Origin of the sequence: Psychrobacter sp. TB20-MNA-CIBAN-0197 (genome assembly GCF_040309765.1) — a bacterium.
Lineage (GTDB): Bacteria > Pseudomonadota > Gammaproteobacteria > Pseudomonadales > Moraxellaceae > Psychrobacter > Psychrobacter submarinus.
The window spans coordinates 1-57,671 of record NZ_JBEOPC010000010.1 but is presented as its reverse complement, the minus strand read 5'-3'; the positions used below and the strand labels follow the sequence as shown (position 1 = coordinate 57,671).

40 protein-coding genes (1 of these 40 running past the window's edge) are annotated in these 57,671 nt (G+C 45.0%); 29 read left to right on the top strand and 11 right to left on the bottom strand.

Translation table 11 applies throughout. The annotated features are described in order from the left end of the window. Positions 1 to 1,377 carry the 5' portion of a peptidylprolyl isomerase gene (locus AAEY83_RS04720; protein WP_025647072.1) on the bottom strand. Its footprint begins 21 nt before the window's first position, so 1,377 of the gene's 1,398 nt are visible here — the first part of the coding sequence; it begins with the start codon at positions 1,375 to 1,377; its stop codon lies beyond the left edge, outside the window. A 101-nt stretch (positions 1,378 to 1,478) separates the two neighbouring features. Continuing rightward, positions 1,479 to 4,436, bottom strand: coding sequence for an LPS-assembly protein LptD (locus AAEY83_RS04715; protein ID WP_025647071.1), 2,958 nt, complete (start codon positions 4,434 to 4,436; stop codon positions 1,479 to 1,481). A gap of 380 nt (positions 4,437 to 4,816) precedes the next feature. On the opposite strand from AAEY83_RS04715, the gene AAEY83_RS04710 reads away from it, so the two are divergent. From AAEY83_RS04710 to AAEY83_RS04700, 3 genes are all read left to right on the top strand, one after another. Beyond that, positions 4,817 to 5,983, top strand: a complete 1,167-nt coding sequence (locus AAEY83_RS04710; protein WP_227501949.1) for an aminoglycoside phosphotransferase family protein — start codon at positions 4,817 to 4,819, stop codon at positions 5,981 to 5,983. A gap of 36 nt (positions 5,984 to 6,019) precedes the next feature. After that, complete coding sequence (murU, locus tag AAEY83_RS04705; protein ID WP_025647069.1) at positions 6,020 to 6,748, top strand: N-acetylmuramate alpha-1-phosphate uridylyltransferase MurU; 729 nt, start codon at positions 6,020 to 6,022, stop codon at positions 6,746 to 6,748. Between the two features lie 299 nt (positions 6,749 to 7,047). Further along, positions 7,048 to 7,797 carry an MBL fold metallo-hydrolase gene (locus AAEY83_RS04700; protein ID WP_025647068.1) on the top strand — a complete coding sequence of 250 codons (750 nt, stop codon included), beginning with the start codon at positions 7,048 to 7,050 and terminating at the stop codon, positions 7,795 to 7,797. Positions 7,798 to 7,906: 109 nt separating this feature from the next. On the opposite strand, the gene AAEY83_RS04695 is transcribed toward AAEY83_RS04700, so the two are convergent. From AAEY83_RS04695 to AAEY83_RS04665, 7 genes are all read right to left on the bottom strand, one after another. Further along, positions 7,907 to 8,023: a DUF2474 domain-containing protein gene (locus tag AAEY83_RS04695; protein ID WP_156923998.1), complete on the bottom strand. Its 117-nt coding sequence runs from the start codon at positions 8,021 to 8,023 to the stop codon at positions 7,907 to 7,909. A 45-nt stretch (positions 8,024 to 8,068) separates the two neighbouring features. Continuing rightward, positions 8,069 to 9,085 (bottom strand): cytochrome d ubiquinol oxidase subunit II, encoded by a 1,017-nt coding sequence (gene cydB, locus AAEY83_RS04690; protein WP_025647067.1) that lies wholly within the window; start codon positions 9,083 to 9,085, stop codon positions 8,069 to 8,071. Continuing rightward, the gene (locus AAEY83_RS04685) at positions 9,085 to 10,593 is read right to left on the bottom strand and encodes a cytochrome ubiquinol oxidase subunit I (RefSeq protein WP_037059821.1); all 1,509 of its coding nucleotides are present in this window, start codon (positions 10,591 to 10,593) and stop codon (positions 9,085 to 9,087) included. The genes cydB and AAEY83_RS04685 overlap by 1 nt, the downstream gene beginning before the upstream one ends. Positions 10,594 to 10,953: 360 nt before the next feature. Continuing rightward, positions 10,954 to 13,416 (bottom strand): esterase/lipase family protein, encoded by a 2,463-nt coding sequence (locus AAEY83_RS04680; protein ID WP_025647065.1) that lies wholly within the window; start codon positions 13,414 to 13,416, stop codon positions 10,954 to 10,956. Between the two features lie 255 nt (positions 13,417 to 13,671). Continuing rightward, on the bottom strand, positions 13,672 to 14,685 hold the full coding sequence (locus tag AAEY83_RS04675; protein WP_025647064.1) for a tetratricopeptide repeat protein: 1,014 nt from the start codon (positions 14,683 to 14,685) through the stop codon (positions 13,672 to 13,674). Between the two features lie 250 nt (positions 14,686 to 14,935). Beyond that, the gene (gene coq7, locus AAEY83_RS04670; protein ID WP_025647063.1) at positions 14,936 to 15,580 is read right to left on the bottom strand and encodes a 2-polyprenyl-3-methyl-6-methoxy-1,4-benzoquinone monooxygenase; all 645 of its coding nucleotides are present in this window, start codon (positions 15,578 to 15,580) and stop codon (positions 14,936 to 14,938) included. Between the two features lie 211 nt (positions 15,581 to 15,791). Then, positions 15,792 to 17,117, bottom strand: coding sequence for an MFS transporter (locus AAEY83_RS04665; RefSeq protein WP_025647062.1), 1,326 nt, complete (start codon positions 17,115 to 17,117; stop codon positions 15,792 to 15,794). A gap of 463 nt (positions 17,118 to 17,580) precedes the next feature. On the opposite strand from AAEY83_RS04665, the gene AAEY83_RS04660 reads away from it, so the two are divergent. Next, entirely contained in the window at positions 17,581 to 21,276 is a 3,696-nt protein-coding gene (locus tag AAEY83_RS04660) for an autotransporter assembly complex protein TamA (protein WP_227501950.1), read from the top strand. Between the two features lie 109 nt (positions 21,277 to 21,385). After that, positions 21,386 to 26,371 (top strand): translocation/assembly module TamB domain-containing protein, encoded by a 4,986-nt coding sequence (locus tag AAEY83_RS04655; protein ID WP_025647060.1) that lies wholly within the window; start codon positions 21,386 to 21,388, stop codon positions 26,369 to 26,371. A 347-nt stretch (positions 26,372 to 26,718) separates the two neighbouring features. On the opposite strand, the gene hemP is transcribed toward AAEY83_RS04655, so the two are convergent. Continuing rightward, on the bottom strand, positions 26,719 to 26,883 hold the full coding sequence (gene hemP, locus AAEY83_RS04650; protein WP_084212668.1) for a hemin uptake protein HemP: 165 nt from the start codon (positions 26,881 to 26,883) through the stop codon (positions 26,719 to 26,721). A 231-nt stretch (positions 26,884 to 27,114) separates the two neighbouring features. On the opposite strand from hemP, the gene AAEY83_RS04645 reads away from it, so the two are divergent. The 19 genes from AAEY83_RS04645 to AAEY83_RS04555 all read left to right on the top strand — a co-directional run bounded on the left by AAEY83_RS04645 (position 27,115) and on the right by AAEY83_RS04555 (position 50,178). Continuing rightward, complete coding sequence (locus AAEY83_RS04645; protein WP_025647059.1) at positions 27,115 to 28,410, top strand: NUDIX domain-containing protein; 1,296 nt, start codon at positions 27,115 to 27,117, stop codon at positions 28,408 to 28,410. 197 nt (positions 28,411 to 28,607) lie between these two features. Beyond that, the gene (locus tag AAEY83_RS04640; protein WP_025647058.1) at positions 28,608 to 29,903 is read left to right on the top strand and encodes a lipocalin family protein; all 1,296 of its coding nucleotides are present in this window, start codon (positions 28,608 to 28,610) and stop codon (positions 29,901 to 29,903) included. 196 nt (positions 29,904 to 30,099) lie between these two features. Next, positions 30,100 to 31,539, top strand: coding sequence for a glyceraldehyde-3-phosphate dehydrogenase (locus AAEY83_RS04635; protein ID WP_037059819.1), 1,440 nt, complete (start codon positions 30,100 to 30,102; stop codon positions 31,537 to 31,539). A gap of 247 nt (positions 31,540 to 31,786) precedes the next feature. Further along, the gene (cgtA, locus tag AAEY83_RS04630; protein WP_025647056.1) at positions 31,787 to 33,010 is read left to right on the top strand and encodes an Obg family GTPase CgtA; all 1,224 of its coding nucleotides are present in this window, start codon (positions 31,787 to 31,789) and stop codon (positions 33,008 to 33,010) included. A gap of 267 nt (positions 33,011 to 33,277) precedes the next feature. Further along, positions 33,278 to 34,450 (top strand): glutamate 5-kinase, encoded by a 1,173-nt coding sequence (gene proB, locus AAEY83_RS04625; RefSeq protein ID WP_025647055.1) that lies wholly within the window; start codon positions 33,278 to 33,280, stop codon positions 34,448 to 34,450. A 163-nt stretch (positions 34,451 to 34,613) separates the two neighbouring features. Beyond that, positions 34,614 to 35,750, top strand: a complete 1,137-nt coding sequence (gene hemE / locus AAEY83_RS04620; RefSeq protein WP_025647054.1) for a uroporphyrinogen decarboxylase — start codon at positions 34,614 to 34,616, stop codon at positions 35,748 to 35,750. Between the two features lie 66 nt (positions 35,751 to 35,816). Then, the gene (argC, locus tag AAEY83_RS04615) at positions 35,817 to 36,884 is read left to right on the top strand and encodes an N-acetyl-gamma-glutamyl-phosphate reductase (protein ID WP_025647053.1); all 1,068 of its coding nucleotides are present in this window, start codon (positions 35,817 to 35,819) and stop codon (positions 36,882 to 36,884) included. Between the two features lie 196 nt (positions 36,885 to 37,080). After that, positions 37,081 to 38,127, top strand: coding sequence for a hypothetical protein (locus AAEY83_RS04610; RefSeq protein WP_298978154.1), 1,047 nt, complete (start codon positions 37,081 to 37,083; stop codon positions 38,125 to 38,127). Positions 38,128 to 38,238: 111 nt separating this feature from the next. After that, positions 38,239 to 38,658 (top strand): ATP-dependent Clp protease adaptor ClpS, encoded by a 420-nt coding sequence (locus tag AAEY83_RS04605; protein WP_413771581.1) that lies wholly within the window; start codon positions 38,239 to 38,241, stop codon positions 38,656 to 38,658. Positions 38,659 to 39,198: 540 nt separating this feature from the next. Next, positions 39,199 to 41,769 (top strand): ATP-dependent Clp protease ATP-binding subunit ClpA, encoded by a 2,571-nt coding sequence (gene clpA / locus AAEY83_RS04600; RefSeq protein WP_025647051.1) that lies wholly within the window; start codon positions 39,199 to 39,201, stop codon positions 41,767 to 41,769. Between the two features lie 183 nt (positions 41,770 to 41,952). Continuing rightward, on the top strand, positions 41,953 to 42,705 hold the full coding sequence (locus tag AAEY83_RS04595; protein WP_025647050.1) for a uracil-DNA glycosylase: 753 nt from the start codon (positions 41,953 to 41,955) through the stop codon (positions 42,703 to 42,705). Positions 42,706 to 42,711: 6 nt separating this feature from the next. Continuing rightward, the gene (gene tadA, locus AAEY83_RS04590; protein ID WP_025647049.1) at positions 42,712 to 43,347 is read left to right on the top strand and encodes a tRNA adenosine(34) deaminase TadA; all 636 of its coding nucleotides are present in this window, start codon (positions 42,712 to 42,714) and stop codon (positions 43,345 to 43,347) included. A gap of 246 nt (positions 43,348 to 43,593) precedes the next feature. Then, positions 43,594 to 44,367, top strand: a complete 774-nt coding sequence (gene cmk, locus AAEY83_RS04585; RefSeq protein ID WP_025647048.1) for a (d)CMP kinase — start codon at positions 43,594 to 43,596, stop codon at positions 44,365 to 44,367. Positions 44,368 to 44,670: 303 nt separating this feature from the next. Then, a complete protein-coding gene (gene rpsA, locus AAEY83_RS04580; RefSeq protein WP_025647047.1) occupies positions 44,671 to 46,359 on the top strand; it encodes a 30S ribosomal protein S1 in 1,689 nt (562 codons plus the stop codon). Positions 46,360 to 46,652: 293 nt separating this feature from the next. Then, the gene (locus AAEY83_RS04575; RefSeq protein ID WP_025647046.1) at positions 46,653 to 46,955 is read left to right on the top strand and encodes an HU family DNA-binding protein; all 303 of its coding nucleotides are present in this window, start codon (positions 46,653 to 46,655) and stop codon (positions 46,953 to 46,955) included. An 86-nt stretch (positions 46,956 to 47,041) separates the two neighbouring features. Next, positions 47,042 to 47,458, top strand: a complete 417-nt coding sequence (locus AAEY83_RS04570; RefSeq protein WP_025647045.1) for a LapA family protein — start codon at positions 47,042 to 47,044, stop codon at positions 47,456 to 47,458. Positions 47,459 to 47,520: 62 nt separating this feature from the next. Beyond that, positions 47,521 to 48,255 (top strand): orotidine-5'-phosphate decarboxylase, encoded by a 735-nt coding sequence (gene pyrF / locus AAEY83_RS04565; protein ID WP_051397488.1) that lies wholly within the window; start codon positions 47,521 to 47,523, stop codon positions 48,253 to 48,255. A 201-nt stretch (positions 48,256 to 48,456) separates the two neighbouring features. Next, complete coding sequence (locus tag AAEY83_RS04560) at positions 48,457 to 49,251, top strand: metallophosphoesterase (RefSeq protein WP_025647043.1); 795 nt, start codon at positions 48,457 to 48,459, stop codon at positions 49,249 to 49,251. A gap of 87 nt (positions 49,252 to 49,338) precedes the next feature. Next, entirely contained in the window at positions 49,339 to 50,178 is an 840-nt protein-coding gene (locus AAEY83_RS04555; protein WP_025647042.1) for a histidine phosphatase family protein, read from the top strand. A gap of 238 nt (positions 50,179 to 50,416) precedes the next feature. Here AAEY83_RS04555 and rpsT read toward each other — a convergent pair whose 3' ends face one another. After that, positions 50,417 to 50,683 (bottom strand): 30S ribosomal protein S20, encoded by a 267-nt coding sequence (rpsT, locus tag AAEY83_RS04550; RefSeq protein ID WP_025647041.1) that lies wholly within the window; start codon positions 50,681 to 50,683, stop codon positions 50,417 to 50,419. Between the two features lie 495 nt (positions 50,684 to 51,178). Here rpsT and AAEY83_RS04545 point away from each other — a divergent pair, with 495 nt between their 5' ends. From AAEY83_RS04545 to AAEY83_RS04525, 5 genes are all read left to right on the top strand, one after another. Then, a complete protein-coding gene (locus AAEY83_RS04545; RefSeq protein WP_025647039.1) occupies positions 51,179 to 51,880 on the top strand; it encodes an NAD-dependent epimerase/dehydratase family protein in 702 nt (233 codons plus the stop codon). A 106-nt stretch (positions 51,881 to 51,986) separates the two neighbouring features. Further along, the gene (gene rraA, locus AAEY83_RS04540; protein ID WP_025647038.1) at positions 51,987 to 52,502 is read left to right on the top strand and encodes a ribonuclease E activity regulator RraA; all 516 of its coding nucleotides are present in this window, start codon (positions 51,987 to 51,989) and stop codon (positions 52,500 to 52,502) included. Positions 52,503 to 52,773: 271 nt separating this feature from the next. Continuing rightward, positions 52,774 to 56,478 (top strand): transcription-repair coupling factor, encoded by a 3,705-nt coding sequence (gene mfd / locus AAEY83_RS04535; protein ID WP_025647037.1) that lies wholly within the window; start codon positions 52,774 to 52,776, stop codon positions 56,476 to 56,478. A gap of 93 nt (positions 56,479 to 56,571) precedes the next feature. After that, positions 56,572 to 57,003 (top strand): HIT domain-containing protein, encoded by a 432-nt coding sequence (locus AAEY83_RS04530; RefSeq protein ID WP_025647036.1) that lies wholly within the window; start codon positions 56,572 to 56,574, stop codon positions 57,001 to 57,003. Between the two features lie 316 nt (positions 57,004 to 57,319). Then, on the top strand, positions 57,320 to 57,607 hold the full coding sequence (locus tag AAEY83_RS04525) for a neutral/alkaline non-lysosomal ceramidase C-terminal domain-containing protein (RefSeq protein WP_025647035.1): 288 nt from the start codon (positions 57,320 to 57,322) through the stop codon (positions 57,605 to 57,607). The last annotated feature ends 64 nt before the right edge of the window (positions 57,608 to 57,671 follow it).

The window sequence follows — 57,671 nt, the reverse complement described above, 5'->3', positions numbered from 1 at the left end:
GGCGCCTGCTCGTAGCTCTTGTAACCAGTCTTCTGTGGCTTGTGGTGCTAAGCGTTGATACAGGGCTTGGCGAGCTAGGTCACGACGATACTCGTTACTGATATCTTGTTGGCGCTTATCATCGACTTTTAGTATGTGCCAGCCAAACTGGCTTCTAAAGGGTGCAGAATAGTCGCCGACGGTAGTGTTCTTCATTACCGCTTCGAATTCTCCAACCATCTCACCTTCGCCAACCCAGTTCAAATCGCCGCCGCGTCCAGCAGAGCCGGGATCATCAGAATAAGTCGAGGCTAAACTGGCAAAATCCGCACCTTGACGCAGCTGCTCATACAGATCGTTGATTTTTTGCTGGGCTAGGCTATCAGTCTGTAACTCATCGATTTTGACCAAGATATGTCGAACATCCCATTGGGGCACAATCATTTTGCTATTGACGGTTTTATCGGCTAGCTTGACGATATCGATTCCTTCTGGAGTGACCAAAGGCGCGCTCACTTCACCAACGTCGAGCTTAGTAATCTGGCTTGATAGCTCAGTTGGCAGCGCAGCAGCGCTATGGAAGCCCATATCGCCACCTTGTAGTGGAATAGGGTAGCTACCTTGCGCGGCGCTCATGGCTGCCTCTACATCGACATTAGACTCTAATAACCGAGTGCGCAGAGTATTTGCTACGGCAAGCGCCTGCTCGCGCTGAGCGGCTGACAGCCGGCTGTAGTCGTCAATATAAGGCACACGTACGTGAATGGTCTGATATTCATTTTGGTTAAGACGTTTGGCTTCAGGGGAAGCTAAAAAAGCATCGACATCCTGCTCGCTGATACGGACTCGGCTACTGACTTGGCGCTGCTGCAAGGCTTGGATAGCGGCATCTTCAAATAACTTCGCTCGTAGGGCAGCATAACGACCTGGCTGGTTGGCATCTAGTTTTTGTTGTAGACCGGCGAGGCTATTAACGCCTTCTGCTTGAGCAATCTGCGCCAAACGCTGATTGATAGCTGCATCGTCAGGCTGTAAGCCAAGTCTATTGGCAAGGGAGAGCTGTAACTCGCGCTGAATCAAGCCGTTAAGAACTTCAGATTGTAGCTGCGGTGAGTTGGCAATAGGCTGGCCTGCCGCTTGCGCTCTTGCTCGGGTTTGCATAATAGCATTGATCAAATCGCTTTTTAAAATAGCGTTATCATTGACTAGCGCGATAATGCCATCGGTACTGGTAGCAGAGGTTAGACGGTTGGTATTCTGGCTTTGAGCACTAGCATTTTGAGTATTAGTCGGTTCAACAGTAGCCGCTTGAGCATTAAACGCGAGTACAAGACCCAGACTGGCGCTCATACTCATGAGTATGGCTCGGTTCGTCTGGCGTAAAGAAAAAAGTCTCATGATAATCCTTATTGATGTCGTCATGTCGGTTATGGGTTGATCAGCGGCATGCACTGGTAGGCAAAAAGCCAACTTTAAATAGCGATAGGGTAGATCGTTTGCTAGTCTTTCCAAGCCGTTTGTGTCGGCTCAAACCCTAATACTTTATCTGCTAATAGGCGAGTTAAGCGGCCACTGTCACTGCCTAAACCATTGAGCCTAATTTCAGCCATGATAGCTTGATTGGGTTTATCGTTGATATTTAGATCATTATAATAACGACGACCATAAACGGCAAAGCCAATGCAGCAATCTTCGTAATCTATGCCAACTAACGCATCGAGGGTTTGGTTGCGCCGATAGTCATACTGCCCTTGTGCTAGTACTCGCCAGTTGTTGTTTATTGGAAAGATAGCTGACGCCGTTAGCGCTGAAATAGGAAGCTGGTTGGTGTTTTCATCTTCTTGACGCTTGACGAAGCCGACGTTGAATAAGCTATTGCTTGAAGGCTGGTACCGTAGCTCAGTAGTGATGTAATTTAGATCATAGCTACTGTTTAGCGCGCCGCTGACATCGACCCAAACGTTATTATAAGGCTGAGTGCTAGTATTCCAAACCATTCCTGACGAGTCAGTGTCGAATACTGGCGTCTGATCTTCTAAAGTTACTCGGCCATCATCATAATAAAACTGCTCTGCAATGCTACCATCAAAACGTGTCACACCCGTTGCATCGATGTAACGATAATTGATACCAGGGGTAATGGCGTGCAAATCTTGCAGACGATCATACCCCAAAAACCAGCTGTCCGAGAAGAGCTGCTGATAGTTAATAGAAGCGATACGCGTGTTGAAGTTAGGAATATCGTTCTGATCTTCAAAAGGAGAGTAGGTATATTTCAGCCGCGGGCTCAGTAGCTGATAACCGCCCATGGTGTCATCAAAAGCGCCAAAAGGTGAGCCTGACTGATAAAAGTTCAGACCAGCATCGATGCTTGCTTGCGGGACAAATACGGACTGGCTACCATCGTCTTCATCGAGATTATTAGCGTCTAAGCTGTCTTGATCATAGGAAGTATATAGGTGCTGTAAGCTCAGCTTAGGGTTGATATACCCCCACGCAGCCTCGATAGGATAAGCGGCGCTTAGCTTATTATAAACTCTAACGCCGCTTTTTTCGGCCTCAGAGCCATCGTCAATCGACTTTTTAAAGTAGGCTGAGTCATGAACCCCTGTGAAGTTTATATTATCAGACCAAGGCAGGCGATAGTTGAGCGATAGCTGTGGTAAGCGCGAGTAAGGTTTATCTTTATCTTCTAAGCGCTCGCCAGTATTGGTAAAAGCGTCGAGAGTCTGATAGGTTTCAACTTTGAGCTCACCATTGATATAGTCGTTATAATAATTGAGCCGAGCCCGGCGCGGCAGGTTGAGCGTATTGTCAGATAACCCTAAAGTATCAAAATCATTAAGATAGTCCGCGTCAGAGACATAGCTGTATTTGGCATCACCGCTCAAGCGCGGAATGCTATTAGAGGACCAATAGTGATCATAAAACAGACTGCTACGATCCTCACCATCATACTCTTTATCATTAGGCAAATAGGAGCCGTTGAGTATACCTTCACCATAATTTTCGGTTAGATAACGAAACTCTCCTGAGAGCATGGGGTTACGGTTGGTATAAACGCGAGTATTAAGGGTGGCATCGTAGTTCGGCGCTAAATTAAAATAATAAGGTACGTCAACTTCAAGGCCGCTTTTACTACCGACACTCGCGCTCGGTAATAAGAAGCCGCTGCTGCGTCTATTGTCTATAGGGAAATTAAAATAGGGTAAATAAAATACCGGTACATCAGCAATTTTAAACGTTGTGTTGTAAGCTTCGCCGCGGCCTGTTTCGGTATCTAAATCGATGCTTTTGGCATCAAACTGCCATTTGCGGTTGGTCGGCGGGCAAGTACTAAACATCACTTCATCAAGCTCATACTGCGTCTCGTTAGGGCGGTTTAAGCGCTTGGCATAGCCGTGCGCTTGCAGCTCTACGCTAGCAAAAGCCACGTCCTTAGCTGTTGATTGTCCGGTTTCGGTATTATAATTTAAGCTGTCCGCGACGCCAATCAAACCACCTTGTGAGACTTTATCATTAACAGTGGCCGCCGGGCGCTCGGTTGCCGTACCGCGGTTTGGCGCATTGCCAATCGCTTGGTCAGTGAACATCACTTGCCCTTGTGCTGCTGCCACGCCACTGCTGAGATCCAAAACTACTTTTTGGGCCTCGATATGCTGCTCACCTTGATCGATAATCACGTTGCCAGACAACTCAGCATAATCAACATTATCATAATAACCATAATCAGACTCAGCATATATAGAGTCTTGATCGTTTAGAGGCGCATTGGCGTCGCGATTGGCCTCATTTATTGCCCGCTGGTAATTTGGATTGCGATCAGGGTAGACCCATTGACCTTCACAGCGCGGCGCAGTATCGACAGTAATGGGAACAACATTTAAATCACTCCCTAGCTTGGGCAAGGTTTGCTTTGTCTCTAAGGTGTTATCTAGCTCCGCGATAGGTACGTCATTATCGACTAGGCTTGCGGCAGTATTGGTGGCCGCCTGGTTAACATTAGTCACATCGCTATCGGGTTTTAATTCATAAAATTCTGCCAAGCGCATCAAGCTATCTTGAATAGTGTCGTCGTCGAAATTTAACTTTTCAACATTAGTAGCAGTAATGTCAGTATCAGTATCAGTGTTAGCCTCGATAGTGGCGTCAACAACCGCAATCTGCTCTGTATCCATGTTAGCCGCTATTTGTGCATCATCGTTTACTAGCGTAGTGTTGTTCTCTACAGCAGTTACTGAGCCTATAGCGGTACTCTTCTCTAGGGACGTCACAGCCATATCATTAGCGCTAGCTGTATCGAGATCCGCCACTGCGCGTTCAGCTCCTTCAGTCGCCAAAGGCTCGCGCATCTGTTGGTCATCATCGGTGATAGCAGCACTAACGGTTAAGCTAGATAGGCTTAACGCACCGAATAAAATCATGCGAATGCTTTGGTAGAGCGGAGAATATAACAAGGGCACACCTATGATTGTAGAACCTATTAGCCGACTGGATGACGATAGAGACAGATAGTCAATGAATCTTAAAAGTAAGTATCAAACCAAAAGTTAGCTACTCAACTTTATAACGCGAAAAACTAGTTTAATCTTTGTTCAATGAGTGGGTAATGAGCAAAGCGACAATTATTTTGACTTATGATAGTCAAAAAAAACCAAATCAGCTACACTATTGCTGCAAATTTTGTAATGCAGCAAGGTATTTGCTTATTGATAAGCGGGCTAATCGTGAGTAGCGAGTCAATAAGACGGATAAAAATACTAAGCACTCTCAGATGGTTCGTTATTTTAGCAAGTATTTGCCTGACTTATCACTCTATTTAACCGGCGATTTTTTTATGACTACTAGCGCGATGACAGATAAAATGCTTAAGAATACTGATTCTACAATCAGCATCCAAACCCCAACGCAAATAGGGAGCGATACCGAGGCCGCTGATGAGCGTCAGCAGCAGCTACTGCATTGGTTGCAGCAAGTATTTGCCGGTCAAGACTTTAAGCTCGACAGTTTGCCAGGGGATGCCAGCAGTCGTCAGTACCATCGTCTACAATGGTTAAACCAATCAGATAGTGATGAAGCTGAGCATTATATAGTGATGGACTCTGCTGATGAGCAGCAAGCGATGCAGCAGTTTATCAACGTCACCGCTTTAATGGCACCAGCGATTAATGTACCAACCCTTATCGCGCAAGATATGGAGCAAGGGTTTTTGGTGCTGCAAGATTTTGGTACGGTGGAGTTTGCGCACTTACTGGTTGGGGCAACTCCGGCGCAAGTCGATGCGTATTATCAAGCGGCTATGCAGACTTTGATTGCACTGCAGCAAGTGCCGGTAGAGACTGCCAAAGATAAGCACCAGCTTCCTGATTATAATGAAGAGCTGCTCAATCGCGAGATGGACTTATTTAGTGACTGGTTTATACCGCACATTGAGGTCAGTTTAGACGCTAGTCTTTGGCAGACTGTCAAAACAACATTAATTAATGAGATTTTGCGGCAGCCACAAGTCGTCGTTCACCGCGATTATCACAGTCGTAATCTGATGCAAGACCAAGCTGATCATTCGCGCTTAGGCGTCATCGATTTTCAAGACGCAGTTATCGGCGCTTATAGTTATGATTTGGTCTCCTTAGTCCGTGATGCTTATGTCGACTGGCCTGAAGTACAAATCTCTAGCTGGATTAAGGACTTTTGGCAGAGGCAGAAAAACGCTGAGCTGACCACTACTGATAGTGCTGAGCAGCTTGAAAACGATGTCAATGTGATGGGCGTTCAGCGTCATCTAAAGGTGCTCGGTATCTTTATTCGTTTGTTTGAGCGTGATGGTAAGAGTCGTTATCTGGCCGATATTCCAAAGGTCATGAGCGATTTACTCTTCGAGCTTGACTGGCTGAGTAAGCAGGGTAGTGAGGAGGTAAAGCAGGCACTTATTCCCTTTAAGCAGTGGATGGAAGAGACCGTATTACCCGCTTATCAGGCTAAGTTTGTGCAGCAGTATATTTAAACCTATTACACTAATTTATAACATCAGGGAGCAGATATGTCTGCAATAACGCAAGCGATGATATTAGCAGCAGGCAAAGGTACACGCCTGCGTCCGTTGACCCTTGAGACACCAAAACCACTCGTTGAAGTCGGTGGACAGCCTTTGATTGTCTGGCATATCAAAGCACTACAAGCATCTGGTATCACTGATATCACTATTAATGCCTCATGGCTGGCTGATAAGCTGATGGCAGCGCTAGGTGATGGCTCACAATATGGCGTAAATTTGCATTGGTCAAAAGAAGGCGATGAGCCATTAGAGACAGCAGGCGGTATCTTTCAAGCGCTGCAAACGGGTAAGCTACGAGATGAGCCGTTTATTTTAGTCAATTCTGATGTGTGGACGAGCTATGATTTTGCGCAATTACAAAGCTATGAGCTTAGTGCCGATCAACGCGCGCACCTATTATTGATTGATAATCCTGAGCATAATAACGGTGGTGATTTCGCTATCAATAATGGCTTGGCAAGCGAGCAGCCGATTGCTGATGCGGATAAGTATACTTTTGCTGGTATTAGTGTGATGTCACCAAGACTACTAGATGGTCTAGTTAGTGGTCAGCCTGCTGCTCTTGCGCCACTACTTAAGCAAGCGATGCTTAAGTTTCAGATCACCGCAGAAGTCATTACCGATAACTGGATAGATGTCGGTACGCCTGAGCGCTTAGAGCAAGTCAATGCGTTTGTTAAACATCATTCTACAAATGATAAATCTGATTCTTAAAAGTCATTTATTAAACAGTTAAACAGTGATAATCATTAGAAAGGCTGCGCTATTACAATAGTGCAGCCTTTTTAATACAGGTACTGTTTCAGATTACAGCATATTAATCTCTGTTAATGGAACGTAATACTAGTAATCGCTTGTACGTTACCAAATCTAGCACAGCACCCAGATATTTATTATTATATATACTATAATGTAATATATAATGATTAAATATAGAAAATATTAACTTTACTGAAATGATAAACTACAAAATATCAGTATCGATAAACCATGCACATCAAAAAGGAATGATTATGATTTTTAAGCAATTATATGAACCGCTCTCTAGTACTTATACCTATTTGATAGGGGACACGAGTACTGGACAAGCCGTCTTGATTGATCCTGTCATTGCGACGATGGATCGCGACCTCGCTGAGCTACATAAGCTTGGCTTGACTCTAGCTTATACCATTGATACGCATATTCATGCTGATCATATTACCGCAGCGTTGGAGATGAAGCGTGAAGTGGGCAGTAAGATTGCAGCACCTGCCTATGATCGCTTGGAGTGCGCAGATATTGGCTTAGAGGACGGCGTGCCCTTTGAGCTTGATGGTATTACTTTGCATCCTTTGCATACACCAGGGCATACTGATGGGCATTTTGCCTATATCTTTGATGGGCGGGTGTTTACAGGAGACGCTTTACTGATTGAAGGCTGCGGTCGCACGGACTTTCAAAATGGTGACGCAGACGCCCTGTATCATTCTGTAAGAGACAAACTGTTTTCTTTACCAGATGAGACCTTGGTGTATCCTGCACATGACTATAAAGAGAGGTTTGTGTCTTCAATTGCGCAAGAAAAAAAGCGCAACCCAAGACTTGGCGGTGATACGACGATAGAGGAGTTTAGGGTCATTATGAATAATCTAAACCTACCGTATCCAAAATTTATCAATTATGCGGTACCGGGTAATAAGCAGTGCGGCGTTTGTCCAGAGGATTTACCTGAGAACTTGGCAGGATACTGTCGCCAAATGACACAAAGTCCGCAAGGCTAGCCTGTTCTAGGACTAACAATTTCTAGGACTGACAATTGACACGCAGCTTATAAGCGTAATAAAAAACGCAGCCTTGATAATCAAGACTGCGTTTTTTTACTGATGGAGTTTATAGTCCCATCGCAAGCCTGATTAATTGTGCAAAGGTAAAAACGACTAAAAACCCTGCCAAATATAAACCCACGAACCATGCCCATTGACTTTGTTTTTTACTTAGCTTTTTCATAATCTTATCCTTTTATTGTCTATGACATCTGTTATTGATTAGATATCAGTACATCGGATTGTGATCAGATTTGCCCTTGAACGTATAATAGGCAAACGCAGTGTAGCTTAAGATAATCGGTAACATGATAACCGCGCCTATCAGCATAAACGACAATGAGGTATCGGCGGCTGCCGCTTCATAAATGGTCATCTGATAAGGCACTATATATGGGAATATAGCAAAACAGACGCCAATATAACCCATCAAAAACAGCGCTACGGCTAACAAAAACGGACGATATTCACGTTCTGTTTTAAGGTCTTTACGCATCAAAAAGAACAGAGCCAATACGACAATCGGCATAGGGGCAAGATATAGCAGACCTGGGAAGCTAAACCAACCCTCGAGCGCCTCAATATCAGAGAAGAACATAAAGGCGGTAACTACAATCATAGAGGCTATAAGCGCTGAGAGCATCCAACCTGAGACTTTGCGCGCCCATACTTGTAGCGTGTGTTCTGTCTTAATAATCAGCCAAGTGGAACCCAGTAGCGCATAGCCGATAATCATGGCAAAACCACAAACGATAGAGAAGGGCGTGAGCCAGTCAAACGGACCGCCAGTATATAAGCGGTTGCTGGCCTCGAGTCCTTGTACCAAAGCGCCAAGCATAATGCCTTGTGAGAAGGTAGCGATCACTGAGCCTACAAAGAAAAACGTGTCCCAAACATGACGACGGGTATTGGCTTTAAAGCGAAACTCAAAGGCCACCCCGCGCATAATGAGTCCAAAGAGCATAAAGGTCACAGGTAGATACAAGCCGCTCATGATAATGCCATAAGCGACAGGAAAAGCGGCAAACAAGCCGCCGCCGCCAAGCACTAGCCAGGTCTCGTTACCATCCCAAAATGGGGCGATAGAGTTCATTATCCGGCTTCGGTTCTTATCTGAGCCTGCAAAGGGAAACAAAATACCGCAGCCCAAATCAAAGCCATCGAGTAGCACATAGATAAAGACCGATAGCGCGATAAGTCCGCCCCAGATAAGGGGTAAGTCTAATACATCACCAAAGTTAAACATTAGCGCAACCCTCCATCATCAACATCATCAGCAGGACTGTCTAGATGCTCATCACTCTTATCCTTTGTTTTTTCTTGCGGCGCATTATCACCACTCAAAGCACGGCCCTGAGCTTCGGTCACAGAATGATCATAGTAAGTATCCTCTGAAGGATCCTCGTACGGTTTAGGCCCTTGAGTAATCAGGCGGATAATGTAAAAGCTACCTGCGCCAAAGACAAAGATATACAGTACGATAAAGCCAATCAAAGTCGTCGCCACCTGCTGTGCTGCAATGGGCGACATACTCTCGCTAGTACGAATGACTTCATAGACGGTCCAGGGCTGACGTCCTGTTTCGGTGACGAACCAGCCAGCTAGTATCGCAATAAAGCCCATCGGCGTCATAAACATCCAAGCCCTATGGAACCATTTACTCTCAGGATTAAATTGTTGTTTTTTAAAGTACTTGTAAACACTAAATAAGCCAACAAGTACCATGAGCATACCAATACCCACCATAATCCTAAATGCCCAAAAGACAATAGCAACAGGCGGTTGGTCCTCGACAGCCCAATTTTTGAGTCCTTTGACCTCTCCATCTAATGAATGGGTCAAAATTAAACCCGAGACATAAGGAATACTCACTTCATACTTATTGGTTTGGTTATCTTGATCAGGTATCGCGAATAAACGTAGTGCCGCGCCGCGCTCGTCTTCCCAAATACCTTCCATCGCCGCCACTTTTGCAGGCTGATGTTCAAGGGTGTTCAAGCCATGCTCATCACCGATGAGCACTTGTAGCGGCGCTACAAAGATGGCCATAATCATCGCCATACCTAGCATCACGCGGCCATGCTTGCGATGATCTTGATGCTTTTTGGACTGCAGGTAATAGGCACCAATACCGCCGATGACAAAAGCAGTAGTCAAAAATGCTGCCGTCACCATATGTGCAAGACGGTAAGGGAAGGAGGGGTTAAAGATAATCTCAAGCCAATTGGTTGGATACAGAAGGCCATCAGCGCCTATCATAAAGCCTTGCGGCGTCTGCATAAAGCTATTAGCTGATAAAATCCAAGTGGCTGATATCAGCGTACCGACAGCGACAATTGCCGTCGAGGCAAAGTGCATGCGCTTGCTGACGCGCCCCCACCCAAAGAGCATAATACCTAAGAATGATGCTTCTAAGAAAAACGCAGTTAACACCTCATAAGCAAGCAAAGGCCCTAAGACGTTACCGGCTTTGTCTGAGAACACCGCCCAGTTGGTGCCGAACTGGTAGGACATCACCACGCCTGACACCACGCCAAGACCGAACACCACGGCGAATATCTTCACCCAGTGTTTATAAACTTCAGCGTAAATGGGATCACCCGTTTTGAGCCAGCGAAATTCTAATACGGTCAGCCAGCTGGCAAGACCGATAGAGAACGCAGGAAAGACAATATGAAAAGAGATGACAAAAGCGAACTGAATACGCGCGAGCATCAGCGCGTCCATTTGATCTATCATAAAAGAGGCAAACATAAGGGTTACCTATATTGGTTAACTGATTGGCGTAACTATCCATAATACGCGCAAGTAACTGTCCGCAATATATAAACCTTTATCACGGGCAATAGCCAAAAATAATTTGGCTGGTGTGGAATCTATGTCCTTATAAACTATATTTTTACTATCTAGACAATCGATCTAAGCAATTGAGTAGTCTTACTAGATACGACTGAAGATGATATTGAAGTCATTATGCGCTCGCTGTACAGCGGGTGCAAGTTGTGCCATGTTACCAAAGCATACCTAACAGTCATGACGAGGCTATTGAAAACCAAAACTGTGAAAATCAACAGCACGTTGCCAGTTTTTGTAAGTTAGCTATAAAAGATAGGCTTACTCTTGAAGTTGTTTGTACAAAATACGGCGCAAAGTCAAAATCGTTTGCGGGTTTTGTTGAATACTGTGGCCGCCGTTGATAATGGTCTCAGAAGCCGCACCTTCAAGGTGAGCGCTAGTATAAGGCACAATACCGTCAGACAACCGCTCAGTGATGGCTTGACTGATATCGCCATCAACTGTAACAGCGGCGACTAAAGGCTCGCGGCGTACATTTCTATCTGTGTTATCGACAGTATTGGAGTCGCTATCTTCTGCTTGCGCTTGTGATAAGTCTATCTTAGCCCCGCCTGGCTGCATTTTTGCCAAACCTTGAGTGATATCGGCATCGTTATTAGCGATAATGGAGTGATAGGTAATACGATCGTTAATAGAGATATCTTTGGTTAATTGGATAAAAGAGGACTTATTACTCAGCTGGCTTGCTCCATTTTGCAAGTATAAAGCGCCTAGAGGATTATTGGCTAAGTCGCCTTGGGTGGCAATGGTCGCCAGATTGTCTGTGACCGTCTTGACCAGCCCAACGGGCAGATACACAATGCGGCGCAGCGCACGGGTGAACCAGCGATCAGCGTAGTCGGTACCGCGAAAAGGCGTTGATAAAAATACGGCAGTATCTACCTGCGGCAAAGCCTGCAATCTAAAGCGTTTTTCTAATTGCTCTTCACCAAAAGACTGCTTAAGCGCGTCGCGTATTTTTCGTTTTTCACTAGCAGAGAGCGTCCCTTGTTCATCAAGTCTGTCCAAATCATCTATCAGGTTTTCATCAGATAACATCATGCGCGCTATGATACCGCCCATACTATGACTGATAATGACGCTGTTTTGGCTGGCAATATTTTGACCATCAGGATCTGTTTGCTGATAAGTTGCTTCAATGAGTTGCTGAATTTGATAACGGTTTTCTAATATAGGCAAGTTAGTGGGATAAAATATCTGCCAAACCTGATAATTCTCACGTAATTTATCATCATTCAAAATATCGTTAGTCAAATTGACCCAAGTGGCAGGACTCGAGGCTAACCCGTGCAGCATAATCAATACCCGCTTGTTAGGGTCATAAGGCTCAAGCATAAACAATTTGGGCAGATTGGTTTTTTGTTGACGAGTGATTAGGTTTAAGTAGCCGACGCCGTCTAGTTGATTCTCTGCAAGCCACATACCATAACCTGCCGAAAAATTCGCTGCCAGCGGATAGTCTTCGCCTAAGATAGTAGTGCTCTCACTGCGGTAAGGGTTATATAGATGAATATCGAGTTGCTCGCTACTGAGTACATCTAATACGCTATCTCCTACAGGTTTAATCAAACCGGTCATCAGCAAATGACCGCTAGGGTAGATTCGACTACTCGGGTCCTCATTGCTTATGCTTTCGTCGTTATCGGTGCTATTGTCTTGAGCCAATCTACCTGACAAAGAGGAGACGAGCAGCTGGCGAATAGTGGTCGTGTAACGGTCATTGAGAGACGCCACGAAGCTAATACCTAAACCTGGCCGCTTACTTATCGAGTTTAGTCCCGTAAGACGCAGCTCATAAGTAGAGGTCAGATCTGTCAAAGCAGAAGTTTGCTCACGAGCGTTTTGTAGATACTGGTCTTCATTGGGTAGATGGACATTGAGACCATAGTCCCCAACTTGCACCGTCATGACCTTGACTTGGTCTGTGGCACGCCCGCCCATCGCAACTTTATTAGAAATAGCGGTTTGGGCTGAATCGTCGGTAGCTGTTGTTGGTAAGTACTCAATGTGAGTGTTGCCAAACATCTTCTTAGTGCGGGCTTTAGATTGATACAGCTTGGTTATGATGTCATTGCTCGCGGCATTGTAGATATCTTGAGTTTGAATATCGACATCGTTTGGAATGCGGTTTTGTAAAGGTGCGCTTTTTTGTTTTTGAGTAGCGTTCTCAAAGTCGTGTTCTAATCTGTCATAAAATAGATACGCGTAGCTTGATTTGACGGCATCAAACAGCCGCTGTTGATAATTCATAAGACAAGCGGATGTTCTTTGTTCTTTACTTTTTGCTTGCTCCTCATCGAGTGGGGCGTTGGCAAAGTAGGGGTCAATCGGTGGCCGAGATAGCGCAGCGAGGCAGTCTGAAGATTCGGCTAATTGCCTTGCTTTGGCATAATGCAGCTCAGCGAAGATAGCAAGCGGCGAACGATAATTATCATCGAGGAGACTATCAGAGAGCTGCCCTAAACACAGATCAAAGTGCTGCAAACAGGCCGTTTCATTGAGACCAGCCGAGAGCAAGGTTGACGCGGTATTACTACTGAGTTTATTGTCTGAGACGATATTACCGCGTTGGCTACTAATGACTTTGGACTTGCTTTGCTGGCTTACAGATACCGTACTACAAGCGCTGACAAGTAGTGTAGAGGTAATAATAGTGATAGCCAAAAGCGCTTGTTTGTGAGCAGATGTTATAGCGTTTACAGCGTTACTTGCAACAGTCATAGCGAGTCTCAGTAGATAATCTCAATATAGAATAAAGACAGATTCGATAAGATAAAACCTCAAACAGTATAGCGCTAAAACAAAAAAAGCGCGCCTGCTTTATAGATAATAGTGAGTCACTACTCAATCACTATAAAGCAGGCGCGCTGTTAAAGCGGCGCTATAATCGACTGGCTTGATAACTAAAGTCAGCCTCAGCGACTAATATTATTTTAAACGACCGCTGTTTTAGATAATGCTATCTTTAACTGCCGATTAACTGGTCTGGTTGATACTATTCGGGCTGACATTGATATCAGGAGCGGGTAGATCCCAGATATAGTATTTCCCGTCTTCAATGAGTTTGATTTGTTGACGTATTACTTTATTATCTGGTACTTTTTGCTCGAGACGACGCAGGCGCGAGAGTGCTTCACTGCGGCGATCGCTTAACAGATCAGATTGAGCCAAGCTTTGTTCTGCTTCGGTATAGCCTAGGCCAACCGCTCGGTCAAGATACTTTTGACCTTCCTTAAAACCGCCGCCTTCTGAGAGCATCATGCCATATAAAAAGTTGGCCTCAGCGCTGTCAGGCTGAGCTTTGATTGCGCGATCTATATATTGACCACCGCGTACGGCATAATCTGAGCCCAAATCTAAGTTGCGGCCCATACCATTGAGCTTAGCGGCGCGAATTAAGACCTCATAAGAAGCGTCTGGCGCACTGGCAAAAGGCTCAATCCAATCTGCTAATACTTTAATCTTCTCGCGCGTGTAGTAGCGCTGTGAGCGGTTGGGGAAGTTTGGTGGATAGTGGCGCGCATTGGGCGAGACGTCTTCGATAAAATGATCAAGTAAGCTAACGTCGAGCCTATCTGCGCCTACACCGCGCTTGGTAGGGATAAGTACGGTTGAGATAAAGCTGATATCAGAGATAGTCGCTTGCGGCGCTGGGATATTGCGAAGCTGACCTTGGCTAATATCGATGCCCGTACTAGTGATAGGGCCACGCTGATACACGCGAGTAGCACGCTCCGACTCATTTGCTACGCTATTAGTAGCCGCGGCTGCTGGAGTCGCTACATTTGACTGCACCGGAATAGGCTGCGCGCCAGATTGAGTGTTGGCTGGCTGGGCACGGCGAATGATACGCTGACTTGAGTCCTTAGCGCTAGGCACGCTTGCGGTGACGCTATCAGGTGCTGCAAGGGCTGGGGTGGTCAACAGCATAGTACAAGCCGCTGCTAGAGCAGTCAGAGTTGCAAATTTGTGAGTTATATTGTGTTTCATAAAAACGGTTGCCTTTTAGTAGTCTCAAGGGAAAAGTGAGGTTTTCACTGATCTTAGTTTTGCTTATATGAATAAGTGTTTAGGTCAATGCAGTCAAAGCTATCAAAGCAGTTTATTTTTTCATACCCTAGCAATTAGTATCAGCGCTCGCAACGGTAGGATTGTTAATAATAATACTAAACATTATCTGGCAGACGTTATCCGTAAATCCTCTGCCATCGTTTGCAGCGCCAAGCTATGACTGCTTTACTTATATATGATAAGCAGCACTTTTCATACAATTCGCCATAAAACGCATACTGCGGCGTATCGGTGGTGCTAGCGCCGCACCGCCATTATCAAGGGCAAGCTGACGATGATGCAGCTCTTCGATGTCCATTTGCGCTAGTATCTCACGAGTACGCTGATCTTGCGCAGGCAGTTGGGCGATATGATCTTGTAGATGCTCACTGACTTGCGCTTCTGTCTCAGCGACAAACCCTAGACTGAACTCGTTAGAGATAGCTCCGGCCACCGCGCCCAAACCAAAGGACATGCCGTACCATAGCGGCGTAAAGACACTTGGGTGGCTACCAAGCTCATCAAGGCGAGTCTCGCACCAAACGAGATGATCGACCTCTTCAGTAGCAGATTGGTGCATGGCTTGCTTGACGGTCTCGTCTTTTGCGGTAAAGGCTTGACCATGATAGAGGCCTTGCGCGCAGACCTCACCGGTATGGTTGATACGCATAAGGCCTGCGACATGGCGAGATTCGGTGATGCTCAGCTCAGGAATCTCATCGCTACTCACAGGTAGGGGCCGAGAGCTTGGGTTTGAGTGCGGCACTACCGCTCGTAGCGCTTTATCAACGCTCAATAATAAATGGTCAATCTTTGAAAGAGGACGCGCTGTCATAAACAACTCCTAATAAAGTACGGTTTTCTACATTCATCTTACTGATTATCGACTGATACTATTAATATAGTCGATACACTCTAAAAATGTCATAGCGCTACTGGGATGAATTTTGCGCAGCCTCTGGGAACGCAGCACGCAAGTAAAATTTATACCAGTAGCGCGTTTAAATCCGTAAAAGTTTTACATTCAGCTAACTATACTAAAGCATTTAACCTTCATCATGGTTTTGTATGACAGCTTGCTGTTGATGCTTTTTGAGCTTTAAGTACAAAAAGGTGCCATAGCCAATATTTAATATGCCGGTGACCAAAAATAACTGCGGTAGTGTCAGCTGCAAGCTATTCAATACTACAATAGCAAAAATAGCAGAACCGACCATAAATATGGCATTAAAAATGTTATTAGCGCCGACTATACGCGCGCGATGACTCTTTGGCGCATAAGCTTGCATTGAGGCGTAAAGCGGCACAATATACAGACCGCCGCTAAACCCTAAGAAGAATAAGTCTACAAAAACACGCCAAGTTCCCGGTACTCCAAATAAGTCGCCAATTGTTAATAGAGTATCCCCAGCAGGCTGTATGTTCAGCCCTGATAAAGAAAAATAAAGATCAATTGCAAAAATACTTAAACCGGCAATGCCAAAGGGCAGTAGACGCAAACTAACCTCGTTTTTGGTCAGTCTCTTGCACAGCAGTGAGCCGATAGAGACCCCTACAGAAAACAAAGTCAGTAAAAATATCACGACTGACTCATCACCTTGTAAGATAACTTTGCTAAATTCTGGCGTCTGTGTCAAAAAAGTCGCGCCATAAAACCAAAACCAGCTATTGCCTAAAATAATAAAAAATAAAAAGGGCAGCGAATACAAGTAGCGAACCGTTGATAGGCTAGTGGTAAAAATATTCCAGTTGATATTTAGCTTCGGCTGCATGGCTGGCATGTGCGGAATACCGCGCGCAGCTAGATAACCTAGAGATGAGACCAAAAGCACAGTCGCGCTGATCCAGTATAGCGACTGCGGTAGCTGCGTTAATACTCCTGCGATAATCATCCCTAGCAAAATTGCCAAAGACGTACCCATCTGAAATAAGCCATTAGCGCCAACCAGCTCATCTTCTCGCATTGCTTGGGGTAGATAAGCATATTTAATAGGACCAAAAAAGGTAGAATGGGTACCCATCAAAAATAACGCCACAAACAGTAGCACATACCACTCAAACATAAAGCCAATAGCGGCCACTGTCATAATGACGATCTCAAGTATTTTTACCAAACGCGTGAGTTTGGATTTTTCAAACTTATCGGCGATTTGTCCGGCGAGCGCTGAGAATAAAAAGTATGGCAAAATAAAGAGCATCGCGGCTAAGTTGTTAAGAATGCTAACCTCAGCACCGAGCTGGCTTGCGGCCGTATAAGTCAGCACTAATATCAGTGCCTGCTTAAAAATATTGTCATTGAAAGCGCCCAAAAACTGGGTAAAAAACATGGCACTAAAACGCCGCCGCTTGAATAACTGAAACTGATTTGCCATGAGGCTTCCTATGAGCGAGTACTTTTAATCGTTTAAATAACCACAGATCAAGATAAAAACGGGTAGTCGGATAATGACGCTATCAGACGTGACCAGAGGCTACCATACGAGGGATAGCGGTTATGCTGTTGCTAATATGGTAATTATAAATAGTATCAATAACTTATTAAAATATATGATAGGTTTTATGATTTTAACCTCGTATAATAGCAAGGCTTTGGGGCAAATACATGTGTTAAATGCTATGATATGTTCGTGAGCTCAGTTATGATTTGTAAATTTTATAAGCCCTGATGCAGCAGTGATATTTTGATAATTATCAGCCTCTACATCGTTAAGTGTGCATCGTTTTCGCTATATCAATAGGTTCGCTTTACAAGGCTATAAACAGGCTTTTTAGAGCGTTTGTTGACCGTTACGCTAGGCTTAAGTGGCCATATTAGATGATAGGATAGTATTAGTCATGAGAAGTAACCCCTCATTGCATCACGCTTCAATGACCGCTTCGATACTCGTGTCGGAACCTTGTGTATCCAGCACGGCCCTGTCATCTACCTCTAATCGGTTAGCGCTAATCGGCGCGCATGCTCAGCACACAAGCATTGGCGTACGTCACCATTTTGCCCGAACCGCTTTATTTAGCGCTGTCGCTAGTGTTTTGGTTGGTGTTGGGATGGCCTCTGCCAGTGCCGCTGAGACCGACCCTCGCGCAGAGGCGGCACAAAGCCCTACAGCGTCTAACCCGCAAGTAGAAGTCCAAAACAACTCTCAGAGCACTTCACAAACCAATGTAGCGCAGGATGGTTCAGACGATAGCCTTATTGATTTTGACTCAGAAGCGGAGCTTGATGCGGCTTTAGAGGCTTTGCGCCTAAGAAGAGATTTTGAGCAGGGAGAAGTCGATAAATCCGTACTCGATGAGTTCAGTGAAGAAGTCAGCCAAGATGGCGATATTAATACTAGTGAGATAAATACTGGCACGGACGCTGAAAACAATAATAGTAATGAAGCGGATGTATCGCCAGTCAGTAACAATGATTTTGATAGCGATGCCGAGCTGCAACGACAGGCAACGGCGATACAGCAGCAAGGGTATCAGATGATGACTCCCGAACAGATTGATCGGGAACTTGCGGCTTTGGACGCTGAGAATGACTCTTTTATGGAGAGTACGAGTAATGGCAACACCGACGGTTTAGATGATGTTTTTGATGCAGGGTTTAGTAGCGACCCAAACAGCTTTGATAGTAATAAGGTAGACAGTCAATTCGATAGTTTTAATGACCGTACTGTTTTAAATGACGAAGGCTTTAATGCGCCTATTGCCCGACTTGATAGTCAGCAATTACCTTTAGGATTAGATCCAAAAATCGACTCTGCGACTTTGCCTACGCCCAACAATCTTGAGACTTTAAACCGCGCACAAACTCCAGAAGAGCAGGCACAAACAGCAGAGATAATGGCGCGTCCTATTGAGGTGAGCGACTCTGTTAGTAGTGGCCGAGTCGATGACGGTGCTGACATCACTGAGAAAAACAATCCTGAGCAGATATTAGCGCAGCAAGACAATCGTTCAGTGACAGGTGCTGATGATACTATCGCTGAAGCACAAATCGAGGCCAGCGATGGCGAGGTGGCTGATGATCAAAATAGTGATCAAAGCGGCGATCTTAATCCTGATGACTATCTGCCAGATTATCAAGCACAGGACAATGCTGACGCCGTCGCAGAAGGCGTGACTCAAGCGAATAATTCTAAACCATTAGCTCGCAATGAAGGCGGTATTGTCAAACGTTTGTATAATCGCCTATTTAACGGCGGCGTAGCAGCGTTGCCGCGTGTTGAGACCACGGTTTATCTGCAGCAAGACGCAGATAGAAGCCCTAACAATGCTACCAATGATGCGGCTCAGGGTACGCCAAGACTGATCAAGGCTGATGAAGATATTCAGCCGATTAATAATATCAAAGCTGCTATCGATGATACTACCGTTCAGTCGGTCACTGACTTCACCGCAGCCCTGCCACGCCTGCGAGAGACCGCTCTGAATGCGGCAAAAGCTGTAGGCTATTATGATATTTCTCTCAAACTACGTCAGCCGGATGCCAACAGTATCGATGTGATCATCGAAAAGCTGGGTGAACCGGTAATTGTCGATAGCCGTATCGTCGATGTCCGTGGTGAGGGCGCCGAGCAAGCCGAGTTTAAAACGCTAGAAGAGACAGCGCTGCCAGCAGAGGGCGATGTCTTTAACCATAGAGTTTATAAAAATAGTAAGGCTGCTCTTGAGGCTCTAAGCCGCACTTATGGCTATTTTGATGAGAATTGGCTGAATAAATCGGTCGACATCATCTTGCCAGATAATAAAGCCGATATATCACTCGTTTATGATACTGGGGTTCGTTATGACTTCGATGACGTGGTGTTTTTTACGTACGATGAGGCGACAGGCACCCTCACGCGCGACCCTGATAAGCTACCCGTAGAGCTGCCTTTACTGCGTCAGTTGCTACACTTTGAAGCTGGTGATCCTTTTTATCGTCCCGATGTGACCAAGTTAAGTAATGATCTAGCGGCAACGCGCTACTTCAATACGGTCAACGTTGAGAGCTTATTGCCACCCGATGAGCTGAGTGCTGGCAGTACGCTAGCTTTTGATAATACTGCTAATCAGTCAGATAATGTAGAAGATGGCGATTTAGACATTGATGTTAAAGAAGGGGCAAACGTAGGCGCTGGCGATACTGATCTCATTGGCGAGAGCCGTGACAATCTTAGCAGTGATGAGGATGATTCAGAGGTTGTTGCTGAAAGCCTTGAGGCGAACAGTGGCACTACCGTTGATGCCGCTGATATCGCTCCTATTGAGTTCCAAGTCGATGAACAAACGCAAAATAAATTACAAGAAGTCAAAGCCAAAGCCAATCGTTTAAGTAGCCTACCTAATGATCGGGTATTGGATGAAAAGGACGAAAAGGCTGAGAACTTCTTAGGAAAAATCAGCGACTCAATCAGTAATATTGCCGAGAAGATATTCCCTGAAGAAGAAACCATTTTTGATGAGGATTTTGTACCGCCAACTTTAGCCAATCGTATTACCCCTGAAGAGGTTTTTGAAAGTAAAAAAGTGCCTTTGTACGTCTTTGTCTCCGCAGATAAGCCGCGTGATGCTCAGATTGGTCTGGGTTATGGTACTGATACCGATATCCGTGCTACTGCAAAGATTGACTATAATTTGGTTAATCGTCAGGGCTACCAAGCCGGCGCGGAAGTAGAAGCCTCACGCATCAGTAAAAACGTGACTGTCTATGGTAGTCGCCCTTGGAAGCATCCGCTCAATGATAAATTAGAGGCGCGTCTGACTTATGAAGAGGAAGTCATCGATCAAGGTGAAGGGAACTTTGATCTATCGACTAATACTGTAAAGGCAGCTTTGGCTAGAAATATTCGTAAAGAGAGCGGCTGGAATAGGAGCTATTCGGTACGTTATCGGTTAGATGAGCTCGAAACTGGGGTTGACGATACAAAGTTAGAAGATCTACCGGTACGTTTCACCTCTTCAAGACCTACGCAGCAAGCTTTGTTGTTTGGTTACGGTATTAATAAAACCGACGTCAACAATGCTATCAATCCTACCAGCGGCTATCGTCAGTATTATGGTATCGAAGCCGGCGCTGAGAGCGTACTTAGCGATACTGATCTGGCGATTGTGCGCGCCGGTGTCAGCGGTATTTATAGCTTTGGTGAGGATGATAAGCACCAAGTGCTAGGCGGCTTCAATACCGGGTATATTTGGGCGGATGACTTTTATGAAGTGCCTTATAAGCTACGCTTCTTCGCCGGCGGTGATCAGAGTATTCGCGGGTATGATTATGAGAGCTTATCACCGTTAGAAAACGGTTATCTGACTGGTGGACAGATTCTCGCCGTCGGTAGTGCTGAATATAACTATGAATTTAGACCGGGTTTCCGCGGGGCATTATTCACCGATGTGGGTAATGCTTATGATAAAGACTTCAAAACTGATACTAAAGTAGGGGTCGGCGTTGGTATTCGCTGGGCGTCGCCTGTTGGTGTGGTGCGAGTCGATGTGGCAGCTGGGGTGACAGAGGATAGTATTCCGGTGCGTTTGCATTTCTTTATCGGCTCGCCGTTATAAGCGGATGCATAATTAAGTCTTTTAACTAAGAACTTATAACTAAGCTAAACGAGAACCCAAGCAAGGCTCGCAGGCGAAGAGCTAATAATTTTTTACTTGATTGAGTGTCATGTTGAATAATAAAACCCCACCTAACGACCCGTCGTCTAAAGATCCTGCGCAACGAGATGCCCACGCGGTGCGTCGGTGGTATCCGCTATCTTTTTTGCTAAAGCTGCTAGCATTGATTGCTATTGTCTTAGTTGTGATGTTCGCGGTGTTTTTTTATGCAGCAGGTACGGATGCAGGCACTAAGTTTTTATTAGAAAAAGTCGGTAGCGAAACGGGCGTCAAGCTCAAATATGGCAGTGGTAACCTGCGTGACGGTATTATGGTCACTGATATCGATCTTAAGGCTACCGAAGATCTTGAGATTAAAGTAGACCAGGCTTACGTCAAAATAGGCTGGCGCGCTGTATTTGCTAAAGAAGTACACTTACGTGATGCCGATATCCAGCGTATTGAGATTATCAATACTAAGCCGCCAACCGGTGAGCCGTTCGATTATAAGACGCTTGAGCTACCAGTCAATCTGCGTTTCGACCAAGCCAAAATCAAAACTATCGTCTATAAGCAAGTGACTAAAGAGCCGGTCATCGTTAACGATATAGCGGCAAGGGATTTGACTTGGGTCGGCAGTCAGGTCACAGTTGACAGTGGTAAGCTCTTTTATAGTGATATTGTAAAAGTCAGTGCGCTACAAGGTGAGATCGACCTACAAGGCGACTACCCCTTAGATCTAAGCGCTATTGTTGAAGTCAGCGCCCTTGAAAAAGCTTATATAGATCCGCTCAATGTCAAAGCAACTGGTACTCTAAAACGTACGATAGGTAAAGTGCGCAGCCGCTACAATGATAGTGATGTCAGCGGCGAGTTTGTCGCACAAGGGCTAGATGAAGGCTCACCGTTTGAAGCGAAACTGCGCTGGGATGATGTACTGATACCGTATGCTGATGCGCAAAATATCCATCTAAAAAGCGGTATGGCGACTGCTTCTGGCGTGGTTTCGGATATTAAACTGCGCATCAATACGGAGCTGACCGCCAAAGACATACCTTCAGGCCGTTATAAAGGCCGCGCGGTGATTGCCAATAGTCAGCTGCGTATCGATCGCTTAGATGCTGATGTGCCCGCAGGACGGCTAACCTTGCAGGGGATATTGGACTGGAGCGAGAGCTTCGATGCCAAAATTCGCGCTGTAGGCAATGGCTTTGATATCCGCCAAGCGATTCCAGATGAGTATAGCGACTTTAAGGCTTATGCGCCGCAGACGCTTAATGGTCGACTATCGCTACATTATCAACAAAAAAACCTCAGCAATAATCTGCAAGTTGATGCCGATTTGCGTCAGCGTGATGGCGAGCATATCAACGCTAATATTGTCCGCGGTAAGCTATCTGCCAAATCTAAACAGCCAGCGCCTATGTATATCGATGCTAGATGGCAGAACTTGACCCGCCGTGATGTGCCAAGTATTGGCAATATCGATAGCCCAAGCGGCCGCGCTGATGTCATCGTGCGCGGCTCAAACTTATCTGTCGATGCCAATGCTGTCATCAATGAATTAAATGCCGCGCCAAAAGGCAATTATGATGTCCGCATTCGCAAAAATGCTAATGTCATCGATATCAATCGTCTCAACTATCAGGGCATCGTTGGCGACTTATCTGGCACCGGGCAAATACAACTCGCCACCAATCAGCGCCCGCTGACTTGGCAGGTGGATGCGCGTACCAACGGCTTGTTGCCGAAACAATATCGTAGTGATCTGCCGCTTGAGCGTTTAACAGGTAACCTGAGCGCGCGCGGCCGCCTGCTAAATATCCGCAAAAACGGCGTCAAAGGTCAGCGGCATATTGTCAATATTACGAGTACCGACCTACAAGCAAAGCTAGACGCTAGTCAAGACCAGCGCGCTATCGGCGTTACTGGTAATGGCGACGCTGAGATAGACCTTATCGGCGGTGAGCTGTCAGTGTTTGACGTACGCTTCGATGGCCGCATTGATACTCAAGATGTACCCGATGGTTTGTTATCGATAAGCGCAGCAGGCACACCAAAGCTTATCAGCGTTCGCAAACTGGATTACAGTGGTGAAGCTGGCGCAGTGAACGCAAAAGGCGTCATCGATCTGCGTGATAATATTGGCTGGAGCGTCACAGGACGTTTTGATAACTTCGATGTTGGTTACTTTCTTCCTAATAATCCGGCTATTTTGACCGGAGATTTGGTTACTAGTGGTGAGTGGCAACAGCCCGCGAGTACAGCGGCTAATAGCCAAGGTAAGCTGCAGCGCTTTGCTGTCAATTTTGATGGCGTTTTAGATGCTGAGCAGCTGCCAGCAGGCAAGCTGACGATTGATGCAAGTGGCGATGCGCAGCTGATTCGTATTAAGCGCTTTCGTCATGTAGGCGCGGCCGGCAGTATCGATGCTAAAGGTAGCGTGGACGTACGCCAAGGCATTGCTTGGGACATCAACGCCACTATGGATCGCTTCAACTTAGGGTACTTTTTAAAAGACACGCCAAGTACCATCACCGGCAGTATAAAAACTGATGGACGCTGGGGCGAAACCCAGCAGGTTATCAACTTACAGCAGATTAATCTGCGCGGCATGCTCAAGGGTCAACCACTAAGTGCCAAAGGTAGTTTGTCTGCTAAGCTTAGCTTACCCAAGGACTTAGGCAGCTATTTTGAACGCCTGCAAGCTCAGGATAGCGAAACGCAGTACAAGCAAGTGAACGCTTTAATTGATAGCCTTGATGCCAATGATTTAGTGCTACGGTGGGGCGATAACTACTTAACTGCTAACGGTAATGCTAAGCAGCTACAAGCCAAAATCAATATCACAAGCCTAGATCAGTTATCTGACCAGCTCGCCGGTAAGGTTAGCGGCGGGGCCACTCTATCGCAGCCCGCAGGCCAAGCCTTGCCAACGATTTACGTGGACTTAGTGGGTGAGCGCATTGCCTTGCCAGGGTTTGTTTTACGTCAAGGGCGCGTGCGCGGCAAGTTAGTGAATCTCGCAAATAGTCCAAGTCAGCTGATAGTCAGTGCTGAAGGCTTAGATGCCGCTGGTCAAAGCTTCCAAAAGGTCAAAGCGACCTTCAATGGTACTGAGCAGGCACACGTGGTCAATCTCGATGTGGCCAATGATGAGCTTAACGTCTTAGCGCGCTTAAAAGGCGGCTTCAATCGCGACGAGCTGATATGGCGCGGCGCAATAGGAAATGGTAGCGTCAAATCTAAATATGCCACGCTCAACCAGCTACAACCGGCGCAGCTTATCTTAAACTTGCCTCAAGGCGAAAGCAATCCGCTAAAAGTACAGCTGGCAGCACATTGCTGGCAGGCCGCTGATCAAAGTGGCAAGCTGTGCTTACGGGAGAACCTAATCGCCTCAGCCGATGCCGGTCAAGTCAATTTAGCGATACAAAATCTTGATACCTCCCTATTTTCAGTATTTTTGCCTAAAGATATCGATTGGCAGGCGAAGATCAATGGCAAAGCTGTCGTTGGTTGGCAACAGGGCCGTGCTCCTACTATTAACACCACTTTATATTCGGACAACGGCAAAATCGGTCTGATTCAAGATGGTGATTTGGCTCCAGTGAGCTTACCTTATAAGCGCGTCTCGCTGATTGCGTTATCGGTCCCTGAAGGTGTCAAGCTGCGTACAGATATCAACACTGGTCGCGGTGCCCGTGGCTATGCCGAAGTCATTGTGGATCCGTATAAAGATCCTAAACCTATCTCCGGCGCTTTGGTATTAAATGAGCTAAATTTAGCGATATTTAAACCTTTCTTCCCAGGTATGCGTGTGCTTGAAGGGAATATCACCATGGCAGGTGGCCTTGGCGGTACTCTAACCAAGCCGCAGTTCTACGGCGATGTCAAACTCGCTGATGGTCGTATCGCTATGCTTGGGTTACCGGTGAATCTTACTAATGTCAACACCACCGCCAAAATCCGCGGTACAGAGGCGGTGATAGACGGTAGCTTCAATAGTGGTACGGGTACCGGTGAGCTTACCGGTACGGTAAACTGGCAGCAAGAGCTACAGGCCAAACTCAGTATCATCGGTGAGCGTCTAGTGCTGACTCAGCCGCCGCTACTCTCAGCAGAGGTCAATCCAGACATCGATATCATCGTGCGTCCAAATGACAAATACGTCAATATTGAAGGCGCTGTCAGTATACCTACTGCGACGATCCGTCCTCCTGAGGCCAGCGAAGATATCATCACCCAGACCGAAGATGCAGTGGTGCTCGATAGGCGTCTAATCGGTAATATTGATGAAGTACTGGCGGTGTCTAAGCCTTGGTCGATCAACGCCGATATCGGTGTCGATTTAGGCGATGATATCAATTTCCGCGGTTTTGGTGCGGTTATTCCACTGGCAGGCGCCATTAATATCACTCAAAATGGTAGTGGCGTCATGCGCGCTAAAGGTGTCGTACAAGTCTCGAAGCGTACTAGTATCGATGCTTTTGGCCAAAGCTTAGAGCTGAATTACGGACAAATACGCTTTAACGGCGATGTCATGAAGCCTGATCTTAGCATCGAAGCGGTCAAAATCATCGATGATAATATCGTTGGTGTCCGCATCAAGGGCGATACTGAAAATCCAAATATTATCGTCTTTAATAATGCCGGACTGACGCAGCAACAAGCAATGAATGCTTTGGTGACAGGACGTATTAATGACGGTAGCCCCAGCCAAATCAGTGAGCAGGGCTTTAAGTCGCAAGTGACCAATAACTTAGCCGCTGCCGGTCTTAACTTTGGCTTGAGTGGTACGCGTAGTCTCACCAATCAGATCGGCCAAGCTTTTGGTTTCCAAAGCTTAACCGTTGATGCTTCAGGCAACAGTGATGACACTAATGTCAACGTTACCGGTTATATCTCGCCTGATTTGTATATTCGTTACGGGGTAGGGGTGTTCAATGCTGAAAATAGTCTGTCAGTGCGGTATCAGTTGACTCGCCGTGTCTATTTAGAAGCGACCTCCGCTGCTGAAAACGCGGTGGATGTGGTCTATAGTTGGCAGTTCTAATACCAATAAAAAACGCCTTTATTTAAAGGCGTTTTTTATTGATTCAAGCTAGGGCGTGTCCCTATTTTAAAAATGGTGATAAAAATGAGATAAATCGCAGGCAAACAAGGAAAATAGCGCAGGTAATATCAAGATATTGACCAGCTATTTGACACCGTTTGCCAAAGATTTAGCCATTTTTAGCCCGTTTAGTCATAAACGCTTGAATTAGGGACACGCCCTAATACTGACTTGGGCGAATATGAGCTAAAACAGCGCAATAAGCTCAGTAACTAGTGAGTTAAAAGCTACTCGATTAAAAATTACTTGGCCAAAAGCTGCTTGATTAAAAACCACTTGGCCAAAAGCTACTTGGTCAAAATCAAACGATTATTTCGAGTCAAGCGCAGACGATATTCTTCCCCCTCATGCTCTATACGCACCTCTTTGGTCAAAGCAAATAAGTGCTGCGACTGCAGGGTAGGTAGACGATTGTCACGGTTGTTTAGATAGCGAGAGATGACCAGACTCATAATGAATTCCTTTTGATAGTAAAATAGAGCGTTAATAAATGAATTAACTTAACGATAATAATTATCATTTACATCCATGGTTTTTGCAAGTGCTTTTATGAATTAAATCATCTTTAGCTTGATAATTGATTCAGTTATAGATGATGCTTCTCCTCAATAATAACTGTTTTAAGATAACGGCCGTTTAATAGCGGTAAATACTTTGAATATCTTTGAATATCAGGGACTATCATGCCAAATAACTCTAATCCTATTTCTAATCAACCTCTAGCTAAATCCTCAAAAGTCGTCAATGTCGCGGTAGCTGTTATTCATTATCAGCAGCAGTATCTACTTGGCTACCGCAAGCGGGAGCAGCATCAAGGCGACCGTTATGAGTTCGTGGGCGGCAAAATAGACATTAATGAAACTCCAGTTGCCGCTTTGATACGCGAGGTCAAAGAAGAGACCGGCTTTGATATTGCTGGCAATGTCATTCTCAAGCTTGGGCGGCTGCATCATGACTATGGTGACAAACAAGTCTGCCTTCATGTCTATAAAGTTAAGCTTAGCGCTGAGCAGTATCAGTATTACAAGCAGCAAGAGTATGGACTAGAAGCGCAAATGCTGACGTGGGCCGATAAAGATCTATTACTCAATAATCATTATCCGCTGCCCGCTGCCAACCGAACTATTTTGGCTTGGCTCAAGCTGCCCAAGTGTATGGCCATCACTTACCCATTAGCGCACTTTGAGACGCCAGACTCAGGTGACAGTTTAGCCACTGAGCCAGCTCAAAGGTGGCTGAAGTATCATCAGCAGCAGCTCTCGTATCAAGGCTGGAGTTATTTACGTCTTAAGCTCGCTCAATCGAATAATAATACTGATAAAGAGGCCGAAATCATTACGCAATTACTGGCGATTAGAAGCGATATTAGCGCTATCGTCCCTTACCGCTTACGCAAAGCTATAGATTTTAATCATCTAGATGATTTGAAAAATGACAATATAAGCGCGAGTACTAATCAACCGACTTTAAACCAAGACAACTTACCAATATCTGCCTATCACTTGACGCAAACGGAGCTGATGGCTTGGTTTAGTCAGTATCAAAAGCAGTCTAGTCATTTAGATAGCGGCGCAGATAGCAATGACGATCTTAGCTATGATTCTAGCTCTAATCGCGCTACTGCCGAGGTAAGTTGCCGTTTTGACTTAGACCTACTCAATACTAGTGATCAAAACACTACCGGGCTGATTATTAGTTGTCATGACGCTGAAAGTATCGCTGCCGCCAATCAATTGGCTAATTTGCGCCTAACGCTTTCATTAGCGCCAGTTATTGCTATCTTTTTATCCCCTGTACTAGACACCCAAACTCATCCGGAGCAGACACCGCTTGGCTGGCAGCAGTGGTCTGCACTGGCTGCGCTCGCTGATGTACCGGTCATTGCTTTGGGCGGTTTATCACCAGCGATGAGCGATTTGGCGACTATAAATGGCGCAAACACCGTTGCAGGTATCCGCAGTTTTCAAGAAGGAGTCTAATCATACCGGTAAAACATTACTTATATTTAATAAATGGCAACTATCTGGTTACTATGTATTTGATAGCGTTAATAATTTTGGAGTATTTTACAAACCGTAGCTTTTTCATACATAGCCTCACTACTTATTTTGCCTACTCATCCTTATTATTGACGGCACAAATATCAAAGTAGTGTCTTATTAATAGACCTCAATAAATGAATAAATACGGTAACCCTATGCCTATGAAAGCCAATACCTCCACTAAGTCCGACCCGTATGATCGCTCATACGATAGGCAGGCGAATGGTCATCAGGTTAAAAATAATCACAATTCGCTCGCTAGCAAAACACCGGCAAACGATAGCTATTTGTCAAAATCAGACTTATCGAAGTCGAGTGCGAATAGCTCGGTTGCAAGTAATGATGCCAGCTATGCTTATGAGCAAGATGACCTGCCAGCTTATCACTTCAGTGAATCGGCTAGTGCTCCTAGTCGCTCTGGTGATGTCAGCTGTGGCTATAAAAAAGCCACGCCAGTTGCTAAAAGTACTCTAATGAAAAGTACCCTAATATCTGACGAAGAAGAGATGCTATTGCACTATATGCAGAACAATACTCAGTCGACTGATAATAAGAAAAGTAGTGCTAACACTACAGAACGACAGGATGCGCTGCAAAACAAGCAAGATATATTAAAACAAGAAGTCATCAATACTACTAATAGTGAGCCAGAGGTCGATGGAGTGCTAGATAATCCAGATTTGGCTCATAAACAGCTGCACCAGAATCAAAGTGCTATAAATACTACTGTTAAAGTTTCGGAGAGAGTTTTTATGTCCAGTCTTCTTAAGCATACTGGTATTGCTTTAGCTATTATTATTCCGCTAGCCGCGTTTTCAGCTTACGCTGCGACTCCTGAGCAGACAGTAACTGCTGCTAAGAACATGAATAATACTGAAGATCAAACAACAGAGATAAATATTGATCCCAAGAACATTATCCATAAGTCAGCGACTCAGCCTACGACAGTGGATAGCGTGGACTTGGATAAATACGCTGGTACTTGGTACGAGATAGGACGTCTGCCGATGTACTTTCAGCGTAATTGTGCAAGTGATGTAACCGCTAACTATACTGAAAAAGCCGATGGCTCTGGCATTATTGTGACGAATAAATGTCTGGATAAAGACGGCTCGCAAACTGTGGCTGAAGGCTTAGCTAAGCCTGCTGATGCTACTGGCAGCAAACTGAAAGTAACTTTTTTGCCTACTTGGATTCGCTGGTTGCCTATCGGGCGCGCTGATTACTGGGTACTAGCGCGTGATACTGACTATCAAACGGCGTTAGTGGGTACGCCAGATAAAGACTATCTGTGGTTGCTGGCACGCTCGCCCAATGTGACTCAGCAAACCTATGCAAAGTACCGTCAGATCGCTCAGGACCAAGGATACAATCTTAAAGAGTTTACCTTAACGCCTCATGCGAATCAGACTGTTAACTTGATTCCTTAGTAGCGACTAGGTTATGTTGTTTTGGGTAAAACGGTTATTACTGGCAAAACTAAGTGTTTTAGGCTAAAATCTACGCCATTTATTGCCTTTGATTCCGCTATTATTTGTAGCGCTTACCAAAGGATAATTAACGAACATTTTCTACCTCTTTTTTATTGTTTTTTATTTACTGACTATTCATTTACTGATTATAAGGATGCTTCCTGTGAGCAATGCTGATACCTTACGCCAATTACATCAAGACCAGTTAAGCCAATATAATAACCAAGAGCAACAAGCGATTGAGCTGATGGGTGTACTCAATACTCTTTATAATGAGCAAGATGTACAAGTCACTTTATTTGGTGAGACATTAGATACCAGCTCAGTAGGGCAAATATTAGCGCTACATCAAAAGACGGCGACTCGCAATAATAATGGTCAAGCAGTGACTATTGCTGATACGCTAGCCATCGTAAAAACATTAGCACAAAGCGATGTGACTGCAGCAAGCGTAGATGTCGGTCAGCTTATCGCTAGTGACAGCGATGTACAACAAGCGCTACAAGGGGCTAGTGCTAATGGAGCGACTAACGATGCAACTGACATTGTGCTCTACGGGTTTGGCCGTATTGGACGTATCCTCACGCGTTTGTTATTAGCGCAGGCCTCAAGTGCTAAAGGCTTACAGCTAAAAGCTATTGTCGTGCGCCCTGCACCTGCAGGCGATCTAGCTAAGCGTGCTTCGCTGCTTGAGCGCGACTCTATCCACGGCGGCTTTACCGGTAGTGTGAGCGTTGATGAAGCCAATAACGGCATCTTAATCAATGGTCGTTTTGTTCAGGTCATCTATGCCAAAGACCCAAGTGAGATTGACTATACCGCTTATGGTATCGACAACGCATTGGTTATTGATAATACGGGTATCTGGAAAGACGAAGACGGCTTAGGTAAGCACTTACAGTCTAAAGGCGTACAAAAGGTACTACTAACAGCTCCTGCCGGCGGCGATATCAAAAACGTCGTTTATGCGGTAAATAGCGACACTATTGGCGATGACAAAATCGTCAGTGCGGCAAGCTGTACGACTAACGCCATTACTCCGACGCTCAAAGTGTTAAACGATGAGTACGGCATCGAGAACGGTCATGTCGAGACTATTCACTCCTTTACCAATGATCAAAACTTGATTGATAACTATCATAAATCTGATCGCCGTGGTCGTAGTGCGGTACTGAACATGGTAATCACTAGTACTGGCGCGGCAAAAGCTGTGGGTAAAGCTTTACCAGAGCTTAGCGGTAAATTGACTGGTAATGCCATTCGTGTACCGACGCCAAACGTCAGCTTAGCGATCTTAAATCTGAATTTAAAAACTGCGCCAAAAGATGCTGACGCTCTTAACCACTTCCTACGTGATATGGCCAATAGCAGCACTTGGCAAGCACAAATTGCTTATACGGACTCTACCGAAGCTGTTTCTACTGATTTTGTAGGGACTAAGCATGTGGGTATCGTTGATGCACAAGCGACTATCGTTACTGATAATCATGCTACGGTTTATATTTGGTATGATAATGAAGTCGGTTACAGCACCCAAGTCTTACGCGTAGCAGCGCAGATGGCTGGTATCAGCTACACGCAAATTCCAGCGTAACGCTTGCTTGCGTAGACTGGTCAGGCTGTCAGATAATAGTGAATCATAACGAATAAGCATCGTTGTTAAGCTATATCAGGTCGCCTATAAGACACCCGATAGTCGCATTGGTTATCGGGTGTTGTTGGTATTATGGTTTATAACCTTATAGTGTATGATTGGACCTGAGCAGTAGGCTGTGAATGGCCAAGACGTTTAGCAGTATTTATATTTAGCAGTACTACAATAGTAAATTAAGGAAGGTAACATGCGATTTATTGATGAAGCCGTCGTAACGGTAAAGGCAGGTGACGGTGGTAACGGAATCGCCAGTTTCCGCCGAGAAAAATACGTCCCTCGTGGTGGTCCTGATGGTGGTGATGGTGGTAAAGGCGGCGATGTTTATGTCATCGCTAACGACAACACCAACACTTTAGTGGATTATCGTTATACTCGCCGCCATGATGCCAAGCGTGGTGAGAACGGCCATAGCAAGAACTGCGCCGGCAAAGGCTCTGACGATATCTACTTGCCAGTCCCTATTGGGACGACTATCATTGACACTGAAACTGATGAAGTCATTGGCGATTTGACCGAAGTGGATCAAACTCTACTGATCGCCAAAGGTGGTGATGGCGGTTTGGGTAATACCCACTTTAAGAGCTCAACCAACCAAGCTCCGCGTAAAGCGACCTCAGGTTTTGAAGGTGAGCTAAAGGTACTTAAGTTCGAGCTAAAAGTAGTAGCTGATGTCGGTTTAGTCGGTCTGCCTAATGCCGGTAAGTCTACCTTTATCCGTCAGGTCTCTGCCGCTACACCAAAAGTCGCTGATTATCCTTTTACTACGTTAGTGCCGAATTTAGGGGTGGTTGATATCGGTCGTCATCGCTCCTTTGTGATGGCAGATATTCCGGGTCTGATTGAAGGCGCCTCAGACGGGGCAGGGCTTGGTATTCGCTTTTTAAAGCATGTGGCCCGTACGCGCCGCCTATTACACATCGTAGATATTCAGCCGCTTGATGGTAGTGATCCTGTTGAGAACGCCAATGTCATCTTAAATGAGCTCGAGCGTTTTTCACCGGAGCTGGCCAACTTACCGCAAATTTTAGTGCTCAATAAAATCGATCAGATTGTAGACGAGACTGAGCTCAATGAGCTGTGTACGCATATCGTCGCTGAGCTTGGCTGGACGGGTATTGTGTTTCGTACCTCAACCCTTACCGGCGAAGGCGTCGACGCGGTTAAGTATCATCTGATGAATGAGATCGAGCGCGAGCGCGAACGTGAGTTCGAGGATCCTATTTTTGCTGAAGAGCAAGCCGAGCGCTTTGAGCGTTTAGAGAGTGAGGTGCGCCGCAACACTGAAGCACAGCGCGAAGCTTACCGCGCCGCTCGTAAAGCGCAGCGTGAAGGAACTGATATTAATGGTGAGAATCTAACTGACTTTGATGATGACGACGATGACGGCGTAGAAGTGGTTTATGTTCCTTAACTAAGATGCGATAGCCACAAATACACTAGTCATAAAGACAACAGCCATAAATGCGCCGATAATCATATATTGGTTCACTAACTGGTGAGTTGATAGATTTTGATACAACAGTGCTCAACACTAAGGAGTAAACGTGTTAGATTTAGCGCTAAAGGATTTGAGTAGTCACTTTTCTCAAAAACTTTAACAGCGTGATGTAAATATTAATACAAGTAGCAATAATATAAGTACCAATCCCTAGGCACCATTCATAGAAAGGAGTTTTTTATGGCAGTTGACAGCGAACAAACGACAGAAGAAGCAAGGTTTATTAAACAATCCCGCAACTTTGATATTCAGCGCGTTATTGTCAAGATCGGCTCATCGTTATTGACTAATAATGGTCGCGGGCTTGATCGAACTGCTATTTATGGTTGGGCAAAACAGATTGCCAAACTGCATAACCAAGGTATGGAAGTGTTACTGGTGTCATCAGGTGCTGTGGCTGAAGGCGTAGTACGGATGAATCTAGAAGAGCGTCCCAAGAAGCTTATGGCACTACAAGCTTGCGCTTCTATCGGTCAGATGGGTTTGATCGAAACTTGGTGGTCAGCGCTGATTCAGCATGGCGTCCAAAGCGCGCAGCTACTACTAACTCATGATGATCTATCTAACCGTAGCCGTTATTTGAATACTGGCGGCGCTTTAACTCAGTTGTTAGAGTGGCGCGTACTACCGGTCATTAATGAGAATGATACGATCACCATTGATGAGATTAAATTCGGTGACAACGATACTTTAGGGGCGATGTCAGCGGCCTTAGTCAATGCTGATCTATACATCATCTTAACCGATCAAGACGGGGTGTTTACCGATAACCCGCGCGACAATCCCGATGCGAAGATGATCCGTCAAGAGCGAGCGATGGCTGATTATTTGTTTGACATCGCTGGTGATGGCGGCAAACTTGGGCGCGGCGGTATGCTGACGAAGATTCGCGCAGGGCGTCTTGCAGCCATGGGCGGTTGCCCAACTGTGATCGTCAGCGGTGCCATTGATGATGTGATTACTCGTGTGGTCTCAGGCGAGGCGTTAGGGACTTTATTGACTACCAATGAAGCGGACAAAATCATCGCTCGTAAACAGTGGCTTGCCGCGCATCTACGTATGGCGGGTAGTTTAATCGTTGATGCTGGCGCAGCTAAAGCACTCGTTGAGCAAAATCGCAGCTTATTACCCGTTGGGGTGGTAGAGGTACGTGGTGGTTTTGATGAGGGTGATGTCGTCGAAATCGTGCATCAAGATACCAATGAGCGAATAGCGGTTGGCCAAGTCAACTTTTCTTCACATGAAGCTCAGCGCGTAGCACGTGAGCGTACTGAGCAGTTTGACAAGATTCTTGGTGATAAAGATGAGCGTATAGTTATGGTGCACCGCGACAATTTAGCTTTAACTTCATAATGTTTGATTAATACGTCATATTTGATTTTTTGTAGGGCAGGTTAGCGATAGTATAACCTGCCTTAAGTTTAACGTTTTTGTTGAGCTACTTGGTATTTGCTTTACCACTTAGGCGACAATAAAATTTTATAATAATACCTATTTCTACTTTGGAGATTTGTCAATGAGTGTTTCAGACAATAGCCGTTCGCCTAAGCACGAATTTGCACCCCTAAAAAACGACAGATTGCTGCGCGCCATGCGTTTTGAGCCGATAGATACCACTCCAGTATGGATGATGCGTCAAGCAGGTCGTTATTTGCCAGAGTATAAAGCAACCCGCGCGGAAGCGGGCGACTTTATGAGCTTATGTAGAGATACGGCGCGTGCGACAGAAGTTACTGTGCAGCCCCTGCGTCGTATGGATTTAGATGCGGCTATTTTGTTTAGTGATATCTTGACGATTCCGGACGCTATGGGCTTAGGCTTGTATTTTGAAACGGGCGAAGGTCCTAAATTTAAGCATCCTATTCGCCAGCAAGCCGATCTTGATCGTTTGCCAACCTTAGATGCCAATGACTCTTTGGATTACGTGATGCGCGCCGTGACTAGCATCCGTAAAGAGCTCAATGGTCAAGTGCCGTTGTTCGGTTTTTCAGGTAGTCCTTGGACACTAGCGACTTATATGATTGAGGGTGGTAGCTCAAAAGACTATCGCTATACTAAAGGCTTTTTGTATAGTAACCCTGATTTTTTGCATCAGTTGTTAGACAAGCTAGCGATAGCAGTCATTGATTACTTAGATGCCCAAGTCGTCGCTGGCGCGCAAGTCTTACAGATATTTGATAGCTGGGGCGGGGCGCTAGGCCATCGTCAATTTATCGACTTCTCGCATGCTTATAATAAGCGCATTGTCGCGGAGTTAAAGCAGCGTCATCCAGATGTGCCTGTAGTACTATTTACCAAAGGCGGCGGTCTATGGCTCGATGTGCAAGCCGATAGCGCCGCGGATGCGTTGGGGTTAGACTGGACTACGCCACTCGACCGTGCTCGCCAAGTATTGACTGAGAGTCAGCGTGATTTGACTAAGCGCCATAAAACCTTGCAAGGCAGTAAGGCTATTCAGGGTAATCTGGATCCTGCAACTTTATATGGCTCTCCAGAGAGCATTCGTAGCGAGGTTAAGCTGATGCTAGATGGCGCTTATGCTGGTGGTGACAAGACAGGGTATATTGCCAATTTAGGCCATGGTATTACTCAGTGGGTTAACCCTGACAATGCAAAAGTCTTTGTCGATGCCGTGCATGACTACCAGATTTAGACGCTAAGTTTAGAAGGTATGAGTTTGGTATTGAGAGCCGCATTAAGTTTTAAAAAAGGATAAGTTATGATTTCAGCAGCGATTGTCGGTGGTACAGGGTATACAGGTATTGAGCTTATTCGTTTATTATCTGCCCATCCTAAGGTGTCTATTGATCTATTGACCTCACGAAGTGAAGCGGGCACTCGCGCTGATGAGATTTTTCCAAGCTTGCGCGGGATATCAGATATTGTCTTTAGTGATCTAGGTGAAGATACGCTTGCAGCGCTGCAAAAGTGCGACGTGGTATTTTTTGCTACCCCGCATGGCGTAGCGATGCAGCAGGCCGAAGCTTTAACCGCGTCTGGTATTAAAGTCGTCGACCTAGCCGCTGACTTTCGTTTGCAGTCTTTGGCGGAGTTTGAAAAATGGTATAAGCAATCACACGCGTGTCCTGACCTGCTCAAAAGCGCAGTTTATGGCCTACCAGAGATCAACCGTGATAAATTAGCTGATGCGATGCTAGTAGGAAATCCAGGCTGCTATCCAACAACGGCTATTTTAGGTTTAAAACCGATTATCGCGTTGCAAAATCAGCAAAATGAGCGTTTGATAGAGTCTCGTATCGTAATCGATGCTAAGTCTGGGGTCTCAGGTGCAGGTCGCCAAGCGAGTCTGGCGCTAAATTATGCCGAAACCACTGATAATTTTAAGGCGTACGGAGTGACAGGACATCGTCATTTGCCTGAGATTGAGCAAGGGATTGAGCAGCTATTAGCGAGTCAATTCACGCAGCGCATCCGCTTTTTACCGCACTTAGTACCTATGATACGCGGTATGTTCAGCTCTATTCATTTAGAGCTGACTGAGTCAGGTGCTGCTATCGATTGGCAGCAGGAGTTTGAGAGTAGCTATAACGGTGAGGCTTTTATTGATGTATTGCCGACTGGTGTATATCCTGACACGCGTAGTGTACGCGCCAGCAACCGTTTGCGTATCGCGATCTATCAAGACAATGAGCGCCGTGAGCTGACAGTACTGGTGGTTCAAGATAATTTAGTCAAAGGTGCAGCAGGGCAGGCCGTACAAAACATGAATGTGATGTTTGGGTTTGAGGAATCAATGGGCCTTAACGCAGCGCCGATTGTCCCTTGATAGGTTTTATCGCAGTAATGTCTATCGTAGTAATTTTTTTATATTAGTAATTAAGCCAAAAATTCAGTGAAAAGGCGTGATTACTAATGTAAATTGATAAAGCTAATTACTGACGCTATAAATTAGGGATAAACTTACCTTTATGAAGTCTAACAATGACTGAGGCTGACAATAATCTGACCAAGGATGTTGACTATTGATTCATTTGGCTTACAGGGCGATGCTAGGTATTGCCCATAAATTCCGTTATAATGTCTTGCCTTTCCTCTTAAGAGATACTGTCCAGATGCGTACTAAGACTGCTATTTGCTTACGCTTGCCGCCAGTACCTTTGCCTTATCAGGACGATTTACTGTCTTTTAAATCAGGCTTGACAGCGCAGCAGACCACTAGCAATGACGACGCTCAGCCATTAATGAGCGAGGCACAGCAAATAAAAGTAGATGATTATCCATTGAAGCGTAGCGCTATAACAGCTTCGGGCAGTAAGCAGCTTTATGGTACTGGTTTTAAAAGCAAACAAGCAGGGGCTGCGTCTTGGATATTAGCGTTGTTTGCAGCAGCTATCCTGCTTACGGTGATAGTAGGGTTAGCTTTAGGCCATAGCTTGGGTTACAAGCGTGGCTACCATGCTCTAGAAGTGCAAAATAAACAAGCAATCAACAGTACCCAGATGACCGTGCAAGAGTTAGAGGAGATGCGAGCAAGTTATAAGGAGCTGAGCAATCAAGTTGCAGTAGCTAAGCAAGAGCTGACCATCAGTCTAAATAACTTGGATGAGCTGCGTGAGAATCAAAAAGAGCTTAGTCTCGAAAACAAGCAGCTTAATCAGCTCAACGAGGTTTATGCTGCGGCTCTCAGTGAAGAAGGTGGCCTACCGCTGCAAGTACTAGGGGCTAAAATTGAGCCACTACCTGAGAACGCTTTTGAGTTTGGCTTTGATGTCGCTATGCTCAGCGAAGACGGTCAGGCAAAACGTTTGAATGCCACTTTGATGTTACTGAACGACGATGATTTCGTGGAAGTTCCCTTAGATTCGGCAAGTTATTTGCTCAAAGGGATTACTCGTATTCGTGGCCGCTTTGTCATGCCTAACAACTTTGAACCATTACAAGTTAAGCTGGTACTGACAGCAGACGGTCAAGAAGTTGAGCAGCTATATGACTGGACGCTAGGAGATCGAGTAGATAGTATGCCGCTGTCTTTGATAGATCTGCCAGAAGTGGATCAGTCTCCTATATAGGCGCACGCCTTAACTCCCTGACACCTTAAATTATTCAATATGAGTCTAGCTACAAGAAGTAACTGGTAGCTGGTCTTTACATTTTTATCTTAATATTATTATGAAGTTATTATGATGACACCTCAATTATCAATCGCTAAAAACAGTGAGCCAACGGTAATGGATTGGCATTTGCCTAGTATGCCGGCAGGTATCCGTGCGCAAGATGATGACCCCGATACCCAAGGCGAGCCGCAAGCCGATGTATTGGTGGCTGAGCCTGAGGTCGCTAAGCCGCCTATGTATGCGGTGGTGATGTACAATGACAACTATACGCCTATGGAGTTTGTGGTCTATGTGCTGCAATCAGAGTTTAAGCATAACGTCGATTCTGCGGTACAAATCATGTTGACGATTCATAATACTAGTAAAGGAATAGCCGGTATCTATCCTAAAGATATTGCTGAAACAAAAGCCAAAAAGGTCAATAGCTTAGCGCATCGTGAAGGTTATCCGCTACTCACACAAATCGAGCCGCATCAAGGCGAATAAGTCATAATCGAGTTTAAGTCTTTTTACAAATAAACGATTAATCGACTCATTTGCCATTATTTTTATAAGGCCATTGCAGAGCCCTTTTTATATTATCTCCTTGTTTTATCACTTGATTTTTATGATAGGCAGCCCTATATAGTTTATAAGGGCTGCACTTATATCGTTACTACAGCCTTTCATTCAGCTATCGCTGCTACAGCTTTGTATTTTATCTTCTTTAAACTGTCATTCTCTTCAATTTATTATCACCTTCAATTTCATTAGTCAGCATTCAATCGGCTGGTGATCGTATGCTTGTTCACGCGTTTATCTTATAGCTTATATGCCTTGATACATTTTAGTCGTTGTTAAAAGATTGACTATCTATGGCTATCATGTTGATATGAATAAACGCTGATGAAATACTCAGTCTGTAATGAATAAGAGCTATTATCCAGTCATAACCCTGATATTTGCGCTTGAACATTCACCATACCGCCCTAATTTATCAGTTAAGCTATTCAATTATAAAAAGTTATACAACCGTAGGAATTCGTTATGTTAAGTCGTCATCTTGAAGTTTCTTTACGTTTAGCAATGACGCTTGCGCGCCAAAAATCGCATGAGTATCTCACTGTTGAGCACTTACTACTAGCGCTGCTTGAGAACACTCATGCGGCCAACACACTGACAGCCTGCAATGCTAATATCTCAAGCTTGCGTACAGAGCTTGAAACTTATATTAATAAGCATACGCCAACGGTAGATGCCGATCTAGAGCAGTCTCCGCAGCCGACTCAAAGCTTCGATCGTATCTTGCAGCGAGCTATTTTTCATGTGCAGTCTATTGGCGGTGGCCGTTTGGTTGAAGGGTCAGATATTTTAGTTTCTATGTTCTCAGAGCATGATACTTACGCTGTCTATTTGCTCAAAAAACAAGGCATCAGCCGCTTGGAGCTGACTCAATATCTCTCGCACGGTCAAGACAAAGACGAGCCTGCGGAGTCGCGCTCTTCTATGACGGGCGAGCGCCGTAGTGCTCAAGAGAAGACCAGTAAAGATCCTCTAGTGGAGTTTGCTACTAACCTTAATCAGCGCGCCGCTGAAGGCAAGACAGATCCACTCATTGGCCGTGCCCTAGAGATTGAGCGCACTGCCCAAGTATTATGCCGCCGCCGCAAAAACAACCCGCTGTTAGTCGGTGAGCCTGGCGTGGGTAAAACCTCCATTGCTGAAGGTTTAGCTTGGTTAATTATTAATGATAAAGCGCCCAAACCACTCAACGGCTGCGTGATTTATAGTTTAGATATCGGTTCGCTAATTGCTGGTACTAAGTATCGCGGCGACTTTGAGAAACGTATGAAGTCATTGCTTGATGCGCTCAAGAAAAAGCCAAATGCCATCTTGTTTATCGATGAGATTCACATGATTATCGGTGCTGGCTCCTCTATGAGTAGCAATATGGACGTCTCTAATCTGATCAAGCCGGCGTTAGCCAATGGCGAGCTGCGCTGTGTTGGTTCCACGACCTTTACAGAATATCGTCAAGTGTTCGAAAAGGATCATGCACTCTCGCGTCGTTTCCAAAAGATCGATGTCAAAGAGCCTAGCGTAGACGACAGTATTGATATCTTACGCGGTCTAAAACCGCGTTATGAAGAGTTTCATAATGTCGAATATACTGACGAGGCTTTAGTTAGCGCAGTAGAGCTGTCCTCGAAGCATATTCATGAGCGTTTCTTGCCAGACAAAGCGATCGACGTTATCGACGAAGCGGGTGCGTACAAGCGTTTGGGCGTGATTCCTGATGCCGAAGACATTAAAGCTGAAGAGAGCTTTATCGCCGATCTCGAACAAGACATCGATGATACCGATTATGATGATATCGACGCCAGTCTTGAAGACGACACTGATAACGAGATGAGTGAGCAAGCAGCATTAGCGAAGTCGGATGATAAGTCGCAGACTCATACAAATGCTCAGCAAGCTACTGATTTTGATTATGCTGGCTCTAATAAGGCACAAAAAGCACCGATTAAAATCGATGTGGCTGATATCGAAGCGATTATCGCTAAACTAGCTCGTATTCCGCCTAAGTCTGTCTCTACCGATGACAAGAGTATCCTTGAGCATTTAGATCGTGACCTTAAACATCTCGTCTTTGGTCAAAACGAAGCGATTGAAAACCTAGCGGATGCGATCAAACTATCGCGTGCCGGTCTTAAAGCGCCAGACAAGCCTATCGGCTCCTTTATGTTTGCAGGGCCTACTGGGGTGGGTAAAACCGAAGTTTCGCGCCAATTGGCTAATTTGCTGGGCGTTGAGCTGGTCCGTTTCGATATGAGTGAGTATATGGAAGCGCATACAGCCTCTCGTCTGATTGGTGCACCTCCTGGCTATGTTGGTTTTGATCAGGGCGGCTTATTGACTGAAAAGATCAATCAGCATCCGCACTGTGTGTTGTTGCTTGATGAGATTGAAAAGGCTCATCCTGATGTCTTTAACTTGCTACTGCAAGTGATGGATCATGGTACTTTGACAGACAATAATGGCCGTGTGGCAGTCTTTAAACAAGTTATCATTATCATGACCACTAACGTGGGCGCTGAGAGTATTAGCCGCTCATCTATGGGTTTCACGGAGCAAGACCATAGCCGTGATAATACTGAAGCGCTTAAACGGGTGTTTACTCCAGAGTTTCGTAACCGCTTAGATGCGATTATTCAGTTCAACGCGTTAGAGCCTTCAGTTGTCACCTCAGTGGTTGATAAGTTCTTGGTTGAGCTACAAGTCCAGCTCGATGACAAACAAGTCACTCTTGAGATTGATGACGAAGTACGTGATTATCTAGCGGATAAAGGCTATGATCGTCTGATGGGCGCACGTCCTATGCAGCGCCTCATTCAAGATGAGATTAAAAAACCGCTTGCCAGTATGATCTTGTTCGGTGATTTGGTAAATGGCGGGGTTGTGCAGCTCACTTTAGCACCGGAAGAGGAGCAGACGACAGAGTCGGTAGATCTTGATAAGAGCAGCCGCAAAGCAAATAGTTCAGACGACAGCCGTATACTTTTGACAGTCGTTGAGACTCATGAGCCGCGCTCAGATTCTGAATCTGTCGCTAGTTAATATGATCTTTGGTTATTATAACGACTATCTCTATCTATAGAGGTAGTCGTTTTTTTTATGCACTTATTCTCGTTTGAGCTAATTTGTTTGCTCAATTTATTTTAAAAGTCTAATGAAAAACAACCGTTATTTTTGTTACCCTCGCTAGTAAGATTTACTGATAATTAATAAGGCTTGATAACCATGAATTTATTTGACGATCTATCTGATGATGACTCTAACACTAAGACTGCCGCCGAAAAAAAGGCGATTTTAGATAAAGTAAAGCTCCCAGAGGATTGGAAGCGCGCTCTAGAGGAGGAGCTGACCTCAGAGAATATGGATGAGCTGCGTGAGTTCTTAAAGCAAGCCTATCAGTCAGGTGATACTATCTATCCGCCAGCGCCTTTAATGTTCAATGCGCTAAACTTGACGCCTTTATCGAATGTCAAAGTGGTTATACTCGGCCAAGACCCTTATCATGGCGCAGGGCAAGCGATGGGTTTATCTTTTTCCGTCCCTAAGACCATACCTAAGCCACCATCGCTGAATAACGTACTAAAAGAGATGGCAAGCGATATTGGTACCACGCCCTCTAAGCATGGCGATCTAACCTATTGGGCACAGCAAGGAGTATTATTACTCAACAGCTCGTTGACGGTTCGCGAGGGCGAGCCCAATAGCCATCAAAACGCGGGATGGGAGCAGTTCACCGACAAAGTTATCGATGTGGTCAATGAGCAAACTGAGCATACTGTCTTTATCTTATGGGGCAGCAAAGCGCAGAAAAAAGGCAAGTATATCGATACCGATAAGCACCTGATTTTGACGGCGGTGCATCCTTCGCCATTAGCTGCTAATCGTGGAGGCTTCTTTGGCACAAAACCTTTTTCGAAAACGAACGATTATCTCAAGCAGCATGGTCAGACACCGATCGATTGGCAATTACCGCAGTAGCTTACTATGTTTACTATGCAAATGAGCAGTCAACGTTTATTATTATTGCCTTTGTGGCAGGTCTCTAATGCTTTGCAGCCTTTACAGGTTAATAATGAGCTATCTAGGGCAGTTACTGGTAACGAGCTGGCCAATTGTCTTTTTTGGTCACTTACAGATTACTACTGGATGCAGTATGCTTTAACGCTTGCTAAGCGGGGCGCTGGGCAGGGAGAGGTACCAGTAGGCGCCGTTTTAGTCCATGATCATAGCATTATCGGTGAAGGGTTTAATGAGCCTATAGGCCGTCACGATGCGACAGCTCATGCGGAGATGACAGCCATAAGAGCGGCTTGTCGACATCTTAATAATTATCGCTTGCCGGTGGGTACTACATTATATGTTACCTTAGAGCCTTGTACGATGTGCATCGGCGCGCTTATTCATGCGCGTGTAGGCAGGCTCGTTTATGCCGCTAATGAGCCGCGCGCTGGTATGGTCGGCAGTCAGATGAATCTGAGCACTCAGCCTTTTTATAATCATCAGATACAAGTACAACAAGGGCTATGCCAAGAGTCTAGCAGTCAACTACTAAAAGCATTTTTTCGTCAGCGCCGACAGGCGTTAAAAGCTAGTAAAATTCAGCAAACACAGCACCAGTAAGTACTGTAAGAGTAGACATGTTATCCGAAGGCTAATAAAAGCGATGCCATCGTCAGACAATGGCATCTATCTAGTGCTAGTGGCAGCCGCGTTATCTTGCTATAATATGACGCTATTTAATTGCGTGAACCTGCTTTATTAGTCGATAAAAGTTTTTAGCTAGTTACTAGCTATTACTTGAATTGATAATTGCTTCTATCAGCGTTTTGCTGACTAGGACTGCTAACCAATAATGACTGAGCCATTATGACTGCACCTGAGCTATCTAACCCCTCTGTTAAGACTGACTCTGCTAATCAACAGAGCCAAGTGTTGCCAGAACGCTTTCCTGTGATTTGTATCGACGGTCCTAGTGGTGCCGGTAAAGGTACGGTTGCTTGGCGATTGGCGCAAAGCTTGGACTATCAATTGCTAGATTCTGGAGCATTATATCGGATCGTCGGTCTAAAAGCTTTTGAGGCCGGATTGCTGGGTGCTGATGGCAGTAAAACTATTGATGAAGCTGCTTTGTTGCAGCTAACCCAAAGCTTAGACATTGCGTTTGAGCTGAACAACACCTCAGGGCGTATCGATATTATCGTCAATGATGAGCGCGTTGGTGAGCAAGTCCGCAATGAAACGGTTGGTGGTTATGCTTCGAAAGTGGCGGTATTCCCTGAAGTGCGCCAAGCTCTGTTGCAGCTACAGCAAGATATGGCTACGCGCTCAGGTCTAGTGGCTGATGGCCGTGATATGGGTACAGTCGTGTTTCCTGATGCTGATGTTAAGGTCTACCTGACAGCTAGCCCTGAGGCGCGAGCTGAACGCCGAGTATGTCAGCTAGAGCAGGCCGGACAAGTTGCGGACTACCAGGCTATCTTAACGACGATTAAAGCGCGCGACGATCGTGATGAGAACCGCAGCACTGCGCCGTCAAAGCCTGCCTCCGATGCGCTAGTATTAGATAGTTCAGCACTGCCTGCGGATGTGGTTTACGAACAGATTAAAAGCTACTGTCAGCAACAAGGGATATGCTTTTGACAGAAATATAACGATTAATGAGTCGTAAACGATGCAGTTTTAGGGTAAAATAGTAAGATTAAAGGATTGAGTCACATTTTCACTATTTGCATGGTTTCTACTTGATACTAAAAATAGTATAATACTGATTTAACTAGGTTTTTAGACTGTTGCTACTAGTGAGTTGCTACAACGACGCGCTTATTATTAACAACTGTTTTTTATATGATTTTATAAGATATAAAACCAGCATAACGTTTTATAAAATCATAAATTTGATCCGTACTGTGCTGGACAGGCTACGGCTACACAAAGGTAGATATAATGGAATCATTTGCTGAACTATTTGAAGCGAGCATCGAAGAAACAGGCTTAGATATCGAGCGTGGCTCGGTTATCACAGGTGCTGTTGTTGCCATCGATAACGACTGGATCACTGTAGATACTGGTCTAAAATCTGAAGGTATCGTCGCTCGTGAAGAGTTTTTAAGCGAAGAAGGCGAACTTGAAGTTGAAGTTGGCGATAGTGTTGATGTTGTCGTTGAAGCCGTAGATAACGGTATGGGTCAAACTTTACTGTCACGCGAAAAAGCGAAGCGTGTTGAAACTTGGAACTTCCTAGAGAAGATCGCCGATAACGATGAAATCGTTAAAGGTATTATTTCAAGCAAAGTTAAAGGCGGTTTCACCGTTGATATCGGTTCAGTACGCGCTTTCCTACCAGGTTCATTGGTTGACGTTCGTCCTATCCGTGATACCACGCATCTTGAAGGCAAAGAGCTAGAGTTCAAAGTGATCAAACTTGATCAAAAGCGTAACAACGTTGTGGTTAGCCGCCGTGCGGTTATGGAAGCTGAAAATTCAGCTGAGCGCGAAGAGCTGTTGAACAAGCTTGAAGAAGGTATCGAGATCGAAGGTATCGTTAAGAACCTAACCGATTACGGTGCGTTCGTTGATCTTGGTGGTATCGATGGTCTACTTCACATCACTGACATGGCATGGCGCCGTATCAAGCACCCATCTGAGGTGGTTGAAGTCGGTCAAGACCTAAAAGTTAAAGTACTGAAGTTTGACCGTGAGCGTAACCGCGTAAGCCTAGGTCTGAAGCAATTAGGCACAGATCCTTGGGATAACGTTGGTGGTACTTACCCAGTAGGTAGTATCGTTAAAGCTCGCGTCACCAACCTAACTGACTATGGTTGTTTCGCTGAGATCTCTGAAGGCATCGAAGGTCTAGTCCACGTATCAGAGATGGATCACACCAATAAGAACATCCATCCTTCAAAAGTCGTACAAGTTGGCGATGAGATTGATGTGATGATCCTTGATATTGACGAAGAGCGTCGTCGTATCAGCCTAGGTATCAAACAGACTCTAGCAAACCCATGGGAAGAGTTCGATAAGAAGCATGAGCGCGGTGATAAGATCACAGGTACTATCAAGTCTATCACTGACTTTGGTATCTTCATCGGTCTAGACGGCGGTATCGACGGTCTGGTTCATCTATCTGATATCTCTTGGAACGAGACTGGCGAAGAAGCTATCCGTAACTACAATAAAGGCGACACCGTTGAAGCTATGGTATTGTCTGTAGATGCAGAAGCGAACCGTATTAGCCTAGGCGTGAAGCAGTTAAGCTCTGATCCATTCAACGAATACCTAGTCGCTAATGATCGCGGCGCTATCGTTAATGGTAAAGTCAAAGAAGTTGATGCTAAAGGCGCGACTGTTGAGCTTGCTGATGAAGTTGAAGGCTATCTACGTGCCTCTGAGATTCAACGTGACCGCGTAGAAGATGCGACTAAGCATCTATCTGCTGGTGATGACATTGAAGCGAAAATCATCAGTGTTGATCGCAAAACGCGTAACATCAGCTTGTCTATCAAAGCTAAAGACGAAGCTGAAGAGCGTCAAGCGATTAAAGATCTTGGCGGTGCAGGAGCAGCTCCAGCAGCAGGTTCTGATGCTCAGCCTAAGACTATTGGTGACTTAATCAAAGAGCAAATGCAGTAAATCTCTGATTTGTTTGTATAGAACATAAAAAAAGCGACTTCGGTCGCTTTTTTTTATGTTCTAATTTCGATAGGCCTTAATATTAGTTGTCAAATACCAGATAACAAAGCCACTTTTTATAAAAAATAAAAAACTTTTAGCTAAAATGAGCAAACTTTGATTTCTATTTGTTTTTATTTGAGATATCATTTGTCACCACGAGTTTTGAGACGTAAACTAATATTAAGTGCTTGAACAAGTGCAGTTTTTTGTTTTTAATCTGACAAATCTAAATCAATAAGGCAAGTGTGACAATGCAGCAAGCGATAAATAAATCTGACTTTATTAATAATTTGAGTGTCAGCTGTGATCCAATGGCTGAGAGCGTGGTTGATGATGCAGTGCGTGAAATACTCAATCTTATGGTAGACACTTTAGCGAATGATGGCCGTGTTGAAGTACGCGGTTTTGGTAGCTTTTGTTTGCATCACAGACGCGCGCGTATAGGGCGCAACCCCAAAACGGGAGAAAGTGTACCTGTCCCTGCAAAAGCTATTCCGCATTTCAAGCCAGGTAAAGCGCTACGTGAAGCGGTCAATGACAAAATAGCGGTATAGTTACTTTTGGCTTGATATTGCAGCTAAGGTTTTGATCGAGATTAGCCTCTACCAACAGATGACTACTAACTAAAAGGTAACCCATTATGCGCTTTATACTGTTTGTCCTACTATTTCTGAGCTTTGCCTACGCGCTTGGTTTGGTATTAGCAAATAATTCTGATATTGGGGTGAATTTGTTATTCTCACAAGCGCCTGCTATGAACTTAGGGTTGCTGCTGATTTTGAGTATGACTCTGGGTATTGTAATTGGTCTTATACTGTCGTTATTACTGTTTCGAGTATTTCAGAATAAATGGGAAATTTCTCGTCTGCAAAAAAGTAACGCCCATCTACAAGAGCAGCTCAATCAAGCCAATATCGCTATCGATCGTCAAGCGAATGCACCCACCGCCGAACAAGCTGTCTATGGCACGCCAGCTCAGCCTGACGTAGTCGCTGATGAAAGTGATAACACCATTGCTGCTAAGACCAGTACCATTAGCAAAACTCCTCGTCGTTGATGGAGTTATGGTAACACTTTAATACCAAATCACTAATTACTATTTAAAAAAGCGGTAAACTCATGACGGATATTTTGGCGCCTCTCAAAGCAGTTTCTACAACCCTGACTTCTCCTGTTGTTGTGGCTTTAGATAATACTTCCTTAGACGCCGCCCTTGCTTTAGCAGATAAACTAGACCCTACGCTGTGCCGTCTTAAAGTAGGCAAGGAGCTATTTACCCGCTCAGGGCCTGCTATCGTAAAGGCGCTACAAAAGCGAGGCTTTGAGGTATTCTTAGACCTCAAGTTCCATGATATTCCTAATACTACCGCGCAAGCCGTCATGGCTGCGGCTGATTTAGGTGTGTGGATGGTTAATGTCCACGCTAGCTGCGGTTATGATGCTATGGCACTAGCAAAACAGCGCCTAGTCGAAGGCGGCTATGATACCTTGCTGATTGCAGTGACCGTACTGACCTCGATGAATCAACAGAATTTAGCGCAAATTGGAGTCAATAATGAGCTTGAAACTCAAGTCAGTAGGCTTGCACAATTGACCCAAAAAGCTGGTCTCGATGGGGTGGTTTGCTCCGCGCAAGAGGCAAAAAGGCTCAAGACATTATGCGGTGATGATTTTAAACTGATTACCCCAGGTATTCGTTTGCCAGAAGATAACAGTGATGATCAGCAGCGCATTTGTACGCCTAAGCAAGCCTTGCAAGACGGCGCGGACTATCTGGTGATCGGCCGCTCTATTACCAACTCGCCTGATCCTACTGCGAAACTACAGACTATTTTACAAAGTATAGATATCTAAGGTATAGCTGCTATCGGTATAAGCTATTATGATGAGATATCGTTAACGCCGCCTTATACTATTATAAAAAGACAACCTAGCCGTTGTCTTTTTTAGTCTCTAACGCCATATAAATAAATGCTACACTAGGTGAGCGTTTTAGCTTTATCGCTACCACGGTTTAGAGTCTACGTTGTTAACCTATTTATTATATTGAGTTGTATGAAATTCCAGATATTAAGCGATCTTCATATCGATAGCTATGTCAGACAATCGCATCCCATAGGACATATTCCAAAGACTGATGCTGATATTGTGTTGGTCGCAGGCGACACCGCTAATAGTGACAGCGGTATGCCTTGGCTACAACAGCAAGCGGCACGGCTACAAGTCCCTCTGCTAACGATTGCAGGTAATCACGAATACTTTAACGAAGATATTTTGTATTTTGATAAAAAGCTAGCGACTTGGGATAACTACGATGCGACTCAGCATTTAGGCTTGCGTTTTTTGCAGTGTCAGCATATCGACATTGGTGAGGTACGAATATTAGGCTGTACGTTATGGACGGACTATCAATATCAGGCTAATGGCGATACTATAGATATTGCCAAGCGCTTTATGCGCGACTATAAGCAAATATATGCAGGTCATGAGCTGTTTTCACCAGAGGTCTCAATGCAGATTCATGATGAGCAGCGGCAATGGCTCAAGCAAGCGCTGATAGCCGCTAAGCAGTTAGGCAAAAAAACGGTAGTGATGACTCACCATAGTATTAGCCCTTTATCAGTGTCCCAAAAGTACGCGACCTTACCGAGTAACGCCGCGTTTGTCACCGATTTGTCTGCTTGGATGTTTGAGGACTGGGCGCCAACGCTTTGGGTGCATGGTCACACTCATGAAGCCTTTGATTACCGTATCAATGACACTCGTGTTATCGTCAATCCGCGTGCTTATCCTAACGAAGTGAGCAGTACTGCTCTTGAGTTCGCTTGGGATAGAGTTATCGAAGTATAAGATAGCGAGTGGGTTTTATGATGGCTACAGTAGTGACTCAAATTGTATTTTCCCCTTATAAATAAACAGCTCGTTATACTATCTTTTATGACTAATACTACTGATCCTAAGCATACTAACTCTCATGTGAGTGTGCACTCAAGACATAGTCCAAGCATGCCAGCTCCAGCGCATCTGCCAGATAGCATGATGTCTTCTGTTGGGGTGTTGCCTGAGGACAAGCGGCTGATATTATTTACTCGGCACTCTTTACGTGAGCGCTCAGACGGTAACGGTTTTGCCAGTTATCAGCTGCCTTTGACTCCTAGAGGCCGCGTGTTAGCCAAATCTTGGGGACGCTGGCTCGCAGGGCATCTGCCGTACTCCTTAGATGTGGATAGTCTCTCAAGTCCGATAGGACGCTGTATAGACACCGCTATGCTCATGCAACAAGGCGCAGGTCTTAGCCGTAGTATTGTCCATCAATCACTACTGGTAGAGCCGGGTAGCTTAGTCACCGACCCTGAGATTGCCAATCCGATATTTAAAGAGATTGGCGTGCTGAACTTTATCAATCGTTTTTTGCAAAACAATCTTGAGGGGACCAAGAATCCCTATCAAGGCGGCTTAGATATTCTCTCACTATTTTATCAACATCAGCCGCAGCCAGGTCATATGCTGCTAGCAGTGAGTCATGATACCTTGTTATCGGCATTCTTAGCGGTCATGCTCGACTTTATAGAGATCGACTGGAATGATTGGCCTAAAATGATGGAAGGGGTGTTTTTATGGTTCGATGAAGGCGCTTTTGAGAAGGTGAACGCGAACTTGATATGGCGAGGTGAGCATTATATCCGCCCAGTGAGTCATTTGTTAGAGAGCTATTATAGTGCTTCAGGCTTTGGTAGTGATAAGCTGCTGCTGCCGTCAGAGGTAAAATGGGATTGAGATAACTGAGCTTGTAGTTAATCACTGAGCTTGTAGCTAATCACTGAGTTTGTAGTTAATAACTAAGCTTTCAGCTATTTCCGCCAGCTTAATAGTTATTGTATAGCGCCAATAGGCTTCACTAACTTACACCCGTAGAAACTAACAGCCATAAAAAAACCTTGTCTCAGCATTTTAGCCTGTGACAAGGTTTTTTAGATTTAAACCTAGCAATCTAAATAAGAGAATACTCTTATGATTAAGCTTGTAAGCCTTTGATTGCTTTGTTCAAACGGCTCTTACGACGAGCAGCTTTATTCTTGTGAATAATGCCTTTGTCAGCCATACGGTCTAAAACCGGTACCGCTTTGTTGTAAGCTTCAGTTGCCGCATCATAGTCTTTTGACTCGATAGCTGCATCTACACGCTTAAGGTAAGTGCGAACCATAGAGCGCTGTGAAGCAGAGTGTTGGCGACGTTTGGTGTTTTGACGGGCGCGTTTACGAGCTTGTGCAGTATTAGCCACGCGTATCTCCTTGATAAAGACAGATAAAAATATGAATGTTGAATACAGTAATAGTTTTAACCATCATCGGTGACGAGCAGCCGTCTCGCCAAACATGATGTTGATGCCAAATGTACAGTAAGTCATCAAAGGCGTCAAAGCCGTTTGGAATAATTAAATAGCTTCGACGTGTAAAGCCGGTCATTTTAACAAATTCTTGCTCTAAGAACAATATGTTTGAGCGAAGAAGCATAAAGAAGTGTGTATTTAAGTAGCAGTAATATGATATCGCTGCTATTCATTGAAGCGACTAGACGCCTTTTGTGGACAAAGTTTCTACTTTATCGATATTTACTTCTGCCATCGGTTTTTTGATAAAATCTCTTACAATTAATGATAAGCAATCATAGAGTGAATCGGTTAACTTATAAGAGTTATTGTCGATAAGACTAAAATATATGAGACGATAACCAAAAGATTGACTATAAAATATTTGACTATAAAGATGGATAAGCTATGCAGCGAAAAGCAATTGTAATTGGCGCCACAGGCTTGGTAGGGCAATACTTAGTAAAGCAATTAAGTGAGATTTATGACACTTTAATCGTGATTGCGAGACGACCGCTGCGTTACATCAATGCCAGTATTCATTTTTATCAAGTGAATGACTTCGATAACTTAGCCGAAGTATGTACCAATATTGGCGCTGATCAAAATACCGATGCTTTTAGCTGCTTAGGGACCACTCGCAAGCTAGCCGGTAGTGATGAGGCATTTCGTAAAGTCGATCACGATTATAACGTCAGTTTTGCAAAATTATGCCGAGAAAAAGGCGTAGAGAATTTCTTTTTATTATCTGCAATGAATAATGATATCGACAGTCGTTTCTTATATAACCGAGTAAAAGCAGAGACCGAGCAGTCTATTAGAGCATTGGGTTTCAAACAGCTCCTTATTTTTCGTCCCTCGTTATTACTGGGTAAACACAAAGGGCGAACGCTTGAGAATGTGAGTCAAAACATCTTTAAGGTGTTTTCGCCTTTGGTACCAGAGTCGCTATCCATCCATCCTATTAGTGCTAGACGTGTCGCAAGCGCGATGACTATGAGCGCTAATAACCTTTATGAGCGCCGCAAATTTCAGTCCGCTGATCTGCCTAGCACTACAAGTATTATTGAAAATAAGCAGATGCTTGCGATGACGCGAGTAAAACACTAGTATGAATATATGACTCGCTAAGTAAGCCCGCTCTTATAAAATAGCCTAAGTAAAAATTATCAATAAAAACTGAACAAGGAAGATAACTATGCCAGATATTAACGAGATGACGAAAGAAGATTTTGTGACCTGCGACTTATTAGATGCTAATCCTGAATCACAAGTTTGCTTGCCTAATATCGAAGGTAAGTCGTTTTATAGCTTTGGCGGCAAAGATAAATTCTGCGGTGAGATTGTCACGGTTAAGTGCTTTGAAGATAATAGCCGCGTGAAAGCGTTATTGAATAGTAATGGCAAAGACGCTGATGGCAACGGAAAGGTATTAGTTGTCGATGGTGGCGGTTCTATGCGCTGCGCGCTGCTTGGTGATATGATCGCGCAAGCGGCTATTGATAATGGCTGGGCAGGCGTTGTGGTCTACGGCTGTGTCCGTGACGTCGATGATATGGCGCAGATGGACATAGGAGTAATGGCATTAGGCTGTATCCCGCGCAAATCAACGCGCCGTGATGAAGGGCAAACGGATATTGAAATTAGTTTTGGTGATTTGACGCTTAATTCTGGTATGTTTGTCTATGCTGACAATAACGGCATAATTGCTAGTGATAAAGCATTACTGTAGCAGCTCGATTTATATAGCGATTAAATTTATAAGTCAGATATCGACATCAAGATCAAAAAGTAGCTAAGTACTGATGCAAGTTCGCGCTTAGCTATGTTTATTGGATACTCTTAAACTAACTATCCATACCTCTAAAATGAAAAGCGTGGAACGGACAAGTCCTCAAACTGACAAACCGTTACCGCATAACTTTTGGTCAATGGCTAAAAAATTCGTATAATATCTCTTTATTTTTCATCTCCCTTATCCGCTAACTTCGATACTACTCTTTATGCCTATCACTGCTTTGACTGACGCTTTTTATCCTATTAACAAGCAGCTTTTTCCTATTAAGGATCATCAGCGGCGCTGGCTGGCGCCTGTGCATGGGGCGGTGAGTAGCCTTTGGCTTGCAAGCTTGGTCAATACTGAGTTATGGCAGGTGGCTGATCGGCTCAAGATTATGGTAGCGCGCGATCAAAACCAGCTCAATCAGATTGAGACTGAACTGGCGTTTTGCGGCGTCGATGCTTATGTGTTCCCTGATTGGGAGACTTTGACTTATGATGAGCTATCGCCGCACCAAGACATCGTCAGTGAGCGTATCAATCTATTGACCGATATGCCGACGACAGGGGTGCTATTGATATCGGTGCAGACACTGATGCAGCGAGTCGCGCCGCCAAGTTGGCTGATCGGCCAGCACTTTGACTTGAGCGTAGGTGATATCTTCGATATCAATACTCAGCGCGAACTACTGGCAAAAGCAGGCTACCGAGCAGTCGAAAACGTCTTTGAGCCTGGTGAGTTTGCGGTACGCGGTAGTATCATCGACATCTTTGCTATGGGTCAGCCGTTTCCACTGCGTCTTGATTTGTTTGATGATGAGATTGAGACTATTCGTTTTTTTCATCCGCAAACGCAGCGCACTTTAACTGAAGATGATTTGCGAGCTATGCTATCGGGTAACGACAGTAGCATGGGCGCAGAGTCGCTGTCGCTATTACATAAGCTCCCTGATATCTCAAAACCCATTAAGAAATTCCAAATCTTGCCTGCTAAAGAATTTCCACTGGATGAAGGCCGCGAAACCTTCAGAACAAACTTTGCTGCGATGTTCCCAAATGCCAGTAGCCGCAAGTTTGAATTACATAAAGACGTGATGGCAGGGATTGCGAGTAGTGGTCTTGAGTATTATCAGCCGCTGTTTTTTGATCTAAATAATTGGCAAGAAGAGAGTAGTTTATTTAATTATCTGCCCAGTGACGCGCTATTTATTACTGATGAGCTTATCGGTGAGCGGCAAGTCGATTATTGGTCGCAAATACAGCGCCGTTATGAAGAGCGTCGCCACGATATCGATAAGCCAATACTTGCGCCTGAATTCCTATATTTGCCTGCTAATCGCTTTAACGAACAGCTCAATCAGTATCCGCGCGTGATCGTTAGCGCTCGCGGCGAGCTGGCGACGAGTCAGACTCAGGCGGCAATGGAGGATAACAGCTCAGATAATCAAAAGGTGCAAGGACTAGTGACCTTAAGCGCCCAAGAGCCGCCGCAGTTGTCTGTCAACCACCAAAAATCTGAGCCTTTAGCTGATCTGTTAGCTTTCCTAGAAACACAAAACCAAACGGCAACGCCGGTGTTAATCGTTGCTGAAACCGCAGGCCGGCGTGAAATTCTCATTGAGTTATTCAAAGGTAAAATTGAGACCAAAGCTTATGATAGTTTTAGAGACTTTTTAGCTATCGATCATAGCAGCATAGCTCATAACGACCCTAATAAGCATAGTCGTTTGCCTCATGTTGGGTTGACCGTCGCACCGATTGAGCGCGGCGTTTATGTGCCTGAGCGCTTAGTGGTGATCAGCGAGACACAACTGTTTGGCCGGCAAGTGCTGCAAACGCGCCGTCGGCGTCAAAGCGGGGTCTCAGAAGAGTTCTTAGTTAAAAGCGTCACTGAGCTGACCCAAGGTAGCCCTGTGGTGCATATTGAGCACGGTATAGGGCGCTATGATGGCTTAATCCTTCTAGATGTAGGTGATGGTGAGCAAGAGTTTATTCACTTAAAATATGCTGATGATGCGAGTATTTATGTGCCCGTAGCCAATCTGCAAATGATCAGCCGTTACAGTGGTGGCGATCCGGCCTTAGCGCCACTGCATAAAATCGGTAGCGGCAAATGGGACAAAGCCAAACAAAAAGCCTTACAACAAATTCATGATGTAGCGGCTGAACTCTTAAACATGCAGGCAAGACGTGAGGCCAAGGTCGGTATCCATTTTAAGATTGAGCCGTCGCAGTATGAGCTATTCGCCAGCCAGTTTGCCTTTGAAGAGACGCCCGATCAAGCCAATGCCATTCACGCAGTGATGGAAGACATGCGCCAAAACCAACCGATGGATCGCCTGATCTGCGGTGATGTTGGCTTTGGTAAGACAGAAGTGGCGATGCGAGCCGCCTTTATTGCGGTTAGCGCCGGTTATCAAGTGGCGGTGTTAGTACCGACGACGTTGCTTGCCGGTCAGCATGAAGATAACTTTCGCGACCGCTTCGCCGATTGGCCAGTGCGCATTGAGACTTTATCGCGCTTTGGCGGCAAAAAACATCAAGATACAGTGCTTGCAGATTTGGCCGCTGGTAAAGTGGATATCATTATTGGTACGCACAAGCTGCTACAAAAAGACGTCGAGTTCTCCAATTTGGGTTTGATGATCGTTGATGAAGAGCACCGTTTTGGCGTACGTCATAAAGAGCGTATCAAGGCCATTCAGACTGATGTCGATAGTTTGTCGATGACTGCCACACCGATTCCGCGTACGCTCAATATGGCGCTGTCTGGTATGCGTGATATGTCGATTATCGCCACACCGCCTGCGCGCCGCTTAGCGATCAAGACTTTTGTCATGCAAAAGACCGAAGCATTAATGAAAGAGGCGATTCTGCGAGAGCTGTTACGCGGTGGGCAAGTCTATCTTCTGCACAATGATGTGGCGAGTATTGAGCGCATGGCAGAGACGATACGTGAGTTGGTACCAGAAGCTAGAGTAGGTGTCGCGCATGGGCAGATGCAAGAGCGGCAACTTGAGCAAATCATGCAGCAGTTTTATCACAAAAAGTTTAATGTATTGGTTTGCTCAACCATTATCGAGACCGGCATCGACGTGCCTAATGCCAACACCATTATCATTGAGCGCGCAGATAAGTTTGGACTTGCGCAGCTGCATCAACTGCGTGGCCGCGTAGGCCGTAGTCATCATCAAGCGTACTGTTATTTACTGGTGCCATCGCTCAAAGGTCTAAAAGGTGATGCAAAGCGCCGACTACGCGCTATCGAACGCGCTAATACGCTTGGCGCTGGTTTCATGCTAGCAAGTGAAGATTTAGAGATTCGCGGGGCAGGCGAGATATTAGGTAAGCAGCAAAGCGGTAATATGCAAGCGATTGGGTTTAGCCTCTATATGGATATGCTCGAGCGTGCGACTAAGGCGATTAAAGCGGGTAAAGAGCCTGATCTCAATACGCCATTGTCGCTGACTAGTGAAATTAACTTGCATAGCTCAGCGCTTATCCCAGAGGAGTACGTGCACGATGTGCATCAGCGCCTGCTGTTTTATAAACGTATTAGTAATGCTGATGATATTGACGCCCTCACCGATATCCGTACGGAGATGATAGATCGCTTCGGGGGGCTACCGGATCAAACCAAGCAGCTATTTGCTGTACATGGTCTGCGGCTGCAAGCTGAGCCCTTGATGATCAATAAGATTGATGCCAATAGTAGCAGCGTCAGCTTAGAGTTTGCCCCTGATACCCCAGTCGATGCTTTGGCTATTATTAAACTCATTCAATCAAATGGACAAAAGTATCGGATGAATGGCGCCTCAGGTATCCGCTACAGTGATGTAGATAAGCTAGAAAGCGCTGAGCAAAGAGTCAAAGCTGTGGAGAAGCTACTAAAGTACTTTAGCGAGCATATGACAGCAGAGCCGGCTTAAGGGAATTGCTAACACGGCTACAACGATAACTGCTAAAATAGCTTTAATTACTTCTACCTTTTTATTATATTTATTATTAGAGAAATACATCTTATGTTTCAATTGCATCCTAAGCTTGCTAGTGATAGTTTTTTGGTTGGTGATTTTCCTTTATCCACCTGCCGTTTGATCAATGATTGCCAGTTTCCTTGGCTGATATTGGTGCCGCGAGTGACTGGAATAACCGAGCTATATGAGCTCTCAGAAGCCGATCAAAACCAGTTTTTACGCGAGTCAAGTTGGTTGTCGAGTCAACTGGCCAAGACTTTTCAAGCCGAAAAGATGAATGTTGCCGCTTTAGGTAATCAAGTACCGCAGCTGCATTTTCATCATATTGTGCGTTATCAAAACGATATTAAATGGCCAAATCCAGTATGGGGCACGCCTGCTATTCCTTATACGCAAGAAGTACTAGCGCAAATGCAGCAGCCGCTAATGATGGCACTACGTGGACATCATCAAATGCCGTTTGATTGGCAAATGTAGTCAAGCCATAATGTTATAAACACGTCTTAGTACTTTCTAAATAACCTTATGGTGATATAAGCGAGTTTTAGCTTATGTCACTATTCACCATAAAGCGTTTCACATTTGTCTGTTATTCATTAATTAGAGAAGGTTGACTAAAGGATTTAGTCAATTTGTAGGCTTAGAGCTGTTTTTGTAGGTCGTAATCGTCATTGATGTAACACCTTAAAAGTGGTTTGAGCTATTTGGTCTCAGCGAAATGTTAGTGCTTATTATAAGCCAACATAAGTAGCTGTGACTTCACTCTACATTAAGGATAACAGATGACAACTTCTTGTACTGCGCCGCCCATCCCAAAACCAATCTGCGAAATGAAGACAGCTTCTTAGCGGTGCAGCGCTATGAGAACGGTCAATGGATTGACTATTTAAGCGATAGCGACTCTGAGACCACTTATACTTGGCAGCGTCAAGGTGCGGCATACAGTAAGGCGATTATCGATTGGCGCATAGCAGATGATACGCCAGCTGGCACTTATCGCTTGACTCATTACGGAGATTGGAAGAGTGGCTGGACACACAAAATCAAGCCGTACTCAGGCACTTCTAATAGGGCGTGTTGAACATTCACAAATGCGCACTGCTGATCGCTAAAATAGTTCTAGTCTAAGTGAAAATTGCAGATAA

Coding starts and splice junctions, on each gene's coding strand:
- AAEY83_RS04575 (WP_025647046.1), top strand. CDS start 46,653: ATGCAGCAAGCGATAAATAAATCTGACTTTATTAATAATTTGAGTGTC.
- AAEY83_RS04655 (WP_025647060.1), top strand. CDS start 21,386: ATGTTGAATAATAAAACCCCACCTAACGACCCGTCGTCTAAAGATCCT.
- AAEY83_RS04555 (WP_025647042.1), top strand. CDS start 49,339: ATGACTAATACTACTGATCCTAAGCATACTAACTCTCATGTGAGTGTG.
- murU (WP_025647069.1), top strand. CDS start 6,020: ATGTCTGCAATAACGCAAGCGATGATATTAGCAGCAGGCAAAGGTACA.
- AAEY83_RS04640 (WP_025647058.1), top strand. CDS start 28,608: ATGAATAAATACGGTAACCCTATGCCTATGAAAGCCAATACCTCCACT.
- mfd (WP_025647037.1), top strand. CDS start 52,774: ATGCCTATCACTGCTTTGACTGACGCTTTTTATCCTATTAACAAGCAG.
- hemE (WP_025647054.1), top strand. CDS start 34,614: ATGAGTGTTTCAGACAATAGCCGTTCGCCTAAGCACGAATTTGCACCC.
- cmk (WP_025647048.1), top strand. CDS start 43,594: ATGACTGCACCTGAGCTATCTAACCCCTCTGTTAAGACTGACTCTGCT.
- AAEY83_RS04680 (WP_025647065.1), bottom strand. CDS start 13,416: ATGACTGTTGCAAGTAACGCTGTAAACGCTATAACATCTGCTCACAAA.
- AAEY83_RS04700 (WP_025647068.1), top strand. CDS start 7,048: ATGATTTTTAAGCAATTATATGAACCGCTCTCTAGTACTTATACCTAT.
- cydB (WP_025647067.1), bottom strand. CDS start 9,085: ATGTTTAACTTTGGTGATGTATTAGACTTACCCCTTATCTGGGGCGGA.
- AAEY83_RS04695 (WP_156923998.1), bottom strand. CDS start 8,023: ATGAAAAAGCTAAGTAAAAAACAAAGTCAATGGGCATGGTTCGTGGGT.
- AAEY83_RS04660 (WP_227501950.1), top strand. CDS start 17,581: ATGAGAAGTAACCCCTCATTGCATCACGCTTCAATGACCGCTTCGATA.
- AAEY83_RS04560 (WP_025647043.1), top strand. CDS start 48,457: ATGAAATTCCAGATATTAAGCGATCTTCATATCGATAGCTATGTCAGA.
- AAEY83_RS04605 (WP_413771581.1), top strand. CDS start 38,239: ATGATGACACCTCAATTATCAATCGCTAAAAACAGTGAGCCAACGGTA.
- AAEY83_RS04665 (WP_025647062.1), bottom strand. CDS start 17,117: ATGGCAAATCAGTTTCAGTTATTCAAGCGGCGGCGTTTTAGTGCCATG.
- AAEY83_RS04645 (WP_025647059.1), top strand. CDS start 27,115: ATGCCAAATAACTCTAATCCTATTTCTAATCAACCTCTAGCTAAATCC.
- clpA (WP_025647051.1), top strand. CDS start 39,199: ATGTTAAGTCGTCATCTTGAAGTTTCTTTACGTTTAGCAATGACGCTT.
- AAEY83_RS04570 (WP_025647045.1), top strand. CDS start 47,042: ATGCGCTTTATACTGTTTGTCCTACTATTTCTGAGCTTTGCCTACGCG.
- rpsA (WP_025647047.1), top strand. CDS start 44,671: ATGGAATCATTTGCTGAACTATTTGAAGCGAGCATCGAAGAAACAGGC.
- argC (WP_025647053.1), top strand. CDS start 35,817: ATGATTTCAGCAGCGATTGTCGGTGGTACAGGGTATACAGGTATTGAG.
- pyrF (WP_051397488.1), top strand. CDS start 47,521: ATGACGGATATTTTGGCGCCTCTCAAAGCAGTTTCTACAACCCTGACT.
- hemP (WP_084212668.1), bottom strand. CDS start 26,883: ATGAGTCTGGTCATCTCTCGCTATCTAAACAACCGTGACAATCGTCTA.
- coq7 (WP_025647063.1), bottom strand. CDS start 15,580: ATGACAGCGCGTCCTCTTTCAAAGATTGACCATTTATTATTGAGCGTT.
- AAEY83_RS04710 (WP_227501949.1), top strand. CDS start 4,817: ATGACTACTAGCGCGATGACAGATAAAATGCTTAAGAATACTGATTCT.
- tadA (WP_025647049.1), top strand. CDS start 42,712: ATGTTTACTATGCAAATGAGCAGTCAACGTTTATTATTATTGCCTTTG.
- AAEY83_RS04635 (WP_037059819.1), top strand. CDS start 30,100: ATGCTTCCTGTGAGCAATGCTGATACCTTACGCCAATTACATCAAGAC.
- AAEY83_RS04595 (WP_025647050.1), top strand. CDS start 41,953: ATGAATTTATTTGACGATCTATCTGATGATGACTCTAACACTAAGACT.
- rraA (WP_025647038.1), top strand. CDS start 51,987: ATGACGAAAGAAGATTTTGTGACCTGCGACTTATTAGATGCTAATCCT.
- AAEY83_RS04685 (WP_037059821.1), bottom strand. CDS start 10,593: ATGTTTGCCTCTTTTATGATAGATCAAATGGACGCGCTGATGCTCGCG.
- AAEY83_RS04545 (WP_025647039.1), top strand. CDS start 51,179: ATGCAGCGAAAAGCAATTGTAATTGGCGCCACAGGCTTGGTAGGGCAA.
- AAEY83_RS04530 (WP_025647036.1), top strand. CDS start 56,572: ATGTTTCAATTGCATCCTAAGCTTGCTAGTGATAGTTTTTTGGTTGGT.
- proB (WP_025647055.1), top strand. CDS start 33,278: ATGGCAGTTGACAGCGAACAAACGACAGAAGAAGCAAGGTTTATTAAA.
- cgtA (WP_025647056.1), top strand. CDS start 31,787: ATGCGATTTATTGATGAAGCCGTCGTAACGGTAAAGGCAGGTGACGGT.
- AAEY83_RS04675 (WP_025647064.1), bottom strand. CDS start 14,685: ATGAAACACAATATAACTCACAAATTTGCAACTCTGACTGCTCTAGCA.